The organism is Saccharopolyspora sp. NPDC002376 (genome assembly GCF_053593195.1).
The window spans coordinates 1-56,732 of sequence record NZ_JBSFBZ010000050.1 but is presented as its reverse complement, the minus strand read 5'-3'; the positions used below and the strand labels follow the sequence as shown (position 1 = coordinate 56,732).

At 68.1% G+C, this 56,732-nt stretch carries 46 protein-coding genes, 3 tRNA genes, 1 pseudogene, 2 CRISPR repeat arrays and 2 riboswitches; of the genes and pseudogenes, 17 read left to right on the top strand and 33 right to left on the bottom strand.

Going from position 1 to position 56,732, the window contains the following annotated elements; translation table 11 throughout:
- Positions 1 to 176: 176 nt before the first annotated feature.
- Positions 177 to 880: a CRISPR direct-repeat array (repeat unit 36 nt; unit sequence CTGTCACCGGCCTCCCGGGCCGGTCCCCCTTGAGGC).
- 77 nt (positions 881 to 957) lie between these two features.
- Complete coding sequence (locus ACWCO2_RS27710) at positions 958 to 1,149, bottom strand: DUF397 domain-containing protein (protein WP_450130707.1); 192 nt, start codon at positions 1,147 to 1,149, stop codon at positions 958 to 960.
- A 40-nt stretch (positions 1,150 to 1,189) separates the two neighbouring features.
- A complete protein-coding gene (locus ACWCO2_RS27705; RefSeq protein ID WP_450130706.1) occupies positions 1,190 to 2,056 on the bottom strand; it encodes a helix-turn-helix domain-containing protein in 867 nt (288 codons plus the stop codon).
- A gap of 561 nt (positions 2,057 to 2,617) precedes the next feature.
- On the opposite strand from ACWCO2_RS27705, the gene ACWCO2_RS27700 reads away from it, so the two are divergent.
- Positions 2,618 to 2,743, top strand: coding sequence for a hypothetical protein (locus ACWCO2_RS27700; protein ID WP_450130705.1), 126 nt, complete (start codon positions 2,618 to 2,620; stop codon positions 2,741 to 2,743).
- A 301-nt stretch (positions 2,744 to 3,044) separates the two neighbouring features.
- On the opposite strand, the gene ACWCO2_RS27695 is transcribed toward ACWCO2_RS27700, so the two are convergent.
- Positions 3,045 to 3,860, bottom strand: a complete 816-nt coding sequence (locus ACWCO2_RS27695) for an SAM-dependent methyltransferase (protein WP_450130704.1) — start codon at positions 3,858 to 3,860, stop codon at positions 3,045 to 3,047.
- 281 nt (positions 3,861 to 4,141) lie between these two features.
- On the opposite strand from ACWCO2_RS27695, the gene ACWCO2_RS27690 reads away from it, so the two are divergent.
- The gene (locus ACWCO2_RS27690) at positions 4,142 to 4,498 is read left to right on the top strand and encodes a CHAT domain-containing protein (protein WP_450130703.1); all 357 of its coding nucleotides are present in this window, start codon (positions 4,142 to 4,144) and stop codon (positions 4,496 to 4,498) included.
- Here the strand turns inward: ACWCO2_RS27690 and ACWCO2_RS27685 are convergent.
- Positions 4,495 to 4,830: a hypothetical protein gene (locus ACWCO2_RS27685; RefSeq protein WP_450130702.1), complete on the bottom strand. Its 336-nt coding sequence runs from the start codon at positions 4,828 to 4,830 to the stop codon at positions 4,495 to 4,497. The genes ACWCO2_RS27690 and ACWCO2_RS27685 overlap by 4 nt on opposite strands.
- A gap of 131 nt (positions 4,831 to 4,961) precedes the next feature.
- On the opposite strand from ACWCO2_RS27685, the pseudogene ACWCO2_RS27680 reads away from it, so the two are divergent.
- Positions 4,962 to 6,264, top strand: a pseudogene (locus ACWCO2_RS27680) (ISL3 family transposase).
- Positions 6,265 to 6,702: 438 nt separating this feature from the next.
- Entirely contained in the window at positions 6,703 to 7,974 is a 1,272-nt protein-coding gene (locus tag ACWCO2_RS27675; protein ID WP_450130701.1) for a DUF222 domain-containing protein, read from the top strand.
- A gap of 223 nt (positions 7,975 to 8,197) precedes the next feature.
- Positions 8,198 to 8,753: direct repeats of the CRISPR family, unit length 36 nt; unit sequence CTGTCACCGGCTCCCAGAGCCGGTCCCCCTTGAGGC.
- A 247-nt stretch (positions 8,754 to 9,000) separates the two neighbouring features.
- Here ACWCO2_RS27675 and ACWCO2_RS27670 read toward each other — a convergent pair.
- The 11 genes from ACWCO2_RS27670 to ACWCO2_RS27620 all read right to left on the bottom strand — a co-directional run bounded on the left by ACWCO2_RS27670 (position 9,001) and on the right by ACWCO2_RS27620 (position 21,234).
- Positions 9,001 to 9,192: a DUF397 domain-containing protein gene (locus tag ACWCO2_RS27670; protein ID WP_450130700.1), complete on the bottom strand. Its 192-nt coding sequence runs from the start codon at positions 9,190 to 9,192 to the stop codon at positions 9,001 to 9,003.
- Positions 9,155 to 9,373: a Scr1 family TA system antitoxin-like transcriptional regulator gene (locus ACWCO2_RS27665; protein WP_450130699.1), complete on the bottom strand. Its 219-nt coding sequence runs from the start codon at positions 9,371 to 9,373 to the stop codon at positions 9,155 to 9,157. Before ACWCO2_RS27665 ends, ACWCO2_RS27670 begins: the two co-directional genes overlap by 38 nt.
- A 126-nt stretch (positions 9,374 to 9,499) precedes the next feature.
- A complete protein-coding gene (locus tag ACWCO2_RS27660) occupies positions 9,500 to 10,108 on the bottom strand; it encodes an Rv1733c family protein (RefSeq protein ID WP_450130698.1) in 609 nt (202 codons plus the stop codon).
- 214 nt (positions 10,109 to 10,322) lie between these two features.
- Complete coding sequence (locus ACWCO2_RS27655; protein WP_450130697.1) at positions 10,323 to 10,451, bottom strand: hypothetical protein; 129 nt, start codon at positions 10,449 to 10,451, stop codon at positions 10,323 to 10,325.
- A 55-nt stretch (positions 10,452 to 10,506) separates the two neighbouring features.
- Positions 10,507 to 12,066 carry a TRAFAC clade GTPase domain-containing protein gene (locus tag ACWCO2_RS27650; protein ID WP_450130696.1) on the bottom strand — a complete coding sequence of 520 codons (1,560 nt, stop codon included), beginning with the start codon at positions 12,064 to 12,066 and terminating at the stop codon, positions 10,507 to 10,509.
- A complete protein-coding gene (locus ACWCO2_RS27645; RefSeq protein WP_450130695.1) occupies positions 12,067 to 14,463 on the bottom strand; it encodes a GTPase-associated protein 1-related protein in 2,397 nt (798 codons plus the stop codon). It lies immediately after the preceding gene.
- Positions 14,460 to 15,647, bottom strand: coding sequence for a TRAFAC clade GTPase domain-containing protein (locus ACWCO2_RS27640; protein ID WP_450130694.1), 1,188 nt, complete (start codon positions 15,645 to 15,647; stop codon positions 14,460 to 14,462). Before ACWCO2_RS27640 ends, ACWCO2_RS27645 begins: the two co-directional genes overlap by 4 nt.
- 152 nt (positions 15,648 to 15,799) lie before the next feature.
- On the bottom strand, positions 15,800 to 18,142 hold the full coding sequence (locus tag ACWCO2_RS27635; protein WP_450130693.1) for a hypothetical protein: 2,343 nt from the start codon (positions 18,140 to 18,142) through the stop codon (positions 15,800 to 15,802).
- Between the two features lie 35 nt (positions 18,143 to 18,177).
- Positions 18,178 to 19,824, bottom strand: a complete 1,647-nt coding sequence (locus ACWCO2_RS27630) for an Hsp70 family protein (protein ID WP_450130692.1) — start codon at positions 19,822 to 19,824, stop codon at positions 18,178 to 18,180.
- Positions 19,817 to 20,500, bottom strand: a complete 684-nt coding sequence (gene grpE, locus ACWCO2_RS27625) for a nucleotide exchange factor GrpE (RefSeq protein ID WP_450130691.1) — start codon at positions 20,498 to 20,500, stop codon at positions 19,817 to 19,819. Before grpE ends, ACWCO2_RS27630 begins: the two co-directional genes overlap by 8 nt.
- Before the next feature lie 185 nt (positions 20,501 to 20,685).
- Positions 20,686 to 21,234: a snapalysin family zinc-dependent metalloprotease gene (locus tag ACWCO2_RS27620; RefSeq protein WP_450130690.1), complete on the bottom strand. Its 549-nt coding sequence runs from the start codon at positions 21,232 to 21,234 to the stop codon at positions 20,686 to 20,688.
- Positions 21,235 to 21,539: 305 nt separating this feature from the next.
- Here ACWCO2_RS27620 and ACWCO2_RS27615 point away from each other — a divergent pair, with 305 nt between their 5' ends.
- Positions 21,540 to 22,265, top strand: coding sequence for a PIG-L deacetylase family protein (locus ACWCO2_RS27615; protein ID WP_450130689.1), 726 nt, complete (start codon positions 21,540 to 21,542; stop codon positions 22,263 to 22,265).
- Between the two features lie 119 nt (positions 22,266 to 22,384).
- On the opposite strand, the gene ACWCO2_RS27610 is transcribed toward ACWCO2_RS27615, so the two are convergent.
- The 9 genes from ACWCO2_RS27610 to ACWCO2_RS27570 form a co-directional block, all read right to left on the bottom strand.
- Positions 22,385 to 23,326: a heme o synthase gene (locus ACWCO2_RS27610; protein WP_450130688.1), complete on the bottom strand. Its 942-nt coding sequence runs from the start codon at positions 23,324 to 23,326 to the stop codon at positions 22,385 to 22,387.
- Entirely contained in the window at positions 23,323 to 23,718 is a 396-nt protein-coding gene (locus ACWCO2_RS27605) for a DUF3817 domain-containing protein (RefSeq protein WP_450130687.1), read from the bottom strand. The genes ACWCO2_RS27610 and ACWCO2_RS27605 overlap by 4 nt, the downstream gene beginning before the upstream one ends.
- A 285-nt stretch (positions 23,719 to 24,003) precedes the next feature.
- On the bottom strand, positions 24,004 to 25,098 hold the full coding sequence (locus tag ACWCO2_RS27600; protein ID WP_450130686.1) for an LLM class flavin-dependent oxidoreductase: 1,095 nt from the start codon (positions 25,096 to 25,098) through the stop codon (positions 24,004 to 24,006).
- A 309-nt stretch (positions 25,099 to 25,407) separates the two neighbouring features.
- Positions 25,408 to 26,724 carry a lysine N(6)-hydroxylase/L-ornithine N(5)-oxygenase family protein gene (locus ACWCO2_RS27595; RefSeq protein WP_450130685.1) on the bottom strand — a complete coding sequence of 439 codons (1,317 nt, stop codon included), beginning with the start codon at positions 26,722 to 26,724 and terminating at the stop codon, positions 25,408 to 25,410.
- Positions 26,725 to 26,815: 91 nt separating this feature from the next.
- Complete coding sequence (locus ACWCO2_RS27590) at positions 26,816 to 27,643, bottom strand: siderophore-interacting protein (RefSeq protein ID WP_450130684.1); 828 nt, start codon at positions 27,641 to 27,643, stop codon at positions 26,816 to 26,818.
- Positions 27,644 to 27,741: 98 nt separating this feature from the next.
- On the bottom strand, positions 27,742 to 29,103 hold the full coding sequence (locus tag ACWCO2_RS27585; protein WP_450130683.1) for an MDR family MFS transporter: 1,362 nt from the start codon (positions 29,101 to 29,103) through the stop codon (positions 27,742 to 27,744).
- Positions 29,104 to 29,120: 17 nt separating this feature from the next.
- The gene (locus ACWCO2_RS27580; protein WP_270950539.1) at positions 29,121 to 29,309 is read right to left on the bottom strand and encodes an MbtH family protein; all 189 of its coding nucleotides are present in this window, start codon (positions 29,307 to 29,309) and stop codon (positions 29,121 to 29,123) included.
- A gap of 166 nt (positions 29,310 to 29,475) precedes the next feature.
- Positions 29,476 to 36,540: an amino acid adenylation domain-containing protein gene (locus tag ACWCO2_RS27575; protein ID WP_450130682.1), complete on the bottom strand. Its 7,065-nt coding sequence runs from the start codon at positions 36,538 to 36,540 to the stop codon at positions 29,476 to 29,478.
- A 75-nt stretch (positions 36,541 to 36,615) separates the two neighbouring features.
- Positions 36,616 to 37,956, bottom strand: coding sequence for a GNAT family N-acetyltransferase (locus ACWCO2_RS27570; RefSeq protein ID WP_450130681.1), 1,341 nt, complete (start codon positions 37,954 to 37,956; stop codon positions 36,616 to 36,618).
- Positions 37,957 to 38,221: 265 nt separating this feature from the next.
- Here ACWCO2_RS27570 and ACWCO2_RS27565 point away from each other — a divergent pair, with 265 nt between their 5' ends.
- Complete coding sequence (locus ACWCO2_RS27565) at positions 38,222 to 39,139, top strand: hypothetical protein (protein ID WP_450130680.1); 918 nt, start codon at positions 38,222 to 38,224, stop codon at positions 39,137 to 39,139.
- A 12-nt stretch (positions 39,140 to 39,151) separates the two neighbouring features.
- A complete protein-coding gene (locus ACWCO2_RS27560) occupies positions 39,152 to 39,547 on the top strand; it encodes a hypothetical protein (protein WP_450130679.1) in 396 nt (131 codons plus the stop codon).
- 24 nt (positions 39,548 to 39,571) lie between these two features.
- On the opposite strand, the gene ACWCO2_RS27555 is transcribed toward ACWCO2_RS27560, so the two are convergent.
- The 5 genes from ACWCO2_RS27555 to ACWCO2_RS27535 all read right to left on the bottom strand — a co-directional run bounded on the left by ACWCO2_RS27555 (position 39,572) and on the right by ACWCO2_RS27535 (position 42,838).
- Positions 39,572 to 39,700: a hypothetical protein gene (locus ACWCO2_RS27555; protein ID WP_450130678.1), complete on the bottom strand. Its 129-nt coding sequence runs from the start codon at positions 39,698 to 39,700 to the stop codon at positions 39,572 to 39,574.
- A 194-nt stretch (positions 39,701 to 39,894) separates the two neighbouring features.
- Positions 39,895 to 40,605, bottom strand: a complete 711-nt coding sequence (gene tenA, locus ACWCO2_RS27550; RefSeq protein WP_450130677.1) for a thiaminase II — start codon at positions 40,603 to 40,605, stop codon at positions 39,895 to 39,897.
- Between the two features lie 144 nt (positions 40,606 to 40,749).
- The gene (thiD, locus tag ACWCO2_RS27545; protein WP_450130676.1) at positions 40,750 to 41,547 is read right to left on the bottom strand and encodes a bifunctional hydroxymethylpyrimidine kinase/phosphomethylpyrimidine kinase; all 798 of its coding nucleotides are present in this window, start codon (positions 41,545 to 41,547) and stop codon (positions 40,750 to 40,752) included.
- Positions 41,535 to 41,632, bottom strand: a riboswitch (TPP riboswitch). It overlaps the preceding gene by 13 nt.
- A gap of 25 nt (positions 41,633 to 41,657) precedes the next feature.
- Positions 41,658 to 41,906, bottom strand: a complete 249-nt coding sequence (locus ACWCO2_RS27540) for a hypothetical protein (protein ID WP_450130675.1) — start codon at positions 41,904 to 41,906, stop codon at positions 41,658 to 41,660.
- A 143-nt stretch (positions 41,907 to 42,049) separates the two neighbouring features.
- The gene (locus tag ACWCO2_RS27535) at positions 42,050 to 42,838 is read right to left on the bottom strand and encodes an alpha/beta hydrolase family protein (protein WP_450130674.1); all 789 of its coding nucleotides are present in this window, start codon (positions 42,836 to 42,838) and stop codon (positions 42,050 to 42,052) included.
- A gap of 207 nt (positions 42,839 to 43,045) precedes the next feature.
- On the opposite strand from ACWCO2_RS27535, the gene ACWCO2_RS27530 reads away from it, so the two are divergent.
- The 5 genes from ACWCO2_RS27530 (at position 43,046) to ACWCO2_RS27510 (ending at position 46,753) form a co-directional block, all read left to right on the top strand.
- Entirely contained in the window at positions 43,046 to 43,780 is a 735-nt protein-coding gene (locus tag ACWCO2_RS27530; RefSeq protein ID WP_450130709.1) for a hypothetical protein, read from the top strand.
- A gap of 178 nt (positions 43,781 to 43,958) precedes the next feature.
- Positions 43,959 to 44,195: a hypothetical protein gene (locus ACWCO2_RS27525; protein ID WP_450130673.1), complete on the top strand. Its 237-nt coding sequence runs from the start codon at positions 43,959 to 43,961 to the stop codon at positions 44,193 to 44,195.
- A gap of 41 nt (positions 44,196 to 44,236) precedes the next feature.
- Entirely contained in the window at positions 44,237 to 45,874 is a 1,638-nt protein-coding gene (locus ACWCO2_RS27520; protein WP_450130672.1) for an AMP-binding protein, read from the top strand.
- 48 nt (positions 45,875 to 45,922) lie between these two features.
- Entirely contained in the window at positions 45,923 to 46,564 is a 642-nt protein-coding gene (orn, locus tag ACWCO2_RS27515; protein ID WP_450130671.1) for an oligoribonuclease, read from the top strand.
- A 113-nt stretch (positions 46,565 to 46,677) separates the two neighbouring features.
- Positions 46,678 to 46,753, top strand: a tRNA-His gene (locus ACWCO2_RS27510).
- 206 nt (positions 46,754 to 46,959) lie between these two features.
- Here the strand turns inward: ACWCO2_RS27510 and ACWCO2_RS27505 are convergent.
- A complete protein-coding gene (locus ACWCO2_RS27505; RefSeq protein WP_450130708.1) occupies positions 46,960 to 48,099 on the bottom strand; it encodes a L,D-transpeptidase in 1,140 nt (379 codons plus the stop codon).
- A gap of 336 nt (positions 48,100 to 48,435) precedes the next feature.
- Between ACWCO2_RS27505 and ACWCO2_RS27500 the strand changes: the two genes are divergently transcribed.
- Together ACWCO2_RS27500 and ACWCO2_RS27495 are read left to right on the top strand one after the other, a co-directional pair.
- Positions 48,436 to 48,508 (top strand) — tRNA-Lys (locus tag ACWCO2_RS27500).
- 83 nt (positions 48,509 to 48,591) lie between these two features.
- Positions 48,592 to 48,664, top strand: a tRNA-Lys gene (locus tag ACWCO2_RS27495).
- Between the two features lie 219 nt (positions 48,665 to 48,883).
- Here the strand turns inward: ACWCO2_RS27495 and ACWCO2_RS27490 are convergent.
- A complete protein-coding gene (locus tag ACWCO2_RS27490; RefSeq protein WP_450130670.1) occupies positions 48,884 to 49,519 on the bottom strand; it encodes an alpha-ketoglutarate-dependent dioxygenase AlkB family protein in 636 nt (211 codons plus the stop codon).
- 135 nt (positions 49,520 to 49,654) lie between these two features.
- Between ACWCO2_RS27490 and ACWCO2_RS27485 the strand changes: the two genes are divergently transcribed.
- Positions 49,655 to 50,593: an ABC transporter substrate-binding protein gene (locus ACWCO2_RS27485; RefSeq protein ID WP_450130669.1), complete on the top strand. Its 939-nt coding sequence runs from the start codon at positions 49,655 to 49,657 to the stop codon at positions 50,591 to 50,593.
- A 248-nt stretch (positions 50,594 to 50,841) separates the two neighbouring features.
- Here the strand turns inward: ACWCO2_RS27485 and ACWCO2_RS27480 are convergent, their stop codons facing one another.
- Positions 50,842 to 51,864: a glycoside hydrolase family 3 protein gene (locus ACWCO2_RS27480; RefSeq protein ID WP_450130668.1), complete on the bottom strand. Its 1,023-nt coding sequence runs from the start codon at positions 51,862 to 51,864 to the stop codon at positions 50,842 to 50,844.
- Positions 51,788 to 52,261, bottom strand: coding sequence for a glycoside hydrolase family 3 N-terminal domain-containing protein (locus tag ACWCO2_RS27475; RefSeq protein WP_450130667.1), 474 nt, complete (start codon positions 52,259 to 52,261; stop codon positions 51,788 to 51,790). The genes ACWCO2_RS27480 and ACWCO2_RS27475 overlap by 77 nt, the downstream gene beginning before the upstream one ends.
- A 105-nt stretch (positions 52,262 to 52,366) precedes the next feature.
- Positions 52,367 to 52,581: riboswitch (cobalamin riboswitch) on the top strand.
- A 114-nt stretch (positions 52,582 to 52,695) separates the two neighbouring features.
- Between ACWCO2_RS27475 and ACWCO2_RS27470 the strand changes: the two genes are divergently transcribed.
- Together ACWCO2_RS27470 and ACWCO2_RS27465 are read left to right on the top strand one after the other, a co-directional pair.
- Positions 52,696 to 55,080 carry a ribonucleoside-diphosphate reductase subunit alpha gene (locus tag ACWCO2_RS27470; RefSeq protein WP_450130666.1) on the top strand — a complete coding sequence of 795 codons (2,385 nt, stop codon included), beginning with the start codon at positions 52,696 to 52,698 and terminating at the stop codon, positions 55,078 to 55,080.
- Positions 55,081 to 55,228: 148 nt separating this feature from the next.
- Positions 55,229 to 56,305, top strand: a complete 1,077-nt coding sequence (locus ACWCO2_RS27465; RefSeq protein WP_450130665.1) for a ribonucleotide-diphosphate reductase subunit beta — start codon at positions 55,229 to 55,231, stop codon at positions 56,303 to 56,305.
- Positions 56,306 to 56,732: the final 427 nt, after the last annotated feature.

The following is a 56,732-nucleotide window of genomic DNA, read 5'->3' as shown; positions in this document are numbered from 1 at the left end:
GACGCCCCGCGAAGTCCACAACGAGTACCTGAACCGGCGGCAAGCAGCATGAAATAGCTATCAAGGAAGCTGTCCGGAAAACGCGAGGCGGCCCAAACCAAGCGAACGATCTCCAACGGGAACCGCTCGCATCGATCTTTGAAACCCCAGGTCAAACCCCCCAAAAACACCAAGCCCTGTCACCGGCCTCCCGAGCCGGTCCCTCTTGAGGCGGCGTCGAGTTCCAGAGTTGTTTCCGAATCAGCACGTGAGCTGTCACCGGCCTCCCGAGCCGGTCCCTCTTGAGGCGAGCGGACTTCCGAAAGCTCAGCGGCGGGCACCGCCAGCTGTCACCGGCCTCCCGGGCCGGTCCCCCTTGAGGCACCGCCGAACCATCGGTACTGATCATCATCGCGCCCAGCTGTCACCGGCCTCCCGGGCCGGTCCCCCTTGAGGCGCGTTGATCAGTGCGTCGGTCTCGCGGATCAGGTCCTCTGTCACCGGCCTCCAAGGCCGGTCCCCCTTGAGGCGCGTAGGCCTCATCCAACGGGGCAGCGGGAACGAACTGTCACCGGCCTCCAAGGCCGGTCCCTCTTGAGGCAAGCTGCTGATCGTGGTCTGCAACGCGGCGTGCCACTGTCACCGGCCTCCCGGGCCGGTCCCCCTTGAGGCCGTCCAGCCGTTTTGCAACTCGTGATCACGACCGGTCCAGCTGTCACCGGCCTCCCGGGCCGGTCCCCCTTGAGGCGTCAGGTACGGGACGGTGTCGTGTCCGAGGGCGGAGGCTACTGTCACCGGCCTCCCGGGCCGGTCCCCCTTGAGGCGCGACCTGGTTGGACGCGAGGTAGCGGCAGGCGTGAAACAGCTGTCACCGGCCTCCCGGGCTGGTCCCCCTTGAGCAGTTCACTGCTGGCCATGCAGAAAGCGGGGCGGGCCACCCGTGGCTGGTGACCCGCCCCGCTTCCTTTATCGGTTCGATCAGACGTCGAACGCGCCGTCCTGGACTCGCCGGACGAACGCGGCGAACGCCGCTCCGTCGATGTCCAGGACCGGGCTACTCGCGCCGAGCTTCGTGTCCCGGATACCGGCACGGCCCGGCGCGAAGCCGATCTCGACGCAGTTCTGGTTCTGGATGCTTCGTGAGGACTTGCGCCAACTTGCGAAGTTCATGGGCGTCCACCTGCGCTGTCTTCTGGGATTGTGCTTGGGCTCAGTAGCTCTCGGCTACCTCCAGCACCATATCCCTGGATGCCACCGGATCGAGTGCAGCGCCAACCAGACGACTCCACAGGCGGTTGTACAGCTCGACATCCTCGCGACCGTCGAGGTACTTCCCATCGTGGTGTTCTTCTATGTACACGAATTCCAAAGGCCCAGCATTGCCGGGAGCCTCCACACGGAACGCCGTGAAGGACTGGCCACGCCCGGACGGATAGGTTCGCGCGTCGAACGGCAGGATCTGCAACTGAACGTTCGGCAGCTCCGCGATCTTGGCCACGTGCTCCAACTGCTCCTGCATGATCTCAGGGTTGCCGACCAGCGTGCGCAACGCCGATTCCGAAAGCACGAAACCGATTTCCGGCGAGTCTGGTCGGTTGAAGATCTCCTGTCGCTCCTGTCTGGCACGTGCAACTGCGTCGAAATCAGGTGCCATCACCTGCGGCACAGCCTCGGCGTACATCGCGTTCAGATACCGGGGCGTCTGCAGCAGGCCAGGCAGGAACTCGCACTGATAGTGGTTGATCGTCGAGGCGTCGGCTTCGAGGTCGACCATCATTCGGGCGTACTTGTGGTAGATCGCCCGGTAGCCCGTCCAGCGACCTCGTTGCTCGCTGCCCTTGGCCAGGTCCAGGTAGAAGCTGCGGTCGACGCGGACGCGGACCTTGCTGGCGTAGAACTCCACGAGCTGTTCCAGGACTTGGCGTTTCAGGCCGGTTTGGCCCGACTCCAGGCGGCTGATCGTGCTTTCCGCTTTGCCGATCGCACGACCGGCCTCGCTCAGGTCGCAGCCGGCGTCTTCGCGTAGGTGTCGAAGCTCGTGTCCAAGCTGGAGTCGACGCACTGTTGGTGTCGGCATGTTCGTCAGCCTTCCACGCTCCAGGCAATCAGCGGAGAGATCTCACCCGATCATGTAACTGCCCAGAACGCAATTGCGTTGCTACGTTGATGACGTACCGAACGGAATTGCATCGAGACCCGAAGGGCAACATCAAGGGTCGGATTCTTCGTATCACCAGCGTTGATGTCGCCAGTGATGAAAATCTGAAGATCTTGCAAGTTGCGTTTTGAGGTCTCGTCGGCGCCGGCAAGCACCCCCAGGCGAGCCGGTTCCCCGTTGGGTACTGCGGTGCCTGGTGGGCGTGGCTGCCCCCGACTCCTCACGTCCGCCAGGCACCGCCCTAGGACTTCCCTTAGCAGAACGGACTTTTCGATGAAGACCTCCACTGCACCGGTCTCCCGAGGATCTGCGGCCACCTCTCCCCCGGCCGTGCCGCAGCCTCGGGTGGGAGAGGGGTCGGCCGCAATTCCCCCGACCCCATCTGGCGGCCACCCCTCTCCCAACCTCCCCGCACGGAGCCGAATTCAGTCCGGCATCCTGGTTCAAGCCCGCGTCTTCGGCGAACTTCTGGAAGGTCGCGTGCTGCCGCACGACACCTCCACCGTCGGCCGGTTGCCGCTGGTACCGGTCCGGTTCGGCGAGTTCTGCTGCATTCTGCTGCCCAGTGATCTGTCCATCGTGGAGAGTCCTGGGGCAGCGGGCTGAGGACGTCGCCCGACGCGACGCAGCCCCCTCCCCCTGCGGCACGCGGCGACATCCGGATCGCAGACCCGACCGCACCTGCGATCCGGACGCGGGGCCGGGACCAACGTGGCAGCTCCCGGCCCCGCCACGAAACCAACACACGCCAGAAGCACACCGCCGCCTTCACTGAGGCCACCACAAGCCACCCATCAGTCACGGCGGCATCGACAGCACACTTGGTTGGGCGGCACCAAACACGCCGATCGCGGGCGATTCTCCTGGATACGCTTTCGGCGAAAGGACTTTCGCCGCCCGGCCCCGGTCAGCGCTTGCGGGCTACTCCGCCGAGGAAGTTCTGCTCCGCGTCCGTCGGTTCCGTTAGGCGGGGGCCGTCGGGCCACCAGTCGAAGAGGTACGTCAGGCCTGGTTCGATCATTTCCAGGCCGTTGAACAGCGCTTGGATCTCGTCGTGATTCCGGGTGTGGCAGTCGCCCATCATCGCTTCGAACTGCGCCTTCACTTGTTCCGCCAGCTTCGCTTGGGACGTGCCATCTTCCGGGTTGTAGAGGTGCGAGATCGCGAGGAACGAGCCCGGGGCCAAGGCTTCGATGTAGGTCGAAATAATGCCCACCGGGTCGCGGTCGGTCGACACGTGGTGCAGGGTGTTGCCGTAGATCAGCGCCACCGGGCGACTGAAGTCCAGGGACTTCGTCACCGCCGGGTTTTCCAGGATCTCCACCGGCTTTCGCAGGTCCCCGAGCTCGAATTGCGTGTACTCGTTGTCGACCAGCAGCGCTCGGCCGTGCGCGACGGCCGACGGGTCTATGTCGAAGTAGACCACCCGCGCCTCGGGGTTGATGCGCTGCGCCTCCTGGTGGGTGTTCGCCGCGCTCGGAAGGCCCGAACCCAGGTCGAGGAACTGGTCGATGCCAGCCTGCCCTGCGAGGTAGCGGACCACGCGGATCAGCCAGTCCCGGCACTGCCGCCCGACCTGCACCGCGTCCGGGGCGATCTTCTGGACCTCGCGCAGCACCTCGCGGTCCACCTCGAAGTTGTCCTTGCCGCCGATGAAAGCGTCGTACACCCGCGCCATGCTCGGTTTGGAGGTATCGATCTTCGCCCTGTCAACAGCTGCCATGGTCGAATCCGCTCGGTCCCAGATGCGTTGTTCAGGACAGCGTAAAGCCGTTCGGGCAGTCTCCACACCCTTTTGAGGAAAATCCTGTTCCCGGTCAGCCTGGGTACGGCCTGGCGATAAAGAGCCGTTCTCTTTGCAGTCCCGCACTCGGCAAGGGCGGGTAGGCGGCCCGTCCGGTGCGGGGCGGTGGCCGGTCAGTCGTCGTTGCGATCGGCAGCGAGCCGTGACGACCGGGCTGGACTCGTTGCGCGAGCGGGCCCGCAACATGCTGCTGCAGTCCAATGCGCGGCGGGCGTTGGAGGTTCATCGCCGCCGGTGCCACCGGGGTTGTCGGCCGCTGGGAAGTCGAGGACCTTCCCACGGCCATGTTCGTGATCGTTTTCCACCACTACCTCAACTCCGGCTACGCCGACCCGGCGAGCGCGCCGCGGGCCGCGCAGCTGTGGATGCTCGACCCGCGCCGTCGTCATCTATCCGGAATTCCTGAAGAACTGGCAGCCTTTTCGCTGACATCGACCCAGCCTGGCTCGCTCACTGGGCCGGATTCACCTACCAAGGCGGGTAGTTCCTGCTTTCCTCTGCCCTTCAGCAACCGTCCCGGTAACGCCAGGTGTTTGGCCAGCAGGCCCGGAGGCTAGTTGTCGGTGTCCTCGGTGATCTCAGACGCGCACGTCGCCGGTGTCGCCGTGTTGCCCGAGCCCTTGGCGACCTCGCTCTTCTCCAGCACAATCCGGCACGTGACATCACCGCTGGTGCCCTTGACCGACATGGTCACCGGACCCAGACCCTCAGCGATGTACGTGCTGGATGCGGGCAGTTGCATGGTTTCGGTGACCCCACCGGGCGAGCCCGGGAACTTCATGGTCACCTCAGCGGTCCCGGTTCCGCCGACTTCGAAAGCAACCTCGTAGGTGTAGCTCTTCGTACCGCAGGCCGAGAGCGGGAGCAGCAGCAGCGGCAACGCGAACAAAATCTGGCTCTTGTGACTGATCCGTGGGTGGTGTGAGCTGGGGTTTTGGGCCCGGAGACGGGGGCACGCCGTTGCTTCGTCTAGGTTTCTGGCTTGTCGAAGGTCAGGAACCAAGGGGACGGAGAAACGGCGTGCCGGATGCCAGTTTATGGCGTGCTCTGTTAGGGGTCGACAGGCGCACGGTGATCGAGGGTGTGGAGTTCGACGAGGACACCGAGTCGGTGGTGGTGCATGTGCGTCCGCGCAAGCGCGGGCGGTCCGCCTGCGGGCGGTGTGGGCGCCGGTCTGGGCGGTATGACCGGGGTGAGGGGCGCCGCCGGTGGCGGGCCCTGGACCTGGGGACCGTCCAGGTCCGGCTGGAGGCCGCCGCGCCGCGGGTGCGCTGCCGGGAGCACGGGCCGACCGTGGCGCGGCTGCCGTGGGCGCGCCACGGCGCCGGGCACACCCTGGCGTTTGATGACACGGTGGCGTGGCTGGCGGTGCGGTCCTCGAAATCGGCGGTGTGTGAGCTGATGCGGATCGCCTGGCGCACCGTGGGTGCGATCCTGGCGCGGGTCTGGGCCGACACCGAGGCCCAACTTGATCGGTTCGCGGGGTTGCGGCGGATCGGGATCGATGGGATCTCCTACAAGAAGCATCACTGGTATCTCGCGGTCGTGGTCGATCACGACACCAGACGGCTGGTCTGGGCCGCACCCGGGCACGACAGTGCGACATTGAACCGGTTTTTCGACGGCCTCGGCGAGCAACGCTGTTCCGAGATCACGCATGTCTCGGCTGATGCGGCCCCAGTGGATCGCCGAGACCGTGGCCCGACGCGCCCCGAACGCGATCCGCTGCGCCGACCCGTTCCATGTGGTGGCCTGGGCCACCGACGCGCTGGATGCCGAGCGGCGGCGGGCCTGGAACGACGCCCGTGCCCTGGCCCGCACCGAAGGAAAGCGCGGCCGCGGGCGCCCCAAGACCGACTCCCCGGCCCGCCCCGGGCACGACAAGGCCCGCAAGCTCAAAGACTCCCGCTACGCACTGTGGAAAAACCCCGAAGACCTCACCGAAAACCAACAGGCCAAGCTGGCCTGGATCGCCACCACCGACCCCCGCCTGTACCGGGCCTACCTGCTCAAAGAAGGACTCCGGTACGTCTTCACAGTCAAAGGCGAGCAAGGCAAACAAGCCCTCGACAAATGGGTCGGCTGGGCCCGGCACTGCCAGATCCGCGTCTTCATCGACCTCGCCGGCAAAATCACCAAACACCGCGCCACCATCGACGCCGCCCTCGAACACGGCCTGTCCCAAGGACTCATCGAGTCCACCAACACCAAAATCCGGCTCCTGACCCGCATCGCCTTCGGATTCCGCAGCCCCCAAGCACTCATCGCCCTGGCCATGCTCGCCCTCGGCGGCCACCCACCCACCCTCCCCAGACGAACCTGACACCCACAGAACCAGCAGAAGAGCCCGAAAACCCGACCCGCCGTCACCGGCCTCCAAAGCCGGCCCCCTTTGAGGCCCTGCGGATCGATGCGCATCGCACGCCGCCCCGCCATCGTCACCGGCCTCCAAGGCCGGTCCCCTTTGAGGCCCGTCAGGGATGGGCACGATGGCCCCGCGCTGGCGGCCCTCGGCCCGTCACGGCACCTCGGTACAGAGGAGCAGGGCGCCGTCGACTGGCCAGGACACCACCACCCCTCGGGGATGGCCGTTACGGGCCTCCAGCAGCACTGTCCTTGTACCTGTTCGTGTGATGAAACAGGTGTTCGAGGCTGGGAGAGTGGGGGTATGGATGTGATGGCGTTGGTTTCGGGGTCGGGTGTGGACGGTGTGGGTCCACAATCGACGATCGCGGCCTGCTCGGATGAGGAGCTGGTTGCTGTGATCAGCGAGGCCGAGGCTGTGATGCGGGCTGCGATGGCGCTTCAGGTGCGGGCTATCGCCGAGGCTGAGGATCGGGGGATTCCGGCTGCGCAGGGTGCTCGCAAGACCGAGACGTGGTTGCAGGAGAAGCTGAACATCGCCGGCGGCGAGGCGAAGACTCGTGCGTTGGTGGCGCGGATGGCGACCGAGCACACCACGCTGCACGGGGTTCCGATCGCTGCGGAGCTCCCGGCCACCGCCGAGGCGATCGCCGCTGGCGCGATCACGGTGGCGCATGCGCGGGTGATCATCGATGGTGTTCGCCGGATGGCCCCGGTCAGCACAGTGGCCGAGCTGGCGCAGGCCGAGGCCATGCTCGCCGGATACGCCCGCGACTATTCGCCGCACCAGCTGGCGAAGCTGGCGGAACGGATCCGCTGCTACTTCGACCAGGACGGCGCGTTCCGCGACGAGGAAACCCAGCACACGTTGCGGGAGTTGCACTACGGCACGGCCGCTGACGGGATGACCGTGATCAACGCTCGTCTCGACCGCGAAACCGGTGCGAAGTTCCGCGCCGTCCTCCAGCCCCTCGCCGCACCGCGCCCCGCCGAGGACGGCGAGCCCGATCCGCGGAGCCCAGGACAGCGCAACGCCGATGCTCTCAACGCGCTGCTGGACATCGCCATCGCCTCCGACCGACTGCCGCGATCCGGTGGTCAGCGCCCGCACATCGCGGTCACCATCGACTTCAACGACCTCACCCGCGCACTCCGCGCGACTGATGGAAATGGCCTGCCGGGCACGCTGACCGCGACCGGCCAACCCATCACCGCCGAGAACGTCCGCCGGCTGGCGTGCGATGCGGAGATCCTCCCGGTCGTACTCGGCAGCGACAACCTCCCCCTCAACATCGGCCGCGCCGAGCGCACCGCCCCGCCCCACCTCCGCGCCGCGCTGCTCCTGCGCGACGACACGTGTGCGTTCCCGGCCTGCGACCGCCCGCCGGGCACCCCGGACGCGCACCACATCGATTCGTGGATCGACGGTGGCCCCACCGACCTGAACAACCTCGTGATGTTGTGCGGCCACCACCACAGGGCCATCCACAGCCAGCACTGGACGATCACCATCGACGACGGCCACCCGATCTTCACCCCACCATCCACAGTGGACCCGTCACGACGACCACGACCAGGAGGCCGCCCCACCGGCACCGACCACAACACCCTCCTCCGCCAAGTGATCCCACGACCATGCCAACCGGAGGACGCACAAACCTGCGCCTGAACCGCCCACCCCGGGCGGACACCCCCGCACGCCCACCCCAAGGCGACGCGAGCGGTCAAGCGCGAACACCCCCACGCACACACCACTCGCATCCCAAAACCGCAGGTCACGAACTGAATGCCAAAGATGTAAGATCGAAGACAACCACGGGAGCGATCTCCAACCAGAACCGCTCGCGACGATCTTTGAAACCCCAGGTCAAACCCCCCAAATACCCGAAGCCCTGTCACCGGCTCCCAGAGCCGGTCCCCCTTGAGGCGCGAAGGCCTTTGCCGGTCACGCTCATGAGTCGTTGCTGTCACCGGCTCCCAGAGCCGGTCCCCCTTGAGGCCAACTGCAGCTCGTCGTCGATCCAGACCGCGGCCAGGCCTGTCACCGGCCCCCAAAGCCGGTCCCCCTTGAGGCCGATCGCGCTCGACCCGAGCTTGCCATTCCTGGTCCGCCGGCTGTCACCGGCTCCCCGAGCCGGTCCCCCTTGAGGCACGTAGAGCCCGATCAATGCCCTCGGGTCCATTCGCCGTTCTGTCACCGGCTCCCAGAGCCGGTCCCCCTTGAGGCGCCTTCTCGATCTTGATGCCAGCGGCGAAGATCACGGTGCTGTCACCGGCTCCCAGAACCGGTCCCCCTTGAGGCAGGATCGACCGCGGCGGATAGGTGTCGGGCATCGCGTCCTGTCACCGGCTCCCAGAGCCGGTCCCCCTTGAGGCGTAGCCGAGCTTGGCGAGGATGGCGTTGGTGGCTTCCTGTCACCGGCTCCCCGAGCCGGTCCCCCTTGAGGCTGATTGGTCTTGTCGCTGGTCCACAGCGTTCCGTCCTTGTCTGTCACCGGCTCCGAGAGCCGGTCCCCCCTTGAGGCAGGTCTCTGTGGCTGCACTGGTTCCTGCGTGGTGAGTCCTCTGTCACCGGCTCCCAGAGCAGGCTTCTTCCACCTCACCTACCCCGCATCTCTGCAGGGTCGGAAAAAGCAGGAGAAGCGGGGCGGGCCACCCGTGGCTGGTGGCCCGCCCCGCTCTTCTTCCTGTTCGATCAGCTGCCGAACGTGCCGTCCTGTACTCGGCGGACGAACGCGGCGAACGCCGTGCTGTCGACGTCCAGGATCGGGCTGGTCTCGCCGAGCTTCGTGTCCCGGATTACAACGCGGCCCGGTGCGAAGCCGATCTCGACGCAGTTCGCGTTCTGCTCACTTCGTGAGGACTTCTGCCACCCTTCGAACTTCATGGCGTGATCCCCTATCCCGTGATGCCACCGGATCCAGCGCCGATCCGATCAGACGCGACCACGCGCGGTGGTAGAGGTCCACGTCATCGGAGGCGTCGAGGTACTTGCCCTCGTGATGCTCCTCCAGATAGACGAACTCGAGAGGACCTGTGGTACCTGGCGCTTCGATGCGGAAGGTCATGAACGACTGGCTTCGCACTGAACCTGCGCCGGGCTTCGCCTGACAAAAGCCCGTGAGCACTTCGCGCCGCTGTAGCAACCCACAGTGCTCACGGGCGATGACCTGCGGAAGCGATCCGCTGCGAGATCAGAGCTGGGAAGACTTTCCGCCGTGTTGCAGGTAGAGCCATTCGCGTTCCCAAGTGCGCATGCTGACTCGGCGGGCGAAGCCTTGGGTTCCCATGATCAGGGCGAAACAGGCCAGTTCCGTGACGACGAGGGCGAGGATGGCGGCGAAGATCGCCGAGGTCACGATCGAACCGCTGCTGGCGGGCGGCGGGACGCGGTTGCCCGCTTCGTCGACCCACACGGTCACCGTTTCGCCGGCCGAGGCGTTGGTCGGGACCTGGACGGTCGCGCTGTGCGCGTGGAGGCCGATGCGCCATTTCGCGACCGCGGTGAAGCTGAGCGCGTCGTGGCTGTAGACCTCGGAGACCGGGATCTGCATCTCCGGGTCGGTGGTCAGCACCGCATCCACCGGGCGGGTCGTAGCCGCAGATTCCGCCGCGCGCTGGGTCAGGCCGCTGTGCAGCGAGAAGCCGAGCATGCCCGCCACCGGGATCGCGATCAGGGCCACCATGAGCAGCAGGACTGTGATCGCCGCTGCCAGCCGGTCAATGGGCCTGCGCAACGGATTCCGGTTCACACCCAGCGCGTTCACCAACCATGCTGCGTGCGCTTTCAGCGCCGCGACCATGCCAACCTCCAGAGTCCGGTGCACCCTGCGCCGCGGACCACCATCACGTGGTCGTGCCCCGATGGATGTGCGCGGCAACCTCCAAGCGAAGTATCCCTTCCGACGAGATCATTGTTATCACAACGTGACCGTTCATACACCAAGGGTGGAGCAGATCACGTTTTTCGCAATCCGCATTCCCATTAACGCCGGACAATTCCGGCATTTCCGCGGCTCAGGGAGTGGTGAAGGACCGGATGTACCCGTCGAGCAGCCAATAGGCGCTGAGCAGCAGGGCAACCGCGAAGACCCCCACCAACACCCAGCGGAAGACCCGGTGGCCGACCGGTGGCCGGACGTTCATGCCGCCTCCAGGGACCTGCGATCGGCGGTATGAATGGGAAAAATTCCGTTACCGCTCATACCGCTTCCGCCTTCTTCTCGTCGTTGCCGAGCGGAAAACCACTGCGGCTCAGCAGCCATAGGAACGGCGCGGCCGGGGTCATCCGGTGCCCGGGCCGGGTTCCGGTCACCGAGGACACCACGAAGAAGCGGACCTCGGCGAAGTCCCGTTCCGCTGCGAGCACGAAGTTGTCCAGGCCCGCGGTGATCAGCCATTCCCGCACCGAGCCCGCGCACAGGTCGGACGCCCACGGCAGGTCGGCCAACAGATCCGCTTTGACCACGGTGACCGCCAGCGCGCGCTTGCCGGTTTCCACGCCGTAGTCGCGCAGCCGCCGCGCCGTGACGTGGTAGACCTGCTCCGGATCACCGCTGGCCGGGTGGGCTTCGACAAGACGCGACTCCAGGGTGCTGCCGAGCTGGTCGCGCACCCAGCCGATGGTGAACGGGTCGATCACGAACACCAGCCCGCCGGCGTGATCGAGGAATTCCAGCTCGCTGTTGTCCTCGCGGTCCTGGAAGAACTCCCCCGCCGCGTCGAACAGGTGCAGCAGCGCCTTCCCACGCGATTTCACCAGCTGCGCGGTGATCGCCGAAGGCAGTTGCCCGGCCGGTGTCTTGGTGGTGTTGGCGCCGCTGGTGACCAGCTGTTCGCCGTGGTGGAGGGCCTCCCGACTGATCTCGTCGAGGAACTCCAACCGGGCGCCGTCGGCCGCGGCCAAGTCTCGCAGCGTCACGAGTCCCACGTGCACCAACCGGGTCTTACCCGCCGATACCGGGCCGAACACCGGAATCCGGACGTCGGTGACTGCGCCAGATCCGCCACGCAGCGGCCGTTCGCAGCGCTGGCAGAGCGCTTCCAAACGTCGGGACGCCCGCAGCACCGTCGTCGGCAGACGTCGTCCGCAGCCGCAGGTCCGCCACACCGCGCCGAGCAGTCCGGGGCGGATGTCGCGGTGCACGGCCTGGCACCCGCTGCATCGGTAGGCCGGCACGGACGTCACGTGGTAGCAGGTCGGGCAGCTGGCGCTGGCCCCGCGCAGTTTCCGCACGGCGGTGTCATATCCGCGCATGATCCCGATCGCCGCACCCCAGCCGAGCCAGCCCAGCAGCAGCACGACAACGCTGAGGACGAGAGCTTGGGCCGCCCCCAACAACCCGCCGGCCAGGAAAGCCGGTGTCAGGAAGAGGGTGACCACGACACGCACCCAGCGTTGCGCACCGAGCTGTCCGGGCCCGAACGCCCACCGCCAGATGCGCGCGACCAGCCCACCCCAGCCGCCGAGGATCGCCGTCAGATCGCGCCGCCACTGCGTGACCAGGTATCCCGGCCAAGCCCAGTCGCGAGCGAACGGACCTTGCGGGGCGCGCAGTCCAGCTGTTCCTCTGACGACATCGTCAGGCGTGGCCAGGACCGGCCGTTCGGGCCCGCGGCCGAGCAGCGTCAACAGCGCGATGACCAGGGCCGTTCCGAGACCACCGAGCACCAGCAGCGGGGACAAGGCCGTGGCCACCACGGACATCAGCAGCAGGATGAACACCCCGGCGATGGCCAGCCCCGCGAACAGGTACGGCATTCACCGCTCCCGTCTGCCGAACAGCCGCCGCGCGACCTGGCGGGTGCGGGCCTGCTTCGGCTTGCGCTGAGCGGTTTCCTTCAACCACTCGTGCCACGCCGCGGCGTGGTCGGCTTCCACGCTGCGCAGCAACTTGCTGACGCGCCGGTAGTCGGTCTGCTTGTGCGCATGCATCCAGGCCTCGAGTTCGCGGTCGAAGGCCGCGCGCACCGTCCCGGTGGCCTCGTCCGACCAGGCCGCCACGAACGCCAGCATGACGGCGCGATCCTGCCGTTCCGTCGCGATGTTCTCGTCGTTCCACACCGCGGGCAGTTCGCGGATCAGGGTCTGCTGGAGCGGTTCGCCGCTGTTGACCGCCATCTCCGCCGAGACCTGCGGATCGGTGTCGAGCAGCGCCTCGACGATCTTCCCGGCGCGCGCGGCGAGCACGTCTTCCGCGATGTCGCCGGGATTTCCCACTTCGGCGCCCTTGCGGCGGTAGTTGGTCAGCCAGACGCGCAGACGGCTGTCGTCCTCCCACCGCTTGCGCAGGTCCTGCCGGTCGCCGATGTGGTGGCTGAGCCCGCGCAGCACATCGAGGTAGCGCCCGGACACTTTGGACTTCACCAGCACGCCGAAAGCTCGCTGCGCCACCGCATCCGACACCGAAGTGGACGGCATCTCGGCGAGGAAGTCGGACAGTTCCACCAGCGTGGGCGCGGAATCGCTGAACAGCGCGTCGAACACCGCCTCACCGGTCCCGGGCCGTTCGGGCGCGCGCATCAGCTCGCGGAAGGCCGCGATGGTCTCCTTCCGCGCCGAACCGCCCGCAGCCACCGCAGCTGCCGCGATCGCGCGGTCCAACGGACTGAACGGGTCAGTGGCGGTGCGGGCCAGCAGCCGCCACCAGTGTTCCTTGATGGCCTTGGAAACCTCGTCCGCGCGCGCCCCTTCGAGTCGGCGCGCCAGCACGTCGCGCAGGAGGTCGACGAGCTCCGGACCGCAGGGCCAGCGCGTCGGGTCGACCCCGGTGTTCGGGTGGTGCGCCCACCAGTCCGCGAACCGCCCGGCCGCCTCGTTGAAGTTGCCCAGCCGGGGCCGCACGTCGAAGCGGGCCGCGGTGCGCAGCAGCAGATCCATCCGCTCCGGAAGCACCGCACCAGCCGCGGATTCCACCATTGCAGCGGCCTGATCGGCCTCGTCCGGACTCCACGTACGGGCCTTCAGCGGAGCCCGGTTGTCGGCGGGTGTGCCGCGCAGGATTTCGTCGATCTCCGCGCGCAGCAACGCGATTCGCACCTGCCCGGACTGCTCCAGGTCGGTGTCGGCGAGCTTGGCCAGCACGGGCATGCCCGGCTCGGAGTCCAGGACCGCGGTCAGCACCGGATCCAGCACCTCCTCCGCGGACACCGCTGGTGGCGCCGCCAGCCATTCGGCCAGCGCCAATGCCGGTTCCGCCCCGGTCACCGTCTCGTCCAGCGCCAGCACCCCGGCGGCCAATCGGTCCGCGGTGTTCGGGTGGTCCGCGCTCCGGCCGCGGGCGAACTGGTGGGACAGCTCGACCGCGTCCACCACGTCGTAGGGGTCGGTGTTGAGGAAGCGCGGGACCCAGTGCCGCGCGGAATCGCTGTGCTCGGCCTTCCGGTACTTGCCGGTTACCAGGTTGAACACCGCGAATTCGGTGTGCCGCTCGGGATCGGCCAACGAGCCCGCCCAGTCCGGGTGCAGCGCGAGCACTTCCTGCGCGCTGAACTGCGGGTTGGTCGCGAACACCCGGAATCCGACCTGCAGCGCCCGCTCCTGCGGCAGCAGCAGCGTCGCGGCGGCGATCCAGCGCACCACCGCGTCGGTGTCCTCGCTGACGAACACCACGCGCGGCGCGCCCTCGTCGTGCACCCGGTCGATCGCGGAATGCACTGCGAGCAGCCAGGATTCACCGTCCTTCTGCCCGCGCACCCACTCCCGCAGGGCTTCCACACCGAGCGGCCCAGCCTCGGGTTCGGCGGACACAGCAGGGCATTCGGTGCTCGACGCGGGCTGCTCGACCCACCACGGCGCGCCCCACAACTGCGCCGGTCGGATCGGCCCGTACAGCTGGGAATCGGTGGCCACGAGCGCGTGGGTGAACTGGTTGCCCTCCCGCACCCCACCGGTCTCCGCGCCCAGGTAGATGCCGCGCGCGGTGGCGTAAACCCCGTTGTGCACGTGGACCAGCGACGGCGGGTACTCCTCGACCGGACGCTGCTCGCGCATCCACCCGACCGGCGCCTCGTACAGCGCCGAGCGCTGCACCACGCTCATCATCTCGTCGGTCGTCCCGGGCGAAACCGCCTGGAACTGGAACCCGGCACCGCCGCGCAGGCCCTGACCAGGACTGCAGTCGGTGTAGTACAACGAGTGGAATTCCCGCGCGCTCATGCTCGGCTCCGATCGATGACCTTGAAGTTGCTGAGCAGCCACAGCAGTGGTTCGTCCACGCGGAACGGTCGCACACCGGCCGGGTCGATCTGCTTGCTGCGGTAGTCCGGCTCCGCGCCGAGCGCCGACACCGCGAAGTAGCGGAACGTCCGGTAGTGCGCCCGCAGGTGGGCGTCGATGTCGTCGGCGCCAAGCTCGGCCAGCAGCGCCCGCAGGTGCTCGTCGGCGTCCTGACCAGCGGTTTCGTCGTATTCTGGGCCGGTTCTCGGTGGGTTCAGCAGCGGGTGGTTGGCGCCGAGCATCCCGAAGAACGCGTCGATCTTGGAGAACACCACGGCGATGGGCGTGCGCAGCTGCTTGCCGTCGCCGAGCCCGGTGCTGGAGCGCAGCATCTCGGTCACGCGGTTGACCACGCTGATCGGCGGTTCGGCGTCGCGGCGACCGACGTCGGGCACGGCGATCCGGTCCGCCGCTCCGGGCAGCTGGAACGGGTCGAGCAGCACGATCAGCCCGTTCGCCGAGGTCAGGTAGGCCTGGCTGTTGACGAACTCCTGGCTCGTCATGTCCTCACCGGCCGCGTCGTAGAACGACAGCGTGGTCGTCTTGTGCACGCGTCTGCCCAGCTGGACGCGCGGTTGCCGCCACTGCACCACCAGCGGGGTCCGGATGCCGTCGGCGGAGCTGGTGGTGGACTCGAACAGCGACTGGTCGTCGAACAGCGCCTGCTCGTAGCGCTCCAGCCACTGCGCGGTGCCGACCCCGGCCTGCTCGCCGGCGAAGGAGATGTCAGCGTCGAAGCGGCGGCGGATGTTGTTGCGGAGCTCGTGCACGAGAACCGTGGTGTAGACGGTCTTCCCGGCGTTCTTACCGCCGACCACACCGATCAGCGGGCTGTCCCCGTCGGCGAAGTTGGCCGGCAACGGCGTGTGGCACACCGGGCAGGCCCGAATTCCGCTGCTGGTCCCGCAATCCGGGCAGTCAGCCTTGCGCGGAGTGCGCCCGAAACGACTCTGCGCTTCGAAGGTCGGTCCAGCCATCCCGGAGAACCCGGTCAGCCGCTGGCGCTCCGGATCCACCGACTTCTTGCACTTCTCCCGCCCGGGCGCGGGCCGACCGGTGCACTGGAAACGCAGGCTCCCCACCGAGAACTGGTGGTAGCAGTAGGGGCACGCGACCTTGGCCATTTAGTCTTCCCTGCGCTCGTTGCGTCCTGATCGAGGCGGTCCCGTTCCGCACCGGGACGACCGCAGTTTCCATTGGAACTGTGATCCCCCGTGCCTGGGTTTTGCAGTTTCAATGGAAACTGCGGATTTCCGGGCCGCTCCGGGAGAGCACATTAGGACACCTTCAGCTGCGAAACGGGCGGATCCACCAACTCGATACCGGGCGTTTGCACGAAGCACCGCAACCAGAAGGGTTTCCGCCGCGGCAGGTCCACGATCACCTCGGCAGTGCCGTCGATCCGGTGCACCTCGCGATGCACGACGGCCCCGTCGTCGGGTCCGAGCGGCATGACCCGACCGGGCGCGATGACGACGACGATCGAACACTCCGGCACCGAATGGTCGCTGCTGAACACGATCCGCGCGGTGCTCGCCCCGAACAGCCGATTGCGCCGCTCGACCTGGTAGTTGACCTGCGCGGCAGGCCCGCAGACGGCCAGTTCGCTGGGGTTGGAGCGGCCTTCGCCCTCACCGGTGGCGGCGATCGAGGTGACCTGCACGCTCGCCTCGCCCGGCCCGGTGTCGATCCGGCAGCCGCCTTCGGCCTGGTACTGCTGCCGCGTCAACCGCCGCGACCCGTCGCCGACCGCGGCGTTGGTCCAGCTCACCTCGGCCATCCGCACGCCGTCCGGCCACACCCAGGACAGCACGAACTCGTTCCCGAAGTGCCGCCCTTCCAACGAGGTCACGGGCGGCAACGTCGGAGCGACCCGCGCGGCGTGGCGCACCGCGACGGCCTCGGCGCTGACCTCGGTTCCGTCCGCACGTCGGTAACGCGCCGTCAACAGGTAGGCGCAGTCCATCTTGGGGTCCACAGTCGAGTCGCGGAACGACGTGCTCCCGATGGTGGGCACGGAAACCTCACCGGACTCGTCCCGCCGCACCACGTCCACGCCGATGGCGTCCCGGTGCAGCTTCCACTGCCCTTCCAGGGCACCACCGCGAACCGCCAGCCGCACCTCGTGCACCGGCGGCAGCACGTCGACGGTCGCGCCTACCGGCCGCGACCACGCCCCTTCGGGCTCCGCGGCGAACACCGCGTACCCCGCGGTCACCCCGGCTGCCGCCGCGGTGTCCACCACGGCGGTCTCCGCCCCCTCCGCGACTACGTCGCCGTCGGCGGCATCGCCGGGCTCCCGCCCGGCTCGCCGCACGACCCGGTACCGGGTGCGCCCGTCGTGGTCGGGCTGCGCCCTCCACGACAGTCGCACCCCGAGGCCTTCCGGCTGCGCCGTCAGGTCCGCCACCGGGCTCACCGGGATCCGCAGCACCTCCGACGCTATCGCGGCGTCGTCGGCTGCCAACCGCGCTGCTTCCGCCAGCTGCCGCCGCGCTTCGCCTTCGGCTCCGCGCTCCAGCGCGCGATGCGCGGCTTCGCGCAGCGCGCGCACCTGCGCCGCGTGCCGGTCGACGGCCGCTTTCGCGGTCGCCGCCTCCTCGGCGTCGGCGATGCCCGCCAAGGCCTGCTGGGCGGACACCAGCTGCCCGTCCGAGAGCAGTTCGGTGACCTTGGCCAGGCCGCTGACCTCGACCTTCGTCGCGCCGGTTTCGCTGAGCACGCTCACCACGACCTGCCGGGCTTCACCCTCCTCCAGCCCGGACTGACGCAGCACGCGCAGCAACGCCCCAGCCGGAGCACCGTTCTCGCGAAGCCTGCGGACGTCATCGAGCAGGTGGTACAGCGCCAACAAACGAAGGTCCGTGCGCCCAACTGCGGTGTTCACCAGGCCGAGAGCTTCGCGCGCGGCTCGGTTACCCGAACGCCGGTTCTCCCGATCCACTGCTGCCTCAACGGATTTCGCACTCAATCCGTCCGGATGAGCTGGAGTGCTGCGGAATTCGGTGAGCAGCGAGTAGCTCTTGAGCTTGCCGTGCAGCAGCTCGGGAATGCCGGTGACCTCGGCGTCCGTCAGCAGTTCCTTCAGCCGCCGGAACAGGGTGTCCGGCAGGCCCGAGATCTTCGGCAGGTCCAGCGGGGTCGCCGTCTGCACGCCAGCCTTGGCCAGCGCCTTGTCGACTTCAGCAGGGGCGAGCTGACCGAACGCCTCACGCATCGCCTCCAGCTGACCAGGGGTGATCAGCCCGACTTCGCCGAAGTTGGTCCTGAGCATCTGGGCGAGTTCGTCGATCTGTGCCTGTCCTGCCGCTGCCCGGTCGTCGTCCCGCGCACGCCACCACGACATCCGCTCCATCGCCTCGCCGTGCTTGCGGCGCAGTTCCTCGTCCTCGCGCAGGAACGCCTTGTAGACGCTGGTGGTGAAGCTGGACTTGGCGGTGGACTGGGCGCTCTTGTTCCAGTGCGAGCGGACCTGCGACAACCGCTGCACCAGGTCCGCGTCGGAGAAGTCCAGCCCGATCGCGTACCGGGTCAGCAGATCGTCGGGTAATCGGCCGCTGCGCCCCCGCAACGGCCGCACCACTTCCCGTTCGTACACCTTCGGTTCGAAGGGGTGCATCGCAGCCCGTCTCTGAGATGGGTTCTTGTTGAGGCTCAGCCGGAAACCGTAATGCCGGCGATCTTCTTCGCAGCTTCCTCAACCTCTTCGTCGCTGCGGACGCTGACCCGAACCTTGATGTCCAGCGACTTCCCCGTGGACGGTTCGGTGGCGGTCAGCTCGAGCAGGCCCTCGTCGTCGACGGTCATGCGGATGCTCACCGGGGAACCGATCGGCATCGGCGGCAGTCCGTCGATGAGCCCCTTGCCCTCGCTGATCTCCTTGTTCTCCGCCAAATCCGGACCCGCGACCACCCCGGACTGCTCGTAGAGCTCGATGCTCACCCCGGTCTGGCCCTCCTGGACGGTGGCCGTCTCCAGCGTGCGCTCCTCGGTGGGCAGCGAGTCGTTCGCGTGCACCATGTGCTTGACGATGTGCTGCAGGGGCTTGCTCCGCCAGTCCGGGTCGGAGGAGTCGACGACCTTCACGCCGAAGGCCTTGGGCAGCACGTTGCGGGTCTGCTTGGCGGCCAGGTTCTCCAGTGCCTGCACGGAAATACCAGTCTGCTGAGCCACGTTCTGCACAGCCTCGGACACACCGGCGGATCCGTCCTCCGACGCCTCCCGGTGCAGCACTCGTCCGAGCGCGTAAAGCGCGGCGCCCTTGGCCACGGCCAGGTCCGGGTCGTGCAGCTTCGGTTCCCAACCGAACTCGGCGCGCAGCCGCTCGGTGACCGCGGGCATCTTCGTGGCACCGCCGACCAGCAGCACCTCGTCGATCTTCGTGCCGGGTTCCTTGGACTCCAGCGTGGCCAGCGTGCGCTTGACGATGTCGACCGTCTTGTCCAGCAGGTCCTGGGTCTCGGTCTCGAACTGCGCGCGGGTCACCTCCACCCGCGCGCTGACCCCGGCACCGCGCAGCGCGACCGCGCGGGATTCCGCCTTGGACAGCTGCTTCTTGGTGTCCTCGGCGGTGGTGGCCAGCGACTGCAGGAACTCCTCGTCGTCCTCCACCTCGACGTCGTCGGGAGCCTGCTCCTGGAACTTGGCCAGCAGGTGGTTGCGCAGCCGAAGGTCCCAGTCCGCACCGCCGAGGTGGTCGTCGCCGTCAGTGCACACCACCACGATCTCGTCGGTGAACACCCGGATCACCGTGGTGTCGAAGGTGCCGCCGCCCAGGTCGTAGACCAGGATCGTCTTGTCGTCGGCCCCGGTGGTGGCCTCGTAGTGCAACGCGGCGGCCACCGGCTCGGGCACGATGCCGATCACGTCGAGCCCGGCGATGGTGCCGGCCTGCTTGGTGGCACTGCGCTCCTGCATGCCGAAGTACGCGGGCACGGTGATCACCGCGCGAGCCGCCTCACCACCGGTGTGCGCGGCGGCGTCCTGCGCGAGCTGCTTGAGGATCAGCGCGGAGATGGATTCCGGGGTGTAGGTGCTGCCGTCGAACTCGAACTCGGCGTCGCTGCCCATCTGCCGCTTGATCAGCGACACCACCCGGTCCGGGTCGATGATCGCGGAGTTCTTCGCCACCGAGCCGACGACCACGTTGGACTCGTTCTCGAAGAACACGACCGACGGGGTCGTCTCGCTGCTGTCGGTGTTGCGGCACACCGCGGGGCGGCCGGTCTCGTCGACGTAGGCGATGGCCGAATAGGTGGTGCCCAGGTCGATGCCGAACACCTGCAGATCGCCGTCAGACATCAGCGCTCATCCCCTCTGCTCGCGGGCTGTTCTCGGTGGTCGCGCTCCAGCGGTACACGTGCACGCGCGCGGGGACGGTCACGCGGTCGGTCGTGGTGTCGAGGTAGCCGTCGGAGACCACGAGAGCGATCCGCTCGTGCTGCTCGGGTTCCTCGGCGGGCAGGGTTTTGACGGCCCGGTGCTCGCGGGCGGAGAACTCGGCCCCGACCTCGGGCCGGATCGGCGCGCTGCCGCAGCGCTCCAGCGCTTGCTCGGCGCTCAGCGCGAAGGATTCGAGCAGGTCGGCGACCTGCTGCCGGGTGAGCTCGGGCGGCAGGGTGCGGGCCTGGTGCAGCAGGTCCTTGCGGAGGTTCTGCAGGTCGGTGGTGATCGGGCGCAGCAGCAGGTTCTGCTCCCCGGCGCGCAACCGCTCCACCTCGGCGTGCAGCTTGTCGATGACCCGTTCCCGCGCGGCAGCCCGGTCGTGGTGCTGACGCAGTTGTTCGGTCAACTCCGAAACCGCTCCGGCGATTTCGGCGACCGGGTCCGGCGTTTCTTCCGCGCTTTCAACCGGTTCGGGAGTTTCGGCCGTTTCCGGTAACTCAGCGGCGCCGCCCGGCGCGGTGGCCGCAGCCTCCTCGCGCTGGTCGTCCTGCCCTGGTTCGTCGCGCATCGCTTCGCCCGCCTCGCTGCTCACCGTCGTCGCACGGGTGACCGGATGATGATCACCAAGCCTAGCCCGGCCCCACCCGGACCTGAGCTGGATTCACCGATTTCGACGTTGCAACAGCGAGAACGGTTCCTGTGAGCATTTCCGCTGCTCACGGCAGGTGACCTGCAGGGCTGCGGCGGTCGGGGCGATGACCACCGCAGCCCGCGTGCTCACCGCAGGGCGAGCACGTCTTCGGTGAACAGGCGCGGAGCCAGCCGCACGCCGTCGGCGAAGTTGCGCTCGACCTCGGCGATCTCGTCGGGGTTCGGCTTCGAGTTGGTGCACGTCGGCCCGGCGCTGGCGCCCGACATCAGGTCCTCGCAAACACCGGTGCGGTTGTCCGGAAGCCCGAGGATGTGCCCGAACTCGTGCGCGGCGATGCGGATCGTGTCGTGCCCCTCGTCGACCGCCTGACGCCCCATCCACACCGTGCCCTCGCCGAGACCGCGCATCTCGGTGCGCGGCCAACCGTCGTCGGCGAGCACCACGACGTCGGCGGCACCACCGTTGGCCGGCTCGAACTTCACGTTCTGCACATTCTCGTTCCACACCTTCGCACCGGCGTCCACCGCGTCGCGGAATTCCGCGGACTGGCCCGCGTCGTAGGTGACCACCCGCACGTTCTCCGGGGCGGCCGAGGCCACCACCGGAACTCCCAAAGCCAGCATGAAAGCGATGAACAAGCCGACAACGGGCCGCAGCGTCCTGGGCAGGATCATCTGCACCAACCTCCCTTAGCCGTCCGGATCACGGTCTTTGGCGAAGGTATTGCGGCCGGTCATCACCGATGCCGAGGTGGCGTAGAAATGCCACTGCGCGAATTTGCCGGATAACGGGCGGAAAAGCCGTGGACAGCAATTCCGGCACCGAAATCCGACACGCCGCCCGCGTGTCGTACTGCCCGGTTTTCGCAGGTGCGGACCGCTTTTCTCAACCAGCCGGGAAAACGGGCAGCTGCACCAGCCAGAACAGCGCCAGCTGCGCGACACTCGAACCAACCGCAGCGTTCCCAGGAGGCAGCGAGATGGTCGACGAGCTGGAACCCATGCCGACGGACTGGCAGCAGGCGCTGGCGATCGCCGCGCACCCGGACGACCTGGAGTACGGCTGCTCCGGCGCGGTCGCCGCCTGGACGGCATCCGGTCGCGACGTCGCCTACCTGCTGGTGACCCGCGGAGAGGCAGGCATCGACGGCCTACCTCCGTCGGAGGCTGCGCCGCTGCGCGAACTCGAACAGCACGCGAGCGCCGCCAAGGTCGGGGTCCACACGGTGGAGTTCCTGGACTACCAGGACGGCGTGATCGAGTACGGCCTCCAGCTGCGCCGAGACCTGTGCCGCGCCATCCGCCAGCACCGACCAGGCCTGGTGATCACCCTCAACCACCACGACACCTGGGGCCCGGGAACCTGGAACAGCGCCGACCACCGCGCGGTCGGCCGAGCCGCCCTGGACGCGGTCGCCGACGCCGGAAACCGCTGGATCTTCCCCGACCTCCTCGAACAGGGCTACGAGCCGTGGCAGGGCACCCGCTGGACAGCCATCGCAGCGTCCCCAACCCCAACGCACGCGGTGGACATCACCGACCACCTGGACCAGTGGGTCGCCTCCCTAGCGGCCCACCAGACCTACCTGGCTGCCCTGACCGACGAGCCCCCGGAAACCCACGCTCACCGACTGGTCCACCAGTTCGCCCACCACCAATCCCCCCACTTCAAAAACCACCCCTGCGCAACCTTCGAACTGATGTGACCCACATGATCACCGAGGCGTGTTCCCGGTGCTGCACTGATCGACTCAGCAAAAAGCGAACGGACCGTTCGCCTCTGTTGGTGAGGTGAACGGTCCGTTCGCTTGCTTTGGCGGGGGGCTCAGCCCAGGACTGGGAGGCCGACCGCTGCGTCGACTGCGATGGCCACGAAGAGCAGGGCCAGGTACGAGTTCGACAGGTGGAAGAGCTTCATCGGGTTGACGGCCTTGCCGTTGCGCACCGCAGTGTGCAGGCGCTGCGCGACGATCAGGAACGCCGCTCCGGCCAGCACCGCGAAGGCCACGTATACCCAGCTGGTCACCGGGACCAGCAGCAGCGTGCAGCCCACCGTCGCCCAGCTGTAGGCCAGGATGCGGGCCGACACCTGCCGGGTGGTGGCCACCACCGGCAGCATCGGGACTCCGGCGCGGGCGTAGTCGTCCTTGTACTTCATGGCCAGCGACCAGAAGTGCGGCGGCGTCCACAGGAACACCACGCCGAACATCACCAGCGCGGGCCACTCCACCTTGCCGGTGACCGCGGCCCAGCCGACCACCACCGGCATGCAGCCCGCAGCGCCGCCCCACACGATGTTCTGCGGGGTCCGGCGCTTGAGCACCAGCGTGTAGACGAAGACGTAGAACAGGATCGCGCTGGTGGCCAGCACCGCGGCCAGCAGGTTCGCGCCCGCCCAGAGCACTGCGAAGGACACCACGCCGAGCACGATGCCGAAGATCAGAGCGTTGCGGCGCGGCACCTCGTAGCGCACCAACGGGCGCTTCTTGGTCCGGTGCATCACCGCGTCGATGTCGGAGTCCGCGACGCAGTTGAGCGCGTTGGCGCTGCCAGCCGACATGGCGCCGCCGAGCAGCGTCACGATCACCAGCCACGGCGACGGGATTCCGCGCTGAGCGAGGAACATCGCGGGGACCGTGGTGACCAGCAGCAGCTCGATGACGCGCGGCTTGGTCAGCGCGAAGTAGGCGGCGACGACACCGCGCCGACGCCCGGCAACAGGCGCGGCTTCAGCGGATGCGGAGGCGGACTCGTGTGTTGCTGTCATGAGGCCGGCGATTCCTCCGCGGTCCGGGTCTGCGGCTCGGTCAACGGCTTGCCGGCCATCCGCAGCTCGTGCCAGTGCGTCACCTTGCGCTCGGCGAAGAACGCGCCGAACGGGATGGTGCCGGCCAGCAGCACCAGCAGCATGCGGCCGATCGGGACGCGCAGCTGGGTCGTGGCGACCACGGCGACGAGCAGGTAGACCATGTACAGCCAGCCGTGCGCGACACCGATCCGGAAGGTCCAGTCGGTCCCGAGCTGCTGCGTCGAGGTGCCCTCTTCCCACAACCCGACGAAGTGGCCGTACTTGAGCACCATCGCGGCGCACAGAAGGATCAACAGCACCGCGGTGACGTACGCCATGATCCGGTAGAAGATCAGCACACCAGGCTTCACGCCAATACCCTCAATCCCGCCTCATGCCTAGAAAGAACGGTGTCAACAGACCGTACGCCACGCGAAACCAACGCCTACGCCGGACCTCAGCCCGAGTGGCCCCGCCCACCATGCGCGAGCCCCCTATGACCGGTTTGCCGCAGCGGAACTCCAGCCCACCCAGATTCCGGGAACCCGGACTCATGCGCGGCCGGACTGTTTTCGCAGTTCAGGGCCCATGAGCACTTTGGAGTGCTATGGCGACGCAAAGCACTCACGGGCTCTGACCAGGCCAAACGACTGGGGTCAGATCATCCGGTAGGCCTTGGCGACCAGTTCGAACGAGTTCAGCTTGGTGTCGCGGTCAGGCACGTTGGCGGTCAGCATCAGCTCCTGCACACCGGTGCGCTCGCGCAGCTCGTCCAGCCCCGCGCGGACCGTCTCCGGCGAGCCGTAGACCGCGTCGTCCAGCCAGCTGTCGACGAAGCTCTGCTCCAGCTCGGTGTAGGCGTACTCGCGCGCCTCCTGCCGGGTCGGCTGCTTGCCGGGCATGCCGCGCCGCAGCCGGAGCATGCTCAGCGCGATCGGGCGGACGATGTCCAGCGCTTCCTCGTCGGTGTCGGCAGCCACCGCCTGGACTCCGATCAGCGCATACGGCTCGCCGAGCACCGAGGAGGGCTCGAAGGACTGCCGGTACAGCTCCAGCGCGGGCAGCGTGTTCTGCGCGCTGAAGTGGTGCGCGAAGGCGAACGGCAGGCCGAGCTGACCGGCCAGCTGCGCGCTGAACCCGCTGGAACCGAGCAGCCAGATCGGCGGCACGGGCCCGTTCGGGACGGACTGGATCGCCGCGTAGGGGTGGTCGATCGGGAAGTCGTCACCGAGGAAGGCCATCAGCTCGCCGAGCTGCTGCGGGAAGTCGTCGGCGGACAGCGGACCGCTGGTGCGCCGCAGGGCGCGGGCGGTGGCCTGGTCGGTGCCGGGAGCGCGGCCGATGCCGAGGTCGATGCGCCCGGGGTGCAGCGCCTCCAGCGTGCCGAACTGCTCGGCGACGACCAGCGGCGCGTGGTTGGGCAGCATCACGCCGCCGGAGCCCAGCCGCAACGTGCTGGTGTGCGCGGCGAGGTGGGCGATCACGACGGCCGGAGCGGAGCTGGCGATACCGGGCATGCCGTGGTGCTCGGCGAGCCACATCCGCTGGAAGCCCCACTCCTCGACCCGGCGGGCCAGCTCGGTGGTGGTGCTCAGCGCGTCGGACGCGCTGTGCTGCACGCCGACGGTGGACAGGTCGAGCACCGACAGCGGCACCGGCGAATCGCCGCGCGCAACGCCCCTGATCTGATCGGCCTGGTCAGCGGTCGCGCTACCGCTCTCGGCGCGCTCCGGAGTCGCATTGGTGTCCATCGCCACGTCCAACCACCCAACCCCCGACCTTGTTCCCACCTGTGCCCGCGGTTACACACCCCCAAGGAGCTCCCGAATACCCACCCGAGAATTTCTCGGAAATCCCCGGATCCCGGCGCTGGGCACAGCACCGGTCCGGCACCGGAGAACCACAGTGTCAATTGCCGCCGTAGGTTTCAGTCGCGACTGAACACAGTTTCAATTGAAACTGTAAATCCCACCCACAACGGATCACAGTTTCAATTGAAACTGTGATCCCGCTGACCGCGAGCGTCTCGGGAAATGGCGGGAACGGAGACCCGGACGGGATCAGGCGTAGGTGACTGCTTTGTCGGGCTGGGTGATCTTCGGCCGGGCTCGGCGGGTGAGGATTGAGTCGCGGATTTCGCCGGCCCGGACCGCTCCGTTGGACAGCAGCGACGAGGTCAGTCCGTGGGTGTGCTCGGTTCCGCCCTGGAGGTAGATGCCGCCCGGAAGATCCGCGATGGTGCGCAGGCGGTAGTCGCGCTCCACCTGGAGACGCCCGTGCTCGTCGCGCTCGCAGTCCTGCGCGGTCTCGCCGAGCAGCGGGAACGGGTCGCGGGGGCGGCATCCAGTCGCGTACACCAGCAGGTCGGCGGCCAGTTCCACGCGCTCCCCCGACGGCAGGAACTCGACGGTCACCGCCACCCCACCGTCACCAGCCGCGACGTCGCGGACCCGGGAGGCGTTGAGGATCCGCAGCCGCTCCTCACCGCGCACCTTCTCCTGGTAGGAGCGGGCGTAGAGGTCTTCGATGAGGTCCAGGTCGACCACCGAGTAGTTGGTGTTGCGGTGGTACTCCAGCAGTTCGCGGCGGACCTCGGGTGAGGCGGTGTGGAAGTCGTCGACCGCCTGCGGGTCGAAGATCCGGTTGGCGAACGGGCTGTCGTCGGCCGGGCTGTAGCCGTACCGGCTGAACACCGCGCACACCTCGGCCGCCGGGAACGTCCGGTGCAGGTACTCGGTGACCTCCGCAGCACTCTGACCAGCTCCGACGACCACGCAACGACGCGGCGACTCGGTCAGCCCGTCAACGCGGTGCAGCAGATCGAGGTTGTGCCACACCCGCTCCCCGCGCTCCACCCCGTCGGGCAGGCTCGCCTCCAACCCGACCGCGAGCACGACGTTGCGAGCCCGATGCACCTCCAGCTGCCCGCCAACGCGGACCACGGCTTCGAAGAGCTCACCAGAACGGTGCAGTTCAACGACTTCAGCGTCGTAGCGCACCGAGTCGGCCACGCGCCCCGCCGCCCACTCCAGGTAGTCGTGGTACTCGACGCGGGTCGGGAACATCGTCTTGTGGTTGATGAAGTCGACCAGCCGCTGCTTGTCGTGCAGGTAGCTCAGGAAGGAGAAGTCGCTGGCCGGGTTGCGCATGGTGACCAGGTCTTTGAGGAAGGACACCTGCATGGTGGCTCCTTCGATCAGCATCCCCTGGTGCCACCCGAATTCGGGCTTGCGCTCGAAGAAGGCCCCGGAGAGCTGGTCAGCGGCGGGTGCGGTGCGGTTGTGCTCCTCCAGCGCGATCGCCAGCGCCAGGTTGGACGGTCCGAAACCGATCCCCAGAACGTCGTGGACTACTTCCTCGCTCGATACCGCAGACACGTTGTCCCCTCGCCTCGCTGGTGCCCGTTCGCGGGCACGCGGATTCGCCGGCGCGAATCGAGCGTTCGCGCCGGATCCCGGTCCACGTCCGTCAGTCCCGGTCGTGGTTGTGCTTGTCGTGGTATTCGGTTTCGGCCAGCCCGTACTTCCAGTAGCCGATGGCGAGAACAGACTTCGCGTCCATGCCGCGGTCGTTGCGCAGGTGGCGGCGGATGCCGCGGACGATGCCGGACTCCCCGGCGACCCACGCGGAAACGTCCACGTCGGCGGGCACGTCCAGCTGTTGCACGGCGTCGACGAGCTGCTGCGAACGTCCGGCCGCGACGCCGTCGCGGTGCAGCCAGGTCCACTGCAGGTCCGGCGAGCATTCGACGTGCTGCTGCTCGGTGGCGCCGCCGATCTCGACGAGCACCTGGCCGCGCGCGGTGGACGGCAGACCTTCGACGATGTTGGAGATCGCTGGCAACGCGGTTTCATCGCCGACCAGCAGGTAGTAGTCGGCAGCCCGGCAGATCTTGCCGCCGGGGCCCATCACGCCGAGGTGGTCGCCAGGCCGGGCGTTGCGCGCCCAGTTCGAGGCCACGCCGTGCTCCCCGTGCATCACGAAGTCGACGTCGAGCTCGCCGCGGCCCTCGTCGTAGCGGCGGACGGTGTAGGTGCGCATGGTCGGGCGCTCGTGCAGTTCGGGCCAGCGGTAGCGGCCGGTCTCGGCGTCCAGCGTCGGCAGCACCGGTTGCTGCTGGCCCTGCTGCGGCACGAAGACCTTGATGTTCGGACCGTTGTGCTGGTCCAGGAAGCCTTCGAGCTCTTCGCCGCCGAGGGTCACCCGCCGCATCGAGGGGCTCAGCTCAGAGGTGCGCAGCACCTGGAGATTGCGCGCTGGGGGCCGGCTGTGCCGGACTCGGTCCGCGGTACCCATCGACCATGCGTTCCTTCCTGTCCACCAACGACCATGTCAGTTAAGGCAAGCCTAACCATAGATCCACCGATTGTCTTCCCCGCGGTGGCTCAGATCTCTCAGCGCCCCGCCGCAACCGGCTGTCGCTCGGGTGCTTTTTCCTTGATGCGCAACGCAAGCACCATCCCGACCAGCGCGAATCCGGCCGACACGAACATCGCCAGGTGATAGCCGTCAATGCCCGGCGAACCGGCCAGCACGCAGGCGGTGAGCGCCACGCCGAGCGCGGAGCCGACCTGCCGCTGCACGTTGAACAACGTCGACGCGCCACCGGTCGCGGACTTGCTGATCGTGGCGAAGGCGACGACCTGCAGTTCCGCGGAGGCCGCGCCGACGAAGAACCCGGTGAGCAGCTGCACGAACGCGGCGAACCAGAAGTCCCCCGCGCTGATCGCGTTGAGCAGCGCGAACGAGATCGCCGCGCCGAGCATGGCGGTGGCGATCACCCGGCGCGCACCGAATCTGCGGTGCGCCCAGCCGACCAGCTGGGAGGCGACCATCAGCCCGACCGCCTTCGGCAACGTCACCAACCCGGTTTCCCAGGCCGACGCGCCCAGTCCCTGCTGGAACATCAACGTGAATCCGTAGAGCGTACCGAGGAATCCGGCCACGCACACGAACAGAATCAGGCTCGCGCGGCGGAACGAGGAGTCGCCGAGCAACCGCAGGTCCAGCATCGGTTCTCGGGCCCGCAGCTGGGTTTTGACCAGCAGCGCCAGGCAGATCAACCCGGCGAGCCCGGCGCCCCAGACGTGCGGCGAGCCAAGTCCGCTCCGCGCCACCGATTCCAGCGCGTACATCACCAGCCCGAGCCCGGGCGCGGCCAACGCGAAACCGAGCACGTCGAACCGCTTCTCCCGGGCCTCGACGTGCTCGACCAGCCGCAGCACGCCGAACAGCAGCGCCAGCGCGCCGACCGGCACGTTGACGTAGAAACCCCAACGCCAGGTGAGGTTCTCGACGAAGAACCCGCCCAGCACGGGTCCGAGCGCCGGCGCCACCGCGGTCGGCAGCAACAGAATCCGGGACAGCCGGATCCGCCGCTCCGGCGGGTAGGCGCGGAACAGCATCGTCAGCGCGACCGGGCTCATCACCCCGCCGCCCGCGCCCTGCAGCACCCGCGCGAGGGTCAGCTGGGTCAGGTCCCCGGCCAGCCCGCACAACGCGGATGCCAGCACGAACACCCCGAAGGCGCCGAGGAAAACCCGTTTCGTGCCGAACCGGTCGCCGAGCCAGCCGGACACCGGGATGCACACCGCGAGGCTGACCAGGTACCCGACGTTGACCGCCGAAGTCGCGCTGGCTGGTGCCGAGAACTCGTTGGCGATGGCGGGCAGCGCGACGTTGACGATGGTGGCGTCCATGCCGTTCATGAACATCGCCGCGACGTAGCAGATGCAGACCGCCGCCTGGGGGCTCACCTGGCGAAGCATGGTCATCAGCGCGCGGGCCGCATGTCGGTCCAGTTCACCTCGATGTGGTCCACGCAGGACTCCCGGTCAGCCGGGCCGTGCGCGACGCTCCACCCGGCGGGCACCGCGATCGCACTCGGCCACAGCGAGTACTGATCCTGATCGTTGATCAGGGCGTAGTACTCCGCGGCCGGATCCTCGAACGGGTTACTCATCCTCGTCCTCCTCCAGTGTCACCTGAACACGCGGCCTGAGGGTGGTGCCAATTTCGCGAGAAATTGACCGTCACCCGGGTGAATGGCAGCGGCGCGAAGCGCCACCTTGGGGGCGGCGGTCGGGTGAAGGGCTGGCCTTCTCGCGAAATTGGCACCCACCGGCCCGTCACCGGTCCACCTCGACGAGCTCGCGCTCGACGATCGCGGCGATCTCGGCGAGGGGTTCGGGTTGAGTCATGTCCTTGTGCTCGCAGGCGATGTCGTGGTTGCGCACCTCGCCGTCGACGTAGGGCTGCCACATCTGCGCGGTCAGCGACTCCTTCGCCGGGTTGACGGTGGCGTAGAAGAACAGGACGTCGCCGCGGAACTTGTCGTGGTCGGCCTCGTTCTCCAGCACCGCGCAGTTGGCGAAGTTGTCGATGATCGCCGTGATGCTGTGCGGTTCCAGGTTGGCCAGCGCACTGCCCTCCGCGGACAGGATCGCCATCACGTTTTCCCTGGTCAGCGAGTCGCCGTCGATCGCGGTCAGGTCGTAACCGGCCATGTGGAGCAGGGCCTTGAGCGCCTCGGTCTCGGTCGGCAGCTCGTCCCACACGTCCTTCGGATAGGAGTCGAGCATGCACAGGAACCGCACCTCTTCGCCCTGCTCCTGCAGGTGGGTGCTCATCTCGTGCGCGACCACGCCGCCGAAGGACCAGCCGAGGAAGTAGTACGGCCCGTGCGGCTGGACCTGGCGGATGTGCTCGAGGTACTCATCGGCCATCTCGCTCAAGCTCGCCGCGACCGGCTGCGGCTCGGCGAGCCCTCGCGACTGGATCCCGTAGATCGGCCGCTCGTCGTCGATGTGCTTGAGCAGCCTCGAGAACGGCCACGCCAACCCTGCGGCGGGGTGCACGCAGAACAGCGGCGGTTTGCTGCCTTCGGTGCGCAGCGGCAGCAGGATCTCCAGCGCGTCCCGACCACCACCGCTGTGCAGCCGCTCCGCGAGCCCGGCCACGGTCGGCGCCGCGAACAGGCTTCCAACGTTGACCCGCACGCCCAGCGCGTCGCGGATGCGGCCGATGAGCTTGGCCGCCAGCAAGGAATGTCCGCCCAGGTCGAAGAAACTGTCCTCGACACCGACTCGCGGCAGCCCGAGCACCTCGGCGAACAGCCCGCAGAGGATCTCCTCGGTGGGGTTGCGCGGCATCGCGCTGCCCACCGATTCACCCAGGTCAGGCGCGGGAAGCGCGCGGCGGTCGAGCTTGCCGTTGGGCATCAGCGGCAGCGCGTCGACGAACACGACCGCGGCCGGGACCATGTAGTCCGGCAGCGAATCGGCCACGTGCCGCCGCAGCTCGGCGGCATCACCACCACCCACCACGTAGGCCACCAGCCGCTTGTCGCCGGGGGTGTCCTCGCGCACCACCGCCGCGACCTGCGTGACGTCCGGGTGCTGGGCCAGCACCGCCTCGACCTCGCCGAGTTCGATGCGGAAACCGCGGATCTTGACCTGATCATCGACCCGACCCGCGAAGTCCAGCGTTCCGTCGGGACGCCAGCGCACCAGGTCACCGGTCCGGTACATGCGGGAACCGGGCGGCCCGAACGGGTCGGCGACGAAGCGCTCGGCGGTCAGCCCCGGCCGGTTGAGGTAGCCGCGCGCGAGGCCGAGGCCAGAGACGTAGAGCTCGCCGACGACACCGGGCGGAGTCGGTTCCAGCTGCTCGTCGAGCACGTGGAGCCGGGCGCCGGGGTCGGGCACGCCGATCGGCACCGAACTGCCCACCGCGTCGGGATCGCAGTCCCACAGCGTGGAGTTCACCGTCGCCTCGGTGGGGCCGTAGCAGTTGAGCATCTTCCGACCGCGTGCCCAACGCAGCACCAGGTCGGACGGCACCTTCTCCGCCCCGCACAACAGGGTTGCGTTCGGCGGGAGTTCGGTGTCGGCCGGGAACATGCCCATCATCGACGGCCCGATCGCCATGTGCGTGACCTGATGACGGCGGGCGTACTCGGCCAGCGGCTCGCCGGGCACGCGCCGGTCAGCGGGCACCACGACCAGCGTGCCCCCGCTGAGCAGCCCCATGCAAATCTCCCAGAACGCCACGTCGAAGCTCGGCGAGGCGAACTGCAGCACCCGGCTGTCGGCGGTGATGCCGACCCGTTCGGTCTGGGTGGCCAGCAGCTTGGCGATGCCGTGGTGCGGCACCACGACGCCCTTCGGCGTGCCGGTGGAGCCCGAGGTGTAGATGACGTATGCGGCGTCGTCGAGCCGAGGAGCCGGTAGCTGCCAGCTGCCTTCCGGACGATCACTACAGCTCAGCAGGGCTGTTGGCAGCTCTGCCCCGAGGTCGTCGGTGAGCACTAGGCGCGGCTTGGCGTCCTCGACCATGTGCCGCAACCGTTCCACCGGGTACTCCGGATCCAGCGCCAAGTACGCGGCTCCGGCGCGCATCGCGGCCAGCAGCCCGATGATCAGTTCGGCCGAGCGCGGCAACAGCACGCCGACGATGTCGCCCGGCCCGACGCCGTGCTCGGCCAGCAGCCGCGCCTGCTCGGTGACCCGCCGGTCCAGTTCTCGGTAGCTGAGCTCGACTTCCTCGAAGATCAGCGCAATCTTGTCCGGCTCGCGCTCGGCGGCGCGCGCGAACAGCTCGGGGAACGTCCCGGCCGGTTCGATCGAGCCGACCGCATCACCCCAGGTCAGGACCCGCTGCCGCTCCTGCTCGCCCAGCACGTCCAGGCGGCTGATCGGCTTCGCGGGATCGGTCACCGCTGCGGCCAGCAGCCGGACGAAGCGCGCGGCCAGGTCGTCGACGGTCTGCCGGGTGAACAGGTCGGTGCTGTACTGCACCAGCCCGTCGACCCCGCCGTCGGCGCGTTCGCTGAGGCTGAACGCCAGGTCGAACTTCGCCGCCCCAGCCGCCGCAGTGTCCACAGTGGTCTTCAGCCCGGGCAGGTCCGCGGCGACGGCGTCGGTGGCGCCCCAGTAGGCGAGCATCACCTGGAACAGCGGGTGCCGAGCCAGCGAACGCGCCGGGTTGAGCGCCTCCGCGAGCCGCTCGAAGGGCAGCTCGGCGTTGTCGAAGGCGGCCAGGTCGGCTTGCCGCACCCGGTCGACCAGCTCCGCGAAACCGGGCTCGCCAGAAGTGTCGGTGCGCAGCACGAGGCTGTTGACGAAGAACCCGACCAGCTCGTCGAGCGCGTCATCACTGCGACCAGCCACCGGCGAACCGATGGGGATGTCGGTGCCAGCCCCCAGCCGGGTCAGCAGCGCGGCCAGCCCGGCTTGCAGCACCATGAACACGCTGACCTGGTGTTCTCCCGCGATCTGCCGCAACTTCTGGTGCAACTCGGCGTCCAGTCCGAAGCTCACCGAGTCGCCCTGGTGGCTCGCGACGGCCGGACGCGGGAAGTCGGTGGGCAGCTCCAGCTGGTCGGGCAGATCGGCGAGCGCGCTGCGCCAGAACTCCAGCTGCCGACCGGCCAACCCGGCCGGATCGGACTCGGCACCGAGCAGATCCCGCTGCCACAGCGTGTAATCCACGTACTGAACCGGCAGCTCGTCCCACTCCGGCGCCGCACCCCGCACCCGCGCCGCATACGCGGTGGACAGGTCACGCACCAACGGCCGGATCGACCACTCGTCAACAGCGATGTGGTGCAGCAGCACCAACAACACGTGCTCGTCACCGGTCTCGAACAGCACGGTCCGGATCGGCGGATCCACCGCCAGATCGAACCCCTCCCGAGCAACCTCCGCCACAGCAACGTCCACACCGGACCCCGCCGCGGAGGTGCACAATTTCAATGGAAATTGCTGATCATCGGACGACGGAACCTGAACGACGGTCAGCTCCGGGCCGGCGTCGAGCACCAGCTGGCGCGGTTCGCCCAGCTCATCCGGGAAGATCGTGCGCAGGCTCTCGTGCCGCTGCGCGACATCGCCGAGCGCTGCGCGCAGCGCCGCAACGTCCAGATCGCCGGACATGCGCAGCACCAGCGGCAAGTTATAAGTGGCGCTAGGACCCTCTAACCGGTTGAGGAACCAAAGGCGCTGCTGCGCGAACGAAAGCGGAATCCGCTCGGGCCGCTCAACGCGCCGCAGCTTCGGTCGACGCGCAACCGCCCCCAGCTGCTCGGAGAGCCCGGCAACGGTCGGGTGGTCGAAGAGGCTGCGGATGGTCAGCTCAGCGCCGAGTTCGGCCCGCACCCGCGCCAACAACCGCGCCGCCAGCAGCGAATGCCCGCCGAGCTCGAAGAACCCGTCGTCGATGCTGACCTCGCGCACCCCGAGCACCTCGGCGAACAACCGGCACAGCCCGGCCTCGACGTCGTTGCGCGGTTCACGACCCGCGACATCGCCGCCGAACTCCGGCGCGGGCAGCGCGCGCACGTCGAGCTTCCCGTTGGCGGTCAACGGAATCTCGTCAACCGACACGAACGCCGAGGGCACCATGTAACCCGGCAGCCGCCCGGCCAGGTGCGTCCGCAGCTCCCCCGCCCCGGCCTCACCGGCGGTGTAGCCGACCAGGCGCTGGTCGCCGGGCTGGTCCTCGCGCACCACGACAGCGGCCTGCCGGACCTGCGGATGCGCCACCAGGTGCGCCTCAATCTCGCCCGGCTCGATGCGGAATCCACGCACCTTGACCTGGTGATCGGCGCGACCGATGAACTCGATGCTGCCGTCCGGCCGCCAACGCCCCAGGTCACCGGAGCGGTACATGCGGGTTCCCGGCGCGCCGTGCGGGTCGGCGACGAACCGCTGCGCGGTCAGACCACGGCGCCCGAGATAACCGCGCGCCAGGCCCTCCCCCGCCACGTACAGCTCGCCCACCACGCCGGGCGGCACCGGCCGCAGCTGCGAATCCAGCAGGTACACCCGCAGGTCGGGAATGCCACGACCGATCACGCTGCCGTCGCGCCGGGCCACCAGCTCGCGGTCCAGCTCGACGTAGGACACGTGCACGGTGGTCTCGGTGATCCCGTACATGTTGACCAGCTTGGGCATCTCCGGATGCCGCTCGTACCAATCGTCCAACCTGGACAGTTCGAGCGCCTCGCCGCCGAAGATCACCACGCGCAGCGCCAGTTCGCCCGCCGGATCCTCCCGATCGGCCTGGCTGAGCTGGTAGAACGCCGACGGCGTCTGGTTGAGCACGGTCACCTGCTCGTCGACGAGCAGCCGCCGGAACTCCCGCGGCGAGCGGCTGACCTCGTGCGGAACGACCACCAGCCGCCCACCGTGCAGCAGCGCGCCCCACAGCTCCCACACCGAGAAGTCGAAGGCGTAGGAGTGGAACAACGTCCAAACGTCGTTGCTGTCGAACGAGAACCACGGCTCGGTGGCGTTGAACAGCCGGACCACGTTGTGGTGCGGGATCGACACGCCCTTCGGCTGTCCAGTGGAACCGGAGGTGTAGATGACGTACGCGGCGTGCTCGGTGGTCAACGGCCCGCGCTCACCGGGCTTGGGGTCGCGCTGCGAATGCCGGGAGATCTCGGCCTGCGCGGTCGAATCGTCCAGCAGGACAGAGGTGATTCCGGAGGGCAGCCTCGAAGCGTGCTCGGCATCGCTGATCAGCACGGTCGGCTGCGCGTCGCCGACGATGTAGGCGATCCGATCGGCCGGATGTCCGGGATCCAGCGGCAAGTACGCCGCCCCGGCCTTGAGCACCGCCAGCAGCGACACCACCAGTTCGGCCGAGCGCGGCAAGGCCAGCGCCACCAGCTGTTCCGGCCCGACGCCGAGGTCTATCAAGTGGTGCGCGAGCTGGTTGGCGCGCGCGTTGAGCTCCTCGTAGGTCAGCCGCTCCTCGCCGCAGGTGACTGCGACCGAATCCGGAGTCCGCGTGACCTGCTCCTCGAACAGCTGCGGCAGCGTCGCGGTGGGCAGTTCCGGCACACCGGCGATCGGCGCGTTCCACTCGTCCAGGATCCGGGTGCGCTCCTCGGCGGAGAGCAGTTCGATCTGGCCGATCAGCGTTTCGCCAGAGCATTCCGCGAAATTCCCGAGGAAGCGCAGGAATCGCTCGCGGTGCGCGGTGAGGTCGGCCTCGCGGTAGCGGTCGGGGTTGGCGTCGAACTCGAACCGCAGCTGCCCGTCATCGTGGTAGACCGCGACGGTCAGGTCGTCGACCGGTCCGGCGGCGAGGTTGTGCACGATGGCCGGGCTGTCGCCGAACCGCAGATCGTAGTCGAAAGCCTTGATGTTGATCATCGGCCCGAACAGCGGCCGGTCCGAACCCAGCAGCTTCAGGTCGCGGCGCAGGTCCTCGCTGCGGGTGCGCTGGTGCTTGCGCAGCTGACGAACAGCCTTGGAGACCTGCGAAATCAGTTCCGAACGCGTGGTTTCCGCGGTGATCCGCAGCCGTAGCGGCAGCACGTTGACGACCATGCCGGGCACCCGCAGCGCGACCGAACCGAGCCGCCCCATCACCGGCAGCCCCAGCACCACGTCGTCCGCCCCGGTCATCCGGTGCAGGTAGGCGCCGAAGGCAGCGATGAGCGCGTCCGACCAGATCGTGCGGCCTTCCTCGGCCGCCGCGGCCAACTCCGCCCCGGATTCCCCGCTCTGCCGGAGGAAATCGTGCGCGGTGGGCCGCGAGCTCTCGGTCAGCGACACCACGTCCGGCCGGTCTGCGAACTGCTCCGCCCAGAACGCCGTGTCGCGCTCGAACTTCGCCGATTCCCGGTAGTCCCGCTCATCGTCCAGCAACGACTCCAGCGAGCCGAACGGCGACGGGCCGGGGTCCGGATCGCCGTAGAGCTCGGCGACCCGGCGGATGAGGATCGAGAATCCGTAGCCGTCGATGGCCACGTGGTGGATCCGCTGGTACCAGCACCAGCGCTGCGCGTCGAGCTTGAACAGCGCGGCGCTCCACAACCGACCGGCCTGCCCGCGCGTCAGGTCCACCGGTTCCCGCAGGTCAGCGCGCATCCAGGCGAGCGCCTGCGCATCGGGGTCGGCAGCGGCCGAGCAGTCGACGACCGGCAGGTCGAACTCGGCGGGTTCCTCGATGACCTGGCCCGGTTCCGCCCCGTCGTCGCAGATCCGGATGCGCAGCGACTCGGCCTCGGCAACCGCCCGCCGCAGCGCGACGGCGAACCGCTCGGGCTCCACCGGCCCGTGGATCTCCACGCGTTCGGCGGTGTTGAAGATCGGATTCGCCTGGTCAAGCTGTTGGGCGAACCAGATCCCCGCCTGCGCGGCCGACAGTGGCAACTGCTGGTCAGCTCGGCCCGGCATCGCTCTCCCCACGATCAACAAGGCAAGTAAGCCTTACCTTACTTCTCTGGAGATCGGGAGTACATGTGGGGCCGCTCACCCGCGTTCGAAGATCATCAGCGCCGAGTTCTTGTTCGGCAACCCGACCTCTCCCGACCTGCCGAACCCGGCCTTGCCGAACGCGCCCACCGAAGCTCCATTGTGGACGTTCGGTTCGGCCACCACGCGGCGGCAATCCCGGTCGGCGTCCAGCAATCCGCCGGCCACCGCCTGCAACAGCGCTGAACCGACCCCGCGTCCGATCGAGTCCGGCTCACCGATGGCGATGTGCACGCCGAGGTCGTGCGGATCGTACGAGTAGCAGCTCGCGAGCTTGTCCCGCTGCACCCGGTAGAGCTCGAGGTAGCCGACGTCGCGCCCGTCGAGCCCGACGATGCACGGCACCGAGTGCTGCCCGCCGAGCTGACCGGCCAGCTCCTCGTGCCACTGCGCCACCGGCCACGCCTGGTTCCAGTTCACCGCGACGTGCTCGGCGTTCATCCACCGGTGCACCAGCTCGACGTCCGGCCCGCCGTCGCCGCCGACGACCTCCACCGGCCGCAACGACCAGCCCGCGCCCAACACCGGGATCGGCACGCCCGGCGCCTCGGCCGCGCCCGACCAGAGCGGGTTCGGCGCCTCGAACCGAACCGGCTGAATCTGCACTTCACCCGAGTTCGACCGATAGCGCAGGTCAGAACCGTTGAGCACGGCGAGATCGGTCAGCGTCGGACTCTCCAGCCAGTGCTCGACCAACCACGCGGTTGCGGGGTGCGCCTCAGCAACCCCACCCAGCCACTGCCGCAGCACTGCGAGCAGATCGCCCTCGTGGACAACACCACGCCGCCCCAACAACCCGATGACCGCCAGCGGCCCGCGGGTCAGCAGCTCCACCGTCGCGGCGGCGACGTCGCCCTCCCAACCCAGCACCGCGGGCAGCAGCCGGCCCTCGACGTGCGCGGCCAACCAGCGCCGTGCCTCAGCCGCGTCGGACACCGAGCGGGCCACTGCGACCAGCTCCTCCGACAACGCGAGCGGGTCGAACTCGCGCTTCGGCAGCGCGCGCATCAGCCAGTCCACCGGCGAACCGGCGTCAGCGGAGTTGATCGGCGCATCGGGCAGCGCGCGAGCACGCGCATCCGCCGAACAGGCCGCAGCGAGCAGCGCGGGATCAGCGACCGCGACCGGCGCACCGGAGTCGTCGAGCACGTGGATCGCCCCGAAGCCGTGCGCGCCGGTCGGCGAGCTGTACACGACGTCGGCGCCCAGTCTCAGCGCTCCGATGGTCAGCCGCAACGGTCCTTCGACGACGGGGGTGTGCGTCTCCGCCAGCCACCGCCTCAGCAGCACCGACGCGCACTGGTGCGCCTGCCCGGGAAGGTCGACTCCACTCGCCACGCAATGCTCCTCGAACCGGGGAAACGTGAGCGGAGCCTAACCTAATAACCGCCTCAACTGGCAGTGTCAACGAACACCCCTCGTCCGGGGTTGTGCACTGTGGACGAACCGCGTTTTGATCATCCTGCGCAGGACGCTCAACCGAGTGATCGACCATCAGCACCTGATCCGGTGATGATCGTTGTGTCTCGCTGGGCGAACACCGACCATCAGCCCTACTCTCCGAGCTACCGAATCGCCGCACCGCCCGGAGAGGAGTTCACCCATGGATGACGCCGACTCCGTCGTTCCGCTCCGGCCGGGATTCGACATCCAGGTCCGCGGGTTCAACCGCAGCCAGGTCATCGACCACATCGAGCTGCTGGAAGACCAGATTCGGCTGGTCACCATCGATCGCAACGAGGCCGCGCAGCTCAACACCGACCTGCGCAAGCTCTGCGACGACACCCGCCGCAGCCTGGACTCCGCCGAGCGGCGCCTCCAGCGCATCGAGTCCTCCGACACCGGTCTGCCCGTCGCCTCCCAGCGGGTGCAGAACATGCTCTCGATCGCCGAGGAGGAGGTGCTTAACCTCCGCGACCAGGCCCGGCGGCAGGCCGAGATCATCCGCGGCACCGCCGAGACCGAGGCCCGCGAGCTGATCAGCGAGGCCGAGCGCAACGCGACCGAGATGCGCGAGGAGTGCAGCCAGCTGATCGCCGACGTCGAGGAGCGCCGCGCCCGACTGCACCGCGAGCACGACCAGAAGGCCAGCGAGCTGCGCACCCAAGAGCACCGGATGCGGCAGAACATCCGCAACGAGTACAAGCGGATCATCACCGCCGCGCAGGAAGAAGCCGACGCGCTGATCGCCCAGACCCGCCGACAGTGCGGGCAGTGGGACGCCGAGACCGAGCAGATGCGCCTGGAAACGCTGGAGGAGATCAACTCCCAGCAGCACCGCCTGGAGGAGTTGCGCGCCGCGGTGCTGTCCTCGATGGACCAGGCGAGGCGCGTACTCAGCACCTCCGCCGAAGAGCTACGCGCCCCCGCCCCCGCCCCCGCTGCCGAGCCCGAGGCGCGGCTACCGCTCCAGCTGCCTTCGCAGCGCGAGAACGTGCAGACCTACCTCATCCCCATCAACGGTCAGCGCCCCAGCAACAACGGCGCGACCCCGCAGCCCGGACCTGCCCGACAGAGCTGATCGGAGCATCACGTGGAACTGCTCGTGCTGATGTTCGTCACCGGTTTCGCACTGGCGACACTGATCTTCTGGCCGCTGCTGCACCGAGCGACCCGCCAGCTCGGCGAGCAGGAGTCCGCCCCGCGCGGCAAGCACGCACTGCGCGCTCCTACCCCTCCGACGGTCACCCGCCGGACCCCGGAGCCGACCACGCCCACCGAGCCCACCGAGTCCGCCGAGGCTGTCGAGCCCGCCGAGGCGGAGCAGCCCGCGGCCGAAGCTCAGGCCGTCGCACCGGCGCTGCGCACGGCGGAGCCGGTCGAGCTCCCCGAACTGCCCACCGACCTGTACGAGAAGCACTTCGAGGCGAAGTTCAACCGGTCCCGCCAGCGCATCGCCCGGCTCCGGGCCGAGATCAGCAAGGAATAAACCGGTTCCAGCGACTGTTAATACTCAGTCGCCGGAACCGTCGATCTGCGCCCCGGCCAGCTCGCTCTCGCGAGCTGGCCGTTCTAGCTCCTGCTGCTCTCGTCGACGGTCGGCGACGTAGAACGGCGCAGCAGCGAGTACGGGCACCAGCATGCCCAGAAGAATGATCAGAACCGAACCGCCCACGGCCCTCGAAGCCCCGTCCGCAATGGGAAGAATCCACGTCCGAAAGGCCGTGTCGCTGGGCACATCGTTCCGGGTCTAGAAATTCGTTAACGAGTGATCAGTGTGCCCCATGTCACATTTCTGGGCAGCGTTTTTCGTTGTCCCCCAACGGGTTCCAGCGACTACTCGAGGAACCCGGCGGTCGGCCAGGCCTCCTTGATCCACGCGCTGTTCCAGAACATCCACTCGTACTCGGTGGCGCGGGTGTACGCCTCCAACATCCGCTGCCTGGTCTCGGCGTCAGCAGTCGCGGCGACCCGGTCGGTGAGCTCGCGAGCGGTCAGCACCGCCTCGGCGAACGCGTCGTCGGCGTAGGTCTCGATCCACGCCCGGTACGGGTGCTCGGACGTGTCGCCGGTGGACTCCAGGATCGTGCTGCCCACGTGCTGGTACACCCAGAAGCACGGCAGGACCGCCGCCAGCAGAACCGGGTACGGCTCGGTCAGCGCGCACGCGCGCAGGTACGAGGTGTAGGCCAGGCAGGACGGCGAGGTGTCGATCCCGGCGATCTCCTCGTCCGACAGCCCGAACTCGGCGACGTACCCGGCGTGCAGGCGACGCTCCTCGACCAGCGCACCCTGGGCGGCGCCGGACAGGAACGCGGCGTCCTCGGCGTTGTCGGCCCGGGTCGCCGCGGCCGCCAGGGCCTGCGCGAACCCGACCAGGTACCGGGCGTCCTGCACGATGTAGAAGGCGAACACCTCGCGGTCCAGGCTGCCGTCGGCGAGCCCGGTGTTGAACGGGTGCTCGACGATCGCCTTCCGCAGCTCGGCGGTGTGCTCCCAGGCCTGCGCGCAGAACCCGTCGGCGGCCGGGGTGGGAAGCTTGCTCATCGAAGTCCTCTCTCGGGGACCGCGATTTCAATGGAAATCAGACGTGCGATCTCCATTGAAATCGCGGGCGTTGTCCACAACGACCGGCGTGCCGTGGTGCCGACGCGCCGGTGATCCGCGAGTTCGATCAGAACCGCGGGAAGATCACCACCACTGGTGGAAGTGGTGCACCGGCCCGTGGCCGTGGCCGACGTCCAGTCGCTCGGACGCACGCAGCGCCTCGGTCAGGTACTCCTTGGCCTCGCGCACAGCCGTCAGCCAGTCCGGGCGCTGCGGGCGCAGCGCGGCGATGGCGGCCGAGAGGGTGCAGCCGGTGCCGTGGTCGTTGGTGGTCACGACCCGCTCGCTGGTCAGGAACTCGGCGCCCCCGTCGCCGTACAGCAGGTCCACACTGGACTCACCGGACAGGTGGCCGCCCTTGAGCAGCACCTGCTTGGCGCCGAGCCCGGCGAGCCGTTCGGCCTGCGCGGCCATGCCGTCGACCTCGACGAGCTCCGGCTCCCCCAGCAGATCTGCCGCCTCCGGCAGGTTCGGGGTGATCAGGTCGACCCGCGGCAGCAGCTCGTCGCGCAGCGCGCCGACCGCTTCCGGCGCGAGCAGCCGGTCCCCGCTCTTGGCGACCATGACCGGGTCCAGCACCACGTGCCGCGGCGCGTAGCGGTCCAGCACGTCGACCACCGCGCGGATCACCTCGGCGTTGGCCAGCATGCCGATCTTGACCGCGTCCACCCGCACGTCGTCGAGCAGCGTGACCAGCTGCGAGGTGATGAACGCCGGCGGCACCTCGTGCACCTCGGCAACCCCGGTGGTGGTCTGCGCGACCAGGGCGGTGATCACGGACATGCCGTAGGCGCCGTGCGCCGAGAAGGCCTTCAGGTCTGCCTGGACTCCGGCGCCACCGCTGGGGTCTGTTCCCGCGATGGTCAGCACGTTCGGAACCATGACGTCCCTCCGCTAGTACGAGCTAGGTCAGGTTCAACGGGTCTGATCTCAGCCTGGCCGAAACCGGGCACCCCGCGTCACTCGCACCAACCTAACCCGAGAGAGGGCCATCAGTCGATGAGCCCCACCACCGCACCGGCGCTGAGCGCCTCACCGGCCCGCACCTGGTGCCAGAGCGTCCCGGTGGCCAGCGCCGACACCCACCCGACGACCTCGCCGTCCATTCCGACCTCGGCCAACCGGTCGCCGACGTGCACGGCGCTCCCATCAGCGGCCAACCACCGCACCAGCACCCCGCGCACCGGAGCCAGCCCCACCACCGGACGACGCCGCAACTCCGGAAACACCAACTCGGTCATCTGCGCACCCTCCGCAAACAACCCAGGATCACCCCGGCCGTCCGCAGCGACAAGGAGCGCGAAACCGAACACACCCAATGGCCCACGGTCAACCGGACCGAACATGCACATCGATCAGGTCAACGACCTGCGGAAACGGCGATCTACGAGAGATGGCGGCGGAACCACGAGGTCAGGCCGTCGTCCACCTCGCGGGCCAGCGGTAGCTGCGGTGCGGGCTCGATGCCGGGCTCATCGGCGAGCGCATGCGCCAATCCGGGGATGGACAGCAGTTCGGACCGCTCCCCCACAGCGTCGACGAGGCGCGACGCGTCGGCGCGCAGCGGTGGGGCGTCGAGCTCACCGCTGACGACCAGCAGCGGCGCGCGCTCGGCGATGGTGTCCGCCTTGGCGATGAAGTCCAGGCTGTCGGCAGCCCGAGCGGATTCGGCGTCGTAGGAGTACTCGCCCGGGAACATGTCGACGACGGTCCGGATCCGGATGGCGGAGTTCACGACAGCGGCGGCGAAGACGGGAATCCCGGTGTCGGCCAGGATCCGCAGCGCGACGGCCCCACCGAGCGAGCCGCCGAGCACACCGATCGGGCCGTCGTCGACCGGCAGCTGCGCACGGATCGATTCCAGCGCGGCCGGGAACTCCTCGCTCGCCTGCTGGACGAACGGGTGGAACACCGACATCAGCGGATCCTCGCGGAGCAGCGCCAGACCGGCATCCATGCTGCCGTCGACCATGCGCGCCCCGCACATCGGCATGCCGAGATGCACTCGCCACGCGGGCACGTCGTGCATCGGCAGCGCAGCGGCGAACGCGGCGTCCGACCTCGGCGCGTCCAGCATGTGCCAGGTGACGATCAGCGGAGCCGGACCGCCGGTGGCCGGCGGCAACGCGGTGAACGGCACGCCTGCGGCGGTGCCTGTGATCGGTGAGCTCATGCGACCACGGTATGGCCGCGACCACACCCCTGCGCTCGTTTGCGCAGTCAGCGAAATCAGCACACCGGCCGACCGGATCACGCGTGCTCATCACGACCGGAAGCGCAATCGGGGCCCGAAGAACGGACGAAAGCGATCGAATTCACACAGCGAAGGGGCCCACCGGTGGGCAAGGGGACCCTTCGTGGAGGACTAAGCTCGGTGACGATGGAAACCACGACCGATGCTCCGAGCTTCGCCCGTTCCCGGCGGCCCCGCCGACCGGAGGATCCCGCGCGGATCTGGGCTCCGCTGGCGGACCTGACCGAAGCCGCGGTCGCCGCGGCCGGATCCGGGACCGTGGCGATCACCCGCGGCTTCGACCGCAACAGCCGACTGCGCGCCAAGGCGCTGCGCGATCTGCTGGACCAGCGCGACGTCCCCGCGATCGAGGTGACTCCGGCGGTGGGCAGCGACCGGCTGCTGGCCGACGTCGACGTCACCGCGGTGGTCAACCTGATCGGTGCCGAGTCGTGGCAGCCGTACCGCATCGCCGCGCAGCTGCGCGCCCCGGTGCTCAGCCCGAAGCCGGGCGAGACCGCGGGCGAGCCGGTCACCCGCGACGTGATCGCGCTGGCCGGTGACTCCGGCAGGCGCGACGTGGCGCTCTCGCACATCGCGGTGCGCTCCGAGGACCCCGCCGGTCAACTGACCCTCACCTACAACGGCGAGCAGCTGACCGTCACCGGCGGCTGGCTGACCGTGGCCGTGCAGGGGCACGAGCTGCAGGTCCAGGTCGGTGGCGCGGACATCGCCGAGCAGGCGATCATCACCGCCGAGCTCCGGGTGGAGACGGCCGAAGCGCCGCACCGCCTGGTGCGCGACGAGCTCCCGATTGCCGACTTCGAAGGCGCGGTCACCTTCACCGCCGAGCCCGAGGGCTTGGTCGTCCGACCGGTCTGATCACCCCGATCACCATGCGGCGCCGGGCAGATGCCCGGCGCCTTTTTGGTACCCGAACTGGGCATTTTGGAATATTCCGGAAAAACCCGATGAACCGCCGTCACGTCCGGTTCGCTGCGCCGTCCCTCGATCAACACCGCGCGGTAGGCGCGAACTGCACCAGGGGAGGCCGGGAATCGTGGAGCCCATCAAGGAGTGGCACGTGAGCTGCCGCGATGTCGCCGGGAGGCGGCGGGACTTGTCGGTGTTCATCAACCAGGGGGACGTCGTGCTGGTGGCGCCCCCCGGCGAGACTGCGGTGCTCTCGCCGCTGGAGGTCGGGCGGTTGCGGGCCGTGCTGCGCGACGCTGTCGTCTCGGCCGCCGATCAGGACCGACCGGGACGGCCTCTTCCCAGTACCGATCTGTTTGGGTAAGTATCTACTCTCGGGTAGCTCTGCGACCGAGAGGTGGATGCGTGAGCGTGTTGAGGCAGCGGACCGGGGCCGTGCTCCATCGCGTGGTGCCGGGCTTGCGCACGTCGTTCATCCTGGCCCAGCAAGGCGTCATCCGCCCGCTGCGGCCGGACAAGGTGCTGCGGATCATCCGCGCCTGGCGCCGCTGGGGCATCACCCCGCCGCTCGGCTTCGCGATCGGCGCCGTGCGCCACCCGGACCGCCCGGCGGTGATCGACGAGCGCGGCGCGTTGAGCTACGCCGAGCTCGAGCAGCGCACCTCCCGGCTGGCCAACGGCCTGCGCAAACGCGTCAAGCGCGGCACCCGCATCGGCATCCTGTGCCGCAACCACCACGGACCGGTCGAGACGATTGTGGCCGCGGCCAAGCTCGGCGTGGACGTGGTGCTGCTCAACACCGGTTTGAGCGGCCAGCAGCTGTCCGACGTGATCGCCCAGCAGCAGGTCGGCGTCCTCGTCCTGGACGCCGAGTTCCGCACCCAGCTGCCTGAACTGCCCGACGAGGTCGACCAGGTGCTGGCCTGGACCGACGGCACCACCCGGCGCGACACGCTGGAACACCTGATCGCCACGTCCTCGCCGCGACGCCCAGCCAAACCGCGCCGGCACGCCCGGATGATCGTGCTGACCTCCGGCACCACCGGCACGCCCAAGGGTGCGCGTCGACCGGACCCGCCCAGCCTGAACCCGGCCGCCTCGATCCTGTCCCGCCTGCCGCTGAACAACGGTGAGCGGGTGCTGGTCTGCGCGCCGCTGTTCCACACCTGGGGCCTGGCCGCCTTCCAGCTGGGCGTCGTGCTCGGCGCGACGCTGGTGCTGCGCCGCAAGTTCGAACCCGAGCAGGCGATGGCCTCCGTGCAGCGCAACCAGATCACCGCGCTGTTCGCGGTGCCCGTGATGCTCCAGCGCCTCCTGGACCTGCCCGAATCGATCCGCGACCGCTACGACCACAGCACGCTGCGGATCGTGGCGAGCAGCGGTTCGGCGCTGCCCGCCGACCTGGCGACCAAGTTCCAGCGCGCCTTCGGCAACGTGCTCTACAACCTCTACGGCTCGACCGAGGTCTCGTGGGTCAGCATCGCCAACCCGAGCGACCTGCGCGCCGCACCGGGCACCGCGGGCCGTCCGCCGCGCGGCACGACGGTGCGCATCCTCGCCGAGGACGGCAGCCAGGTGAAACGCGGCGAGACCGGGCGCATCTTCGTCGGCAACGACATGCTCTTCGAGGGCTACACCAATGGCGGACGCCGGGAGGTCGTCGACGGTCTGATGTCCACCGGCGACCTCGGGCGCACCGATTCGTCCGGTCAGCTGTTCGTCGTCGGCCGCGAGGACGACATGATCATCTCCGGTGGCGAGAACGTCTACCCCCAGGAGACCGAGGACGCCATCGGCCGCTTGCCGGAGGTGTCCGAGACGGCCGTCATCGGCGTCGACGACCCGGACTTCGGCCAACGGCTCGCCGCGTTCGTGGTGCTTCGCCCGGGCCACGAGCTCGACGCCGAGCAGGTGCGCGACCGGGTCCGCGACCGGCTGTCGAAGTTCGCGCTGCCGCGGGACGTGATCTTCCTGGACGAGCTGCCTCGCAATGCCACCGGCAAGGTCGTGCCCCGCGAACTTCGCGAACGGCTCGGAACATGACCTGGACGGATGCACGATCACACCTCGTGGCGAGCTAGGCTGCCTCGGGTGAACGACCGTCTAGTGTGGATCGACTGCGAAATGACCGGTCTCGATCTCAGCAAGGACGCGCTGATCGAGATCGCCGCCCTGGTCACCGATGCCGACCTGAACATCCTCGGCGAAGGCGTGGACATCGTCATCCACGCAGATGACGAAACCCTGGCCGGGATGCCCGACGTGGTCCGCGACATGCACGAGCGCTCGGGTCTCACCGAAGAGGTGCGCCAATCCTCGGTGACCCTGGCCGAAGCCGAACAGCAGGTGCTGGACTACATCCGCCAGTACGTCCCGGACGGGCGCTCGGCTCCGCTGGCGGGCAACTCCATCGCGACCGACCGGGGCTTCATCTCCCGCGACATGCCGCGGCTGGACTCCCACCTGCACTACCGGATGGTCGACGTGTCGTCGATCAAGGAGCTGTGCCGGCGCTGGTACCCGCGGATCTACTACGCGCAGCCTGAGAAGGGCCTGGCGCACCGCGCGTTGGCCGACATCCGGGAGTCGATCCGCGAGCTCGCCTACTACCGGCGCACCGCGTTCGTCCCGCAGCCCGGACCGTCCAGCGAACAGGCCCAGGCGGTCGCGGCGGAGCTGTTGAACGCCGACAACGCGCAGGCCGGCGATCAGCAGCCCGAAAACGGCCGCTGACCAGCGACGAGGCCGTTAACCGGAGCCCGCGGAAAACCGCGTGACAGCGCACGCTAGTATATGAGCGTTGCTTCGGAGGGCGGCCTTGATGAGGTCGGCTCGGAGCGGCCGAGGTGGGTGTAGCTCAGTCGGTAGAGCACTGGGTTGTGGTCCCAGGTGTCGCGGGTTCGATTCCCGTCACTCACCCCAAATGCGAATGAGGCCTGATTCCCCGCGAATCAGGCCTCATTCGCATTTCCGGTCCTGAACCAACGAGCCTTTCTCATCCTGGCCGGCCTGCGACCGCGAAGCACCACCCGCACCGCCACGCAAAACGAGAATGGAAAAAACCTCAATGGATGTGAAAAGGGCCCCGCTCGCTGGAGCGGGGCCCTTTTCGGTCGGTCAGCTGCAGGTCACCTGTTGCCCGCGACCCACTGGTCCCACGGCACCTGCCAGTCCCCGAAGCCGTCCCAGGACTTCAGGTCCGGGCCACCGGAGTTGGTGATCTCCACGACGTCGCCCTTCTTGAGCAAGTCGAAGATCCACTTGGCGTTGTCCATGCTCATGTTGATGCAACCATGGCTGACGTTGCGATGCCCCTGATCGGCCACCGACCACGGCGCCGCGTGCAGGAACTCGCCACCGTTGGAGATCCGGACCGCCCACTGCACCTCGGTGCGGTAGCCGCCCGCGTCGATCGGCAGCCCGAACGTCGAGGAGTCCATCACCTTCGTGGAGTGGTGCTCGGTGACCACGTGCACGCCGTTGTTGGACGGGAAGGACGGCTTGCCCAGCGCGACCGGCATCGTCCGGATCACCTGGCCGTTCTTCTCGATCGACATCTGGTGAGAAGCACCGTCGGCCTTCAGGACCACCGCGTCGCCGATCGTGATCGTCGCCTTGCGGTCCTCCTGCCCCCACACGCCGTTGCCCAGGTCGCGCCCGAAGACGTCGGCGTTGATGGTCACCTTGGTGCCCGGCTTCCAGTACTCCTTCGGCCGCCAGTGCACCTCGCGACTGTTGAACCAGTAGAACGCGCCCTCGACGGCCGGCTCGGTCTGGATCTTGATCGCTTCCTCGGCCTTGGCCTTGTCCGGCGCCGGAGCGTCCTTGCTGAAGTAGAACGCCAACGGCTGCCCGATCCCGACGGTCTGCCCGTCGAGCGGGTTCATCGACACGTAGCTCTGCTCGCCCGGCGACACCGTGGTGAACGTGGCCTCCTGAGTTATCCCCGGCCCGCTGGCGCCCTGCGCCGTCACCACCAGCGTGTAGGTCTTGTCATAGCCGAGCTTCTCCCCCGCGGTCCAGCTCGCGCCGTCCTCCGCGATGGTGCCGGGCACCGGCTCGCCATCGGCGTTGGTCAGCTCCGCCTTGACGATCCGCCCGTTGGTCGCCTTCGCCGTGATCGGCCCGGCCGGGGACACGTCCTTCGCCCCGTTCGGCGGCGCCAGCTCCAGCATCGGCGCCGGCGGCACATCGTCGGACGATCCCGCGTCCGAACCAGTCCCGCTACAACCCGCGACCAACAGCGCCACAACGCCGAAGATCAACATCGTCAACAGCCGTGAAACCCTCTCGGGACCCCCGACCGGATTACGCCACTCCCTCATGAGCAACAGTCCGTCCGCTTAGAAGCACCACTAACCCCTGTGAACAGTGTGCCGCAAGGCTCCTACAGGTGACACAGAGACCACGCAAACACACAGGGTGATCCGCGCAGGCAGTTCACCCTTCCAACAGACGCGAAGCCCCACCCCGAGGTTGCCTCGCCAAGTCGACCAACCCCGCGGGACCCACGAACCCACCCCCCGTTCAAGTCCCTCCGGAGCCGTGCTAATCTTTTCCCCGTCGCCAGGGAGACCAACGCGGAAACCCGAAACGACAGGCCAGCGCCAATAGCTCAACTGGCAGAGCAGCTGACTCTTAATCAGCGGGTTCGGGGTTCGAGTCCCTGTTGGCGCACTCGGCACAGCGAGATGCCCTGCTCATGCAGGGCTTTCACTTTGTCACCGGGAAACCGAAGAGGGAACCCGACAACTAAACCAGCGCCAATAGCTCAATTGGCAGAGCAGCTGACTCTTAATCAGCGGGTTCGGGGTTCAAGTCCCTGTTGGCGCACTCGATATTGTGGAACGCCCTGCTTACGCGGGGCGTTTCGCCATTTTTGTATCTCGTCATTACTTTGGGGGGGTCGACCCCCCAAGCCCCCCACGGTGCGGGGTTGCTTCTCGGACGTACCTCACCATGGGTGGTGTACCCGGCCTGGGTAGTCCTTGTGACGACAACCTGGCTCGGAGTGGGTTGTTGCCGTGGGCGCCTTTTGATCTTGAGTGGCGGCTAGGTGAGGCCTGAGGTTCTGAGGGTGATGTTCAGGCGGCCTTTTTTCATTCCTGTTTCTGGGGTTTTTGCTGGGGTTGTTCTTAGGACTCCGTGGTAGGCCAGGCGGGTTGGGCCTCCGAAGACGAAGAGGTCACCTGAGGACAGGGTGATGTCCTTGTACGGTTTGTTCCTGTTCTTCGTGTTTCCGAAGCGGAAAAGGCAGTCGTCTCCGAGGCTCAGGGAGACCACCGGGGCGTTGCTGTGCTCGTCCTTGTCCTGGTGCATGCCCATCTTGGCCGTCTCGTCGTAGAAGTTGATCAGGGCTGTGTCCGGGGTGTAGTCGGTGTCCGGTTGGTCGTAGACGTCCGCTACTGCCCTGCGGCCCAGGTCTGCTAGCCAGGCTGGGAAGGGGGTTACCGGGGAACCGTCGTCCGTTGTCTTCGAGTAGCGGTACGGGGTCCAGTGCCAGCCGAGGCAGACCGTTCGGACCGACATCACTCCGCCGCTGGGGAGCTTCGGTGAACGCATTCCTGCCCTCGCCCACTCTCGGCAGGCTTGCACCAGGTCGCGTTGTTCTTCCAGGGTCAACCAGTCCGGGATGTGGACTGCTCCTGGGGCGATCTCCGCTCGGGTGCGCGGAATCAGCGAATCCATCGGCGCTCCTGTTCGCTCATGACTCGATACTGGCAGTTCTCGCTGGTCGTGAGGACCGTCTCAGCACTGGATCACGCAGGTTAATCAGGTTAGGCTCACCGAACTTCGACATCTAGTGAACAGGTAGGAAGCACCATGCACCGTCCTCGTCGACTGCTCGCGGCGATCATCGCCGTGCTCGCTCTCGGCAGCGTCACAGCGTGCGGCACGCCTGCACCCGACCAGCCCGCACCGGACGGCGAGGGGCGCGTCGTCACGCACGCGATGGGGCAGACGACGATCGTCGGCACCCCGCAGCGGGTCGTCGTGCTCGACACAGGCGAACTCGACGCGACGCTGGCGCTGGGCGTCAAGCCCGTCGGCACCGTGCTGCCCGACGCCAACAAGTCCCTGCAGCCCTACCTGGCCGACAAGGCCGGCGACATCGAGATCGTCGGCACCATCGGCTCCCCCAACCTGGAGAAGATCGCCGCGCTCAAGCCGGACCTGATCCTGTCCAGCAAGGTCCGCGACGAGGAGAACTACGAGGCGCTGAGCAAGATCGCGCCGACGGTGTTCGCCGAAACCGTCGGCAAGACCTGGAAGGAGAACTTCCTGCTCGACGCAGACGCGCTGGGCAAGAAGGCCGAGGCGCAGCAGATCCTCGACAGCTACCAGCAGCGCGCCGCCGAGATCGGCAAGCAGGTCGGCGACCCGGCCGCGCAGCGGATCAGCATGCTGCGGTTCATTCCCGGCGACATCCGGATCTACGACAAGGGCTCGTTCATCGGCACGATCCTCGCCGACACCGGTTTCAGCCGCCCGGCCAATCAGGAGATCGACCAGACCCACACCAAGATCAGCCGCGAGCAGATCTCCCAGGCCGACGGCGACCGGCTGTTCTACGCGGCCTACGGCGACAGCGCCAAGCAGCAGATGAACGACGTGGTCAACTCGGTGCAGTGGACGACCCTCGGCGCGGTGCGCGAGGGCAAGGCCGTCGAGGTCCCCGACGACACCTGGTTCCTCGGCCTCGGCCCCATCGCGGCCAACCTGGTCCTCGACGACCTCCAGAAGTACCTCACCCAGCACTGACCCCCACCGCGCCCGGGTCCACCTGTCCCGACACACCCGGGCGCGGTGGGAGGTAGGCGATTTCAATGGAAATCGGACGTCTGATTTCCATTGAGGTTTTTCCAGGCTCGTTTTGCGTGGCGGTGCGGGTGCCGGTTGCGGGGGTGGGCTATGCGCCTGCAGCGCATGCGACCCTCGACGCGCGGCGCCGTCGTGCTTCGCGGTCACAGGCCAGACAGGATGAAAAGGCTCATTGGAATCGCGGCGGATCAGCGCGGAGCGATCAGGCGGAGGTCTGCGACGCTGCTTCCGATGCGGAGCTCGTCGAAGCCCGGTTCGACGTCCACGTTCACCGTGACCTCGGTTCCTGCGTCGGCCTCGACGACGGCGAAACCCGCGAGGCGCAGCGGATCCGCGGCATAGACCTGGACGACTTCGCGACCGGCCCGGTCACCGGTGTTGCGGAGCTTCACCCGCACCACGTTGTCGTCGACCGCAGCTTCCAGATACTCCCACGTGGTGTAGCCGAGCCCGTATCCGAAGTGGAACGCCGGCGTCGCACCGCGATCCAGGTAGGCGCGGTAACCGACTGAATTTCCCTCGTCGTAGCGGAGTTCGCCGTCCACCGGCTGCACCGCGGGAAGCGGCACCGGGACGTCGGCCAGCGCCGCCGGGAAGGTGGTCGGCAACCGACCGCCCGGCTCCGCTCGCCCCAGCAGGACGTCTGCGAGCGCGTCGCCGTACTCCTGGCTCCCGAACCACGTCCACAGCACCGCCGGAACTTCGCCACTCCACGGCATGAGCACCGGCGCTCCGGCGTTGACCACCACCACGGTGTTCGGGTTCACCGCCAGCACCTCGCGGACCAGTTCGTCCTGCGCGCCCGGCAGATCCAGCGAACTCCGGTCCCGTCCCTCGGTCTCGACCTCGTCGTTGGTGCCGACCACCACCACCGCGACATCGGCGCCTCGGGCGACCGCGAGCGCCGCGGCGAGCTCGCTCGCGTCGTCCCACTCCCGCGCCCGGTGGCCGAGCTCGACCGAAACCAGGCCCGCGGTGTTCTCCGGGGTGAAGTCCACGGTCAACGCCATCTGCCCCGACGAATCCAGGTCCGAATCCACCAGCACGACGTTGAACCGCTGCTCCGGCGGTTCCAGCAGGTCCGCCAGCAGGTCGTCGACATCCGCCGTGCGCGCCACGTCCGCCGCCAGCACCTCACGGCCCGAGACCTCGGCCCGGAAGTGCCCGGTGCCGTTCACCCCGAACACGTGCTCGCCGAGTTCCGCGCTCACATTCGCCCGCAACCGCAACGACTTCGCCCCATGCGGCAACCCGGACATTCTCGAAGTGCCTGCCGCCGAACGGACTCCGGTGCACGTTCACCGTCGGCGCCAGCACCACGTGCGCACCCCGGCGACGCGCCTCGTCGCCGAACAGCTCCCCCGCCGCCCGGGCCGCTGTCCGGTCCCAAGTGGCCCCCATCGCGGACGCCACCGGCAGCAGCAGCGACGTGTCGCTCTCGTCCCACTCCGTTCCGCGCACCCCGTTCGGACCGTCGGAGAGCACCATCGAGCGCAGTCCGACCTTCGGCATAGGATGCGACGTCCAGAAGCTGGCGCCGGTCAGCAGCCGGGCTTTCTCCGCCGTGGTCAGCTCCTCCAGCAACGACCACAGCTGCGCCTCGTCCACGGGCAACCCCTTTCGGCAGGCTCCGGTCGCAAGTTTCTGCCACCCGGCCGGGGAGCACAACACGCCGATATCTGCCCATTCACATCAGCCCCAAACCCAACATGTAGTGTGTCGCTCGCTGGTGGTTCACCGGAGCGATCTGGTGAGGCAAGAGGGAACCCGGTGCGAATCCGGGACTGCCCCGCAGCGGTGAACGGGAACGACCGTCGTGACCTGACCGCCCATTCCGGGCGGCGGTAGAGCACTGGGCCAACGCCTGGGAAGCCACGACCAGTAGGCCGCCCGTGAGTCCGAAGACCTGCCACCGGTGCACGCGACAAGGCGTGCTGTCCGGGGCCTCGAGGGCGGGTCCGCGTGGACGATCGGCGGCGCTCGTCGCCTTGGTCTTCTCGCGCGCGCTCGTGGTCCGCAGAGCTCGCGAGGGGAGAGAGCCAGTGACGGCCACACTCAACGACTGGACCGAGGTGTCCACCACGGTCCACCAGGCATGCGCCGGATTGTCCGGCGTGTCCGCTGAAGCCGTGCTCGACGAGGTGCGGCGCACCGGCTACGCGGGGATCAGCGACGACGAGCTCTCGCTGGCCCAGATCATGGCTGCCCGCACCCTGATCGAGACCGAACCGAACTACTCGCAGGTCACCGCCCGCCTGCTGCTGAACCGGATGCGCCGCGAAGCGCTGGAGTTCCTCGGCGTGGAGCCGGACTCGGACTACGCCGAGCACTTCGCCGAATACGTGCGCCGGGGGGTGGTGCTCGAGCAGCTGGACCCGGAGCTGGCGAACTTCGACCTTGACCGCCTGGGCCGCGCGCTGAAGCCCGAACGCGACCTGGAGTTCGGCTTCCTGGGTCTGCAGACCCTCTACGACCGGTACTTCCTGCACGAGGGCGGCGTGCGCTTCGAGCTGCCGCAGGCCTTCTTCATGCGGGTGGCGATGGGCCTGGCGCTGCGCGAGGACGACCGCGAAGCCCGCGCGATCGAGTTCTACCAGCTGCTGTCGTCGTTCGACTTCATGTGCTCGACGCCGACGCTGTTCAACGCCGGCACCACCCGCCCCCAGCTGTCCTCGTGCTTCCTGACCACTGTGGACGACGACCTGTCCGGCATCTTCCACTCGATCAGCAACAACGCGCTGCTGTCGAAGTACGCCGGCGGCCTCGGCAATGATTGGACGCCGGTGCGCGGCATCGGCGCGCACATCAAGGGCACCAACGGCAAGTCGCAGGGCGTGGTGCCGTTCCTGAAGATCGCCAACGACACGGCGGTGGCGGTCAACCAGGGCGGTAAGCGCAAGGGCGCGGTCTGCGCCTACCTGGAGACCTGGCACATCGACGTCGAGGAATTCCTCGACCTGCGCAAGAACACCGGCGACGACCGGCGCCGCACCCACGACATGAACACGGCGAACTGGGTGCCCGACGAATTCCTGCGCCGGGTCGAGGCCGACGAGCAGTGGACGCTGTTCTCCCCCGACGAGACGCCGGACCTGCACGACCTCTACGGCACGGCGTTCGCCGAGCGCTACCGCGCCTACGAGCAGGCCGCCGATCGCGGTGAGATCGCGGTGTTCAAGCGGGTCCGCGCGGTCGAGCTGTGGCGGCGGATGCTGACGATGCTGTTCGAGACCGGGCACCCGTGGATCACCTTCAAGGACCCGTGCAACCTGCGGTCCCCGCAGCAGCACTCGGGCGTGGTGCACTCCTCGAACCTGTGCACCGAGATCACCCTGAACACCAGCGTCGACGAGGTCGCGGTGTGCAACCTCGGCTCGATCAACCTGGCACACCACGTGACGGCCGACGGGATCGACGCCGAGCGCCTGGAGCGCACCACCCGCACCGCGGTCCGGATGCTGGACAACGTCATCGACATCAACTTCTACACGATCCCGGAGGCCCGCCGGTCCAACCTGCGGCACCGGCCGATCGGGCTGGGGCTGATGGGCTTCGCCGACGCGCTGTTCGTGCAGCGCATCGCGCCGTCGACGCAGGACGCGGTGGAGTTCGCCGACCGCAGCATGGAGCTGATCAGCTACCACGCGATCAGCGCGTCCAGCCAGCTGGCGGCGGAGCGCGGCCGCTACGAGACCTTCGACGGGTCGCTGTGGAGCCAGGGCGTGCTGCCGATCGACTCGCTGGAGCTGCTCGCCGAAGCCCGCGGTGGTGACATCGACCTCGACCGTTCGTCCACCATGGACTGGGCGGCGCTGCGGGAACGCGTCGTCCGCGACGGGATGCGCAACTCCAACGTGATGGCCATCGCGCCGACTGCGACCATCGCCAACATCTGCGGCGTCAACCAGTCGATCGAGCCGGTCTACCGGAACCTGTACGTCAAGGCGAACATGTCCGGCGACTTCACGGTGGTCAACCCGCACCTGGTCGCCGACCTCAAGCGCGTCGGGCTGTGGGACGAGGAGATGGTCGCCGACCTGAAGCTCCACGACGGAAGCCTGCTGCCGATCGACCGGATCCCGCAGGAGCTCAAGGAGCTCTACGCCACCGCATTCGAGATCGAGCCGCACTGGCTGGTCGACGCCGCGGCGCGCCGGCAGAAGTGGATCGACCAGGCCCAGTCGCTGAACCTCTACGTCGCCGCCCCCAGCGGTCGCAAGCTCGACGAGCTCTACCGGCTGGCCTGGCGCAAGGGCCTCAAGACCACGTACTACCTGCGCTCCACCAGCGCGACCCACGTGGAGAAGAGCACCCTGCGCGGCACCGACGGCAAGCTCAACGCCGTCCCGACCACGCCCACCGCGATCCCGACCACGACCGGAGTGGCCTGCTCCGTCGAAGACCCGGACTGCGAAGCCTGCCAGTGACGTCCCGGGGGATGGTCAATTCCGCGAGAAATTGACCATTCCCTCTCCCGACCGCCACCCCTACGGTGGCGCTTCGCGCCGCTGTCATCTAGGCCCGGGTGAACCTGGCTCTCCTCCTGAACCGAACTTCCTCCTGGAGCACCACGGCATGACCTCCCTGCAATCCTCCTCCGCCTCCGCCGGGCTCGGCGAGATCGACCGCTCCGGCGGGCGCGTCGACGTCAGCGAGAAGGCGATGATCAACGCCCGCGCCGACGTCAACCAGCTGCTGCCGCTGAAGTACGGCTGGGCGTGGGAGAAGTACCTCGCCGGCTGCAACAACCACTGGATGCCCACCGAGATCTCGATGCAGGCCGACATCGCGCTGTGGAAGTCCACCGACGGACTCAGCGACGACGAACGGCTGATGCTCAAGCGCAACCTCGGGTTCTTCGCCACCGCGGAGTCCCTGGTCGCCAACAACATCGTGCTCGCGGTCTACCGGCACATCACCAACCCCGAATGCCGCCAGTACCTGCTGCGCCAGGCCTTCGAGGAAGCCGTGCACACGCACACCTTCCAGTACATCTGCGAGAGCCTCGGCCTCGACGAGGGCGAGCTGTTCAACATGTACCGGGAGATCCCGTCGATCTCCGACAAGGACGCCTGGGCGCTTCAGTACACCCAGAGCCTGGAGGACCCGGACTTCGCGACCGGCACCACCGAGGCCGACCAGGCCTTCCTGCGCGACCTGGTCGCGTTCTACGTCATCTTCGAAGGCATGTGGTTCTACACCGGTTTCGCGCAGATCCTGGCGCTGGGCCGGCGGAACAAGATGGTCGGCATCGCCGAGCAGTACCAGTACATCCTGCGCGACGAGTCGATCCACCTGAACTTCGGCATCGACTGCATCAACCAGATCAAGTTGGAGAACCCGCACCTGTGGACCCCGGAGTTCCAGGTCGAGGTCCGCCAGATGCTCACCGAGGCGTGCGGACTCGAGATCGCCTACGGCCGCAACACCATGCCCCGCGGCATCCTCGGCATCAACGCCGATCTGTGCGCCCAGTACATGCACTTCATCACCAACCGCCGCTGCGACCAGCTCGGCCTCGAGCCGGTGTTCCCGGAGACGGAGAACCCGTTCCCGTGGATGTCGGAGGCGATGGACCTGAAGAAGGAGAAGAACTTCTTCGAAACCCGGGTCATCGAGTACCAGTCCGGAGCATCCCTCTCCTGGGACTGACCCCCTGAGCTGAATGGCCCGGCCGTCTGGCCGGGCCATTCGCATATCCAGGGCCGGATGGCCGTGAGCGAACCCACCGATCCGGGCAAGCCTGCTGCTGGTCTGCCCGGGGTGCCAGAACGTACACGACGACGCTCAACAAGGGCGTCAACGAGTTCACCCTGTTCTTCATCCCGCTGTTCCCGACCAGCAGCCGCTATGCGCCGACCTGCACCTGGCGCGGCACGACCTCGCCGATCAGCAAGGAAGAGGTCGAGCAGATGCGGACCCAGCTCCAGCCAGCGCAGCGCTGACCCGACGTTGTCCCGCAATCCGCGGGGCCACCCTCCCCGAAAAGTTCTGGAAATGCGGGAAGGGGCTCCTTCCACCCGGTAGTCCGGATGGAAGGAGCCCCTTCCCGTGAATAGTGTGTCGGCGGTGTCTTACT

Coding starts and splice junctions, on each gene's coding strand:
- ACWCO2_RS27710 (WP_450130707.1), bottom strand. CDS start 1,149: ATGAACTTCGCAAGTTGGCGCAAGTCCTCACGAAGCATCCAGAACCAG.
- ACWCO2_RS27575 (WP_450130682.1), bottom strand. CDS start 36,540: ATGCCGGGCCGAGCTGACCAGCAGTTGCCACTGTCGGCCGCGCAGGCG.
- ACWCO2_RS27490 (WP_450130670.1), bottom strand. CDS start 49,519: ATGGATTCGCTGATTCCGCGCACCCGAGCGGAGATCGCCCCAGGAGCA.
- ACWCO2_RS27665 (WP_450130699.1), bottom strand. CDS start 9,373: ATGACCTTCCGCATCGAAGCGCCAGGTACCACAGGTCCTCTCGAGTTC.
- ACWCO2_RS27565 (WP_450130680.1), top strand. CDS start 38,222: ATGGATGACGCCGACTCCGTCGTTCCGCTCCGGCCGGGATTCGACATC.
- ACWCO2_RS27690 (WP_450130703.1), top strand. CDS start 4,142: ATGCGCGGCGGGCGTTGGAGGTTCATCGCCGCCGGTGCCACCGGGGTT.
- ACWCO2_RS27620 (WP_450130690.1), bottom strand. CDS start 21,234: ATGATCCTGCCCAGGACGCTGCGGCCCGTTGTCGGCTTGTTCATCGCT.
- ACWCO2_RS27590 (WP_450130684.1), bottom strand. CDS start 27,643: ATGGGTACCGCGGACCGAGTCCGGCACAGCCGGCCCCCAGCGCGCAAT.
- thiD (WP_450130676.1), bottom strand. CDS start 41,547: ATGGTTCCGAACGTGCTGACCATCGCGGGAACAGACCCCAGCGGTGGC.
- ACWCO2_RS27660 (WP_450130698.1), bottom strand. CDS start 10,108: ATGGTCGCGGCGCTGAAAGCGCACGCAGCATGGTTGGTGAACGCGCTG.
- ACWCO2_RS27540 (WP_450130675.1), bottom strand. CDS start 41,906: ATGACCGAGTTGGTGTTTCCGGAGTTGCGGCGTCGTCCGGTGGTGGGG.
- ACWCO2_RS27630 (WP_450130692.1), bottom strand. CDS start 19,824: ATGTCTGACGGCGATCTGCAGGTGTTCGGCATCGACCTGGGCACCACC.
- ACWCO2_RS27505 (WP_450130708.1), bottom strand. CDS start 48,099: ATGTTGATCTTCGGCGTTGTGGCGCTGTTGGTCGCGGGTTGTAGCGGG.
- ACWCO2_RS27670 (WP_450130700.1), bottom strand. CDS start 9,192: ATGAAGTTCGAAGGGTGGCAGAAGTCCTCACGAAGTGAGCAGAACGCG.
- ACWCO2_RS27530 (WP_450130709.1), top strand. CDS start 43,046: ATGGAAACCACGACCGATGCTCCGAGCTTCGCCCGTTCCCGGCGGCCC.
- ACWCO2_RS27705 (WP_450130706.1), bottom strand. CDS start 2,056: ATGCCGACACCAACAGTGCGTCGACTCCAGCTTGGACACGAGCTTCGA.
- ACWCO2_RS27650 (WP_450130696.1), bottom strand. CDS start 12,066: ATGCCGTACCTGTTCGCGGGGCTGGCCATCGCCGGGGTGTTCATCCTG.
- ACWCO2_RS27635 (WP_450130693.1), bottom strand. CDS start 18,142: ATGCACCCCTTCGAACCGAAGGTGTACGAACGGGAAGTGGTGCGGCCG.
- tenA (WP_450130677.1), bottom strand. CDS start 40,605: ATGAGCAAGCTTCCCACCCCGGCCGCCGACGGGTTCTGCGCGCAGGCC.
- ACWCO2_RS27555 (WP_450130678.1), bottom strand. CDS start 39,700: ATGCTGGTGCCCGTACTCGCTGCTGCGCCGTTCTACGTCGCCGACCGT.
- ACWCO2_RS27610 (WP_450130688.1), bottom strand. CDS start 23,326: ATGACAGCAACACACGAGTCCGCCTCCGCATCCGCTGAAGCCGCGCCT.
- ACWCO2_RS27600 (WP_450130686.1), bottom strand. CDS start 25,098: ATGGACACCAATGCGACTCCGGAGCGCGCCGAGAGCGGTAGCGCGACC.
- ACWCO2_RS27465 (WP_450130665.1), top strand. CDS start 55,229: ATGACCTCCCTGCAATCCTCCTCCGCCTCCGCCGGGCTCGGCGAGATC.
- ACWCO2_RS27655 (WP_450130697.1), bottom strand. CDS start 10,451: ATGAACGTCCGGCCACCGGTCGGCCACCGGGTCTTCCGCTGGGTGTTG.
- ACWCO2_RS27645 (WP_450130695.1), bottom strand. CDS start 14,463: ATGAGCGCGCGGGAATTCCACTCGTTGTACTACACCGACTGCAGTCCT.
- ACWCO2_RS27640 (WP_450130694.1), bottom strand. CDS start 15,647: ATGGCCAAGGTCGCGTGCCCCTACTGCTACCACCAGTTCTCGGTGGGG.
- ACWCO2_RS27615 (WP_450130689.1), top strand. CDS start 21,540: ATGGTCGACGAGCTGGAACCCATGCCGACGGACTGGCAGCAGGCGCTG.
- ACWCO2_RS27535 (WP_450130674.1), bottom strand. CDS start 42,838: ATGAGCTCACCGATCACAGGCACCGCCGCAGGCGTGCCGTTCACCGCG.
- ACWCO2_RS27580 (WP_270950539.1), bottom strand. CDS start 29,309: ATGAGTAACCCGTTCGAGGATCCGGCCGCGGAGTACTACGCCCTGATC.
- ACWCO2_RS27485 (WP_450130669.1), top strand. CDS start 49,655: ATGCACCGTCCTCGTCGACTGCTCGCGGCGATCATCGCCGTGCTCGCT.
- ACWCO2_RS27695 (WP_450130704.1), bottom strand. CDS start 3,860: ATGGCAGCTGTTGACAGGGCGAAGATCGATACCTCCAAACCGAGCATG.